The organism is Micromonospora gifhornensis, assembly GCF_016863515.1.
GTDB lineage: Bacteria > Actinomycetota > Actinomycetes > Mycobacteriales > Micromonosporaceae > Micromonospora > Micromonospora gifhornensis.
Genome location: NZ_BOPA01000005.1, coordinates 1 through 55,823, shown reverse-complemented (window position 1 = coordinate 55,823; position 55,823 = coordinate 1). Strand labels below are relative to the sequence as shown.

The following is a 55,823-nucleotide window of genomic DNA, read 5'->3' as shown; positions in this document are numbered from 1 at the left end:
ACCGGCGGCGACCGAGAAGCACGAGCCCGGGGTGAGGCGGACCGGACGCCAACTGGCCGCGCCGAGGTCACCGACCACATTGAGCCGTACGGTGCGGCCGGCGACCCCGCCCGACTGGGCCGGGACGTAGATCGTGCCCCGGCCCCCGCCGGCGATGTCCTCCCAGCGCGCGGCGTACCCGTCCACGGCCGCCTGGTCGAAGGCCGGGAACGAGTGCGGCGCGACGACGTCCTCGGCGAGGACGTTGCCGTACGCCTGGGTGAGGTCGAGGTCGAGTGGAGGCAGCGCGCGTAACCTGCGCAGCACACTGCCCAGGTAGTCGGCGAGCGGCGTCAACCCGTTTTCGGCCGCCTCGGCGTCGGCCGTCGCGGTCATGTATCCCGACCGCCCGACGCGTCGGAGTTGACGAATTCGGCAAGCCACTTGCGGAACTCGCTGCCCAGGTCCTCGCGCTCGGCGGCGATCTGCACCACGGTCTGGAGGTAGCCCAGCGGCATGCCGGTGTCGTAGCGGGTGCCCCGGTAGACGATCGCGTGCACCGGGGTGCCCTCGGTCCGCAGCAGTTCCATCGCGTCGGTCAGCTGGATCTCGCCGCCGCTGCCCGGCTGGGTACGCCGGATGGCATCGAAGATCCTGCCGGGCAGGACGTAGCGGCCCAGTACGGCCAGGTTGCTCGGCGCCTCTTCCGGTGTCGGCTTCTCGACCATGCCGGTGACCTTCACGACCTCGCCGATGTCTGTCAGCTCGGCCTCCGCCGGCTCGACCGAGGCGATGCCGTACCGCTTGGTCTCGGCCGGGTCGACCTCGAAGAAGGCCAGCACCACCCCGCCGGTACGGGCCTGAAGCTCCAGCATGGCCGGCAGGAGCGGTTCGGAGGGCTTGACGAACTCGTCGCCCAGCAGCACTGCGAAGGGCTCGTCTCCGACGTGCGACTCGGCGTACCCGACGGCGTGGCCGAGACCCAGCTGCTCGGGCTGCCGGCAGGTGTAGATGGCCGCCAGTTCTTCGGTCCGCTTGACGGCGGCCAGCAGGTCAGGTTTTTCCGCGAGCCGCTCCTCCAGGTCGGGCCGGCGGTCGAAGTGGTCGACCATCGATGTCTTGCCGCGGCCGGTGATCAGCAGAATGTCGCCGATGCCGGCCTGAGCGGCCTCCTCGACGATGTACTGCAACACCGGACGGTCGACGACCGGCAACAGTTCCTTGGGAACCGCCTTGGTGGCCGGCAGGAACCGGGTCGCCAGGCCCGCAGCCGGGATCACGGCCTTGACAGCACGGGGGCGACCGGCGGCGGCCGCTGAGGGGTTCGCTGAGTGCTCCGACATGTCGCGAGACTATCGGCCACGGCCGCACCTCGGCGGGTGAGGACCGGAAGACGCGCCGCCCACCCGACCGGTTCAGCCGGTGCAGGGCACAACCGTCTCAGGCGGACTCGTCGCGTTCGGCCGGGGCACCGGTGGCGTCGACAGGACCAGCCCGGGGCAGGCCGTCGATCGGGCTGCTCGTCACGGCCGACACCGGCATCTCCCGGGTGGGAGGCGCCGCGTGGGCGGCCCGTACACCTGTGCCGCCGTCGCCCGGGTCGGTGATCCGACTCGTGTCCTGCGCCACCCGCCAGGTGTCCCGGCCGGCCGACTTGGCGGCGTAGAGCGCCTCGTCCGCCGCTTCCAGCACCCGCAGTCCGGTCTCGGCGTGATCGGGATAGACGGCGATGCCGATGGAAACGGTGAACCCGATGGACTCCTGCACGCCCGCGTGCCCCAACACGGCGACCGGTGTGTTGCGGGTCGCCGCGCCGAGCCGCTCGGCGACGATCGTGGCACCTCGGGCGTCGGTCTCCGGCAGCAGCACCACGAACTCCTCCCCACCCTGGCGGAAGGCGAGGTCCACCTCGCGGATCTCGCCGCGGACCCGGCGGGCGAACTCGGCCAGCACGGTGTCGCCGGCCGCATGCCCGTACGTGTCGTTGATCTTCTTGAACCGGTCGAGGTCGAGGACGAGGACACTGACCATCCGACCGAACCGGTTGGCCCGCTCCACCTCACGACGCAGCGACTCACGCAGGTAGCGGTAGTTCCACAGGCCGGTCAGCGGGTCGGTGAGCGACAGCCGTTGCGCCTCCTCGTGGACGCGTACGTTGTCGACCGCCACCGCCACGTGCCCGGCGAAGGTCTGCAGCGTCGCCAGGTCGTCGTCGTCGAACTCCTCCCCGCCGAGTCGGTCGTAGAGCGCGAGCACCCCCAACGGCCGGGCCGACGCTGCACCCTCCTCCCCGCAGCGGCTGTCCGCGGTTCTGCCGGCCTCGGGGGCGGCGAACGGCACCGCGATGTACGTCCCGCACCTCGGCTCGCCGGGCGACGCGGCGGCGGTCTCCATCCGTCCCCGGCAGGGCTGGCCGGTGGCCGCGACCGCACCGACCACGCTGCTGCCCAGCGGCACCTGCGGCGTCCCGGTGCCGGCCCAGTACTCGTCGAGGCCCTCGGTGCACTGCGCGACGAGCATCCCGCCCGGCTCGGTGAGCAGGACGGCACCGGCCCGGGCCCCGGTCGCCGCGAGTGCGCTGTGCAGGATCACCCGCAGGATCCGTTGCAGGTCGTGCGTACTGGCCAGGGTGTCGCCGAGCACGGCGAGGTGGCCACGCAGCTGGTCCCGACTGCTGGCCAGCGCCGCCAGGTAGCCGCCGGTCTCCCGGGTCATCCGGTTGAACGCCTCGGCCAGCCGGCCGATCTCGTCGCCGCTGCGTACCGGCACCCGGGCGGTGAGGTCACCGGCGGCGACCCGGTCCACCGCGCCGGCCAGTTCCACGAGCGGCCGGGTGGTCACCCGGGCCAGCCGCCACGCCACCGCCACGCCCAGCAGGGCCGCCAGCAGCACGACGGCGATCAGCACCGGGTACAGCCCGGGCGGCTGGTCGCTGGGCACCGACAGCACCAGTGGGAGGGGTTGCCCCGGGGCCGGGCCGACCCGCCGCAGGTAGCGCCCGTCGGGGGTACTCGTCACACCTTCCTCGCGCAGCGCGGAGGCGGCGGCCAGGACCGCCTCGGCACCGCCGTCGGACTCGGTGGAGTGGGCCACCGTGAGGGTGGGGGCGGCACCGTCGAGCAGGGTCACCGCGACCCCGGTCACCGCCGCCAGTCGGGCGACGAGCATCGGGTCGACAGGCTGCGCGGCGGTGACCGTGCCCAGCGCCGCGCCGCTGATGTCGTGCAACTCGACCCGAACCGCGAGCGCGGCGACCGGCCCGGTGGGCCGGGCATGGTCGCCGCAGTCCCGCCAGGGGGCCGGCGGAGCGTTCGGGGTGGCCACGATGATCTGTCCGGTCACGTCGGTGACCTGCACGGCTGCGGCGAGGCCCCGCCCGACCACCTGGGTGGCGGCACCCCGGTGGTCGGCGGTCAGGGCGACGGCGTCCGCGGCGGCCCGCAACTGCTGGCAGAGAGCGTCGATCGAGGTACGCGCGGCAGCAGCGGCCACCGCCAGCCGTTCCGTGGCGCGGCTACGGTCCACCGCCGTCACGGTCGAGGCGACGAAGACGGCCCCGAACAGGATCGGGCCGAACGCCACGGCCAGGAAGGCTGCTGTCAACCGCCCGCGTAGCGTCAACACTTCCCCCCGGAAGTTGCGCGACCGTTGCCTGCGATGCTGACACAGAGCAACCGCAAGACGAGCGTTGCGTGAGGAGTGTTGCGTGCCGGAATTTGCGGAAGACGCGGAAGTGACGCATGACGCGAAGCGAGCGGTGCGGGTCGAGCTGCTCGCCCGCCGTCGGGCCCTGACCGAAACCGAGCGCCACGCGGCTGCGGCGCGCGTCCAGGACGAGCTGGCTGCCCTGGTACGCCGACTGCGGCCGACCCGGGTCGCCGCGTACGTGCCGGTCGGCAGCGAGCCCGGCGGAGCGCAACTGCCGGCGGTGCTCGCCGCCGCCCTGCCGGTCGGGGCGCAGTTGCTGCTGCCGGTCCTGCGCGACGATCTGGATCTGGACTGGGCCGCCTGGGCCGGGCCGCAGGCGCTCGTGGCCGCCGGCCGGGGCATCCGGGAACCGGCCACGACCCGGCTCGGGCTGGCCGCGATCGCCGCCGCCGACCTGGTCGTCGTGCCCGCCCTCGCGGTGGACCGCCGAGGCGTACGCCTGGGCCGGGGTGGCGGCTCGTACGACCGGGCGCTGGCAAGGGTGCCGGCGAACGTCCTGACGGTGACGCCGCTGTACGACGGGGAACTGCTCGACACCCTCCCGGCCGAACGTCACGACCGGCCGGTACGCGCGGTCGTCACCCCGACCGGTGGTCTGATCCCGCTCGACACCCTCTCGGGTGTCGTGACCCACACGTCCGCTGGACGAACCGGGCCCCCATGACGCACCATTGGCACTCGAACACGTCGAGTGCCAACCCGGCCGTATCAGATCCGGAGGAGAACGTGCCCACCTACCAGTACGCCTGCACCGCGTGCGGTCACCAGCTCGAGGCGGTGCAGTCCTTCTCTGACGAGCCGCTGACCGAGTGCCCCGCGTGCGAGGGGCGACTGCGGAAGATGTTCAACTCCGTCGGCATCGTCTTCAAGGGCTCCGGCTTCTACCGCACCGACTCCCGCTCGTCCGGCTCGGAGAGCACGTCGAGCAGCACCACTACCAAGTCCAGCGGGTCCGACTCGTCCTCCTCCGGCACGAGCACGCCGTCGAGCCCGTCGAGCAGCTCGTCGTCCGGTTCGACCGGCGGTTCGTCGAGCGGTTCCTCCGGCGGTGGCAAGGCACCGGCTGCCGCCAGCACCTCCTGAGTCGGCCGGTCGCCGACGCGTCAGTCCCAGTGCGGCGGGCGTTCGGCAAGCAACCGGTCGTCGTTGTCGCCGGTTCGCTCGCCCCACCCCTGGTCGGTGTCGTCGGCGGTCTGCTCGGGCAGCACCGTGAAGTCGTCGCCCAGGTCGACCACCCGGTCGTCGTCGCCCCGGCTGCGGGGTTCCTGCGTCATCACGAGGCGCAAGGTTAGCCGCTGCGCAGCTGCCACCGCGACGTGGTCGTCTCGCCGACGTGCCCGCCACCTCGGGCGATGACGGGCACGCCACCGACGCCTGGGCGGTGACCGCCGCGCTGATCGAGTCTCGACCCCGGCACGGCGGGGCGGCCTGACCGTCTTCGGGCGGTGTGGTTGGTAGCGTCGGACGGCGTGACGACCTCCCGACCCGGCCCGACCTCCGACGAGCCGTGGCGTCGACCCGAGTCCGACGACGGGGCCACGTCCGGCGAGCCGACGCCGCCGCGACCGACGCCGGGTGGCGGGCCGGTCGGCTATCCGGGGCCACCACCGACCGTCGCGCCGCCGACCGGCTGGCGGCCACCGGTGCACCTGCGGGTCAACCCGCCCCGACAGTTGCCGCCGCAGGACATGACCGCCCTCGACGCGCAGGAACAGCGGGCGCAGCGGGTGACCTGGGGGGTGGGCGCGGTCGCCGGCGTGGTCCTCGTGGCGCTGGTCTGCCTGCTCTGCACCCGGGCGCTGTTCTGACGCGAACCCGGATTCCCGCACCCGGGCGCTGCTACTCGAAGGTGTTGCCCCAGACCATCTCGGCGCCGGAGTGCCCGGTGAGCCAGACGTAGATCAGCGCGGCCACCCCGAGCCCCAGCACCAGCACGGACAACACCGGGGCAGCCCAGTCGGGCAGCTTCGGCAGCCGGTCGTGACGGCCGGTCGCCACCAGCAACAGCGCCACCGTCACGGCCAGTCCCAGGGTGATCCAGAACAGCACGTCGCCGTACTCGGCATGCTCGTTGATCTTGTCGAGGATCTCGCCGGAGAAGCCGCGCGCGATCTGCCGCTCCTGCAACGCCTCGCCGGACTGCACGCTGACCCACGCGGTGATCGGGGCCACCACCGCCAGCGCCGCCACCGCCCAGTCCAGGCGGGCCCGGAACCGGGGCAGCGCGACGTACGCGAGGGCGAGCAGCACCAGCAGCGGTACGAAGACCACCACCGCGTGCACCACCAACACGTGCAGGGGTAGACCCAGCGCCTTCTCGAACATCGACACCTCCGGCTTGATGATCGTGGCTGTCAGCGTACGGCGCGTCGGATCGCCCGCCCATCGCCCTGCTGGTTCACACGCCGCGCAGATCCGCACGGTTCAACCGCCCGGCTGATCAACCGCCCGACGGCGGGGGCCGGCGTCTGGTTGTCGCGCAGAGTTCAGCGTGTTGTCATTGACGCATGCCAACCGGTGAGGAACTGCTCCGGTCGAAGGGCCTGCGGGTCACCCGGCCCCGCCTCGCCGTGCTCGACGTCCTGGCCGGCGGCGGTCACCTCGAGGTGGACGAGATCACCCGCCAGGTACGGCAACGCCTCGACTCGGTCTCCACCCAGGCGATCTACGACGTGCTGGGGGCGCTCTCCCGCGCCGGCCTGTCCCGCCGGATCGAGCCGGCCGGCAGCCCGGCCCGGTACGAGGCCCGAGTGGGCGACAACCACCATCACGTGGTGTGCCGTGGCTGTGGCGAGATCGCCGACATCGACTGCGCCGTCGGCGACGCCCCCTGCCTCGACTCCGGGACCGCCCACGGTTTCCAGGTCGACGAGGCGGAGGTCACCTTCTGGGGTCTCTGCCCCACCTGCCAGACCCGTCGTGCCATTGATCACTGACCGTGCGTTGAAGCGGTGACCAGGTGCCGTGGCAGGCTTGGATGATGGAGTCTGCCGACGCCGGCCTGTTCGGTCCCGGATCCGTGTCGTGGAAGCTGCACGCCGAGCCGATTCTGTTCGTCGCCGGTCTGCGCTCGCTCTACCTTCAGGCGCTGCACCCTCGGGCGATGGCCGGGGTGGCGCAGAACAGCAACTACCGCCAGGACGCCTGGGGACGCCTGATCCGCACCGCCAACTACGTCGGGACCGCCCTCTACGGCACCACCGCCGAGGCGGAGGAGGCCGGTCGGCGGCTACGCCGGCTGCACGCCCGGATGACTGCTGTCGACCCGGCCACCGGTGAGCGGTTCCGCATCGACGAGCCGGACCTGCTCCGCTGGGTGCACGTCACCGAGGTGGAATCGTTCCTCGACACCGGCCGCCGTGCCGGTGTGCCGCTGGACGCCGCCGAGGTGGACACCTACTACACCGAGCAGCGTCGGGTCGCCGCCCTGGTGGGGCTGGACCCGCAGACGGTGCCGGGCACCGCCGCCGAGGTCGCCGAGTACTACCGGCAGGTCCGACCCGAGCTGCGGATGACCCGGGAGGCCGCCGAGACCGCACTGTTCCTGACCGCCCCACCGCTGCCGTGGAAGCTCAGCCTGCCCGCCCGCATCGGGCTCAACCTGAGCCCGGCACGGTGGGCGTACCTGGGGATCGCCGGCACCGCGCTGGCCCTGCTGCCCGCCTGGGCCCGGCGGCTCTACGGCGGGCTGGGCCTGCCGACCACCGCGCTCTCGGCCGACGTGACGGTACGCACGCTGCGGCTCGCCCTCACCGCGCTGCCCCGCGACTGGCGGGAAGGCCCGATGCGCCGCGCCGCCGAGGAGCGATACGCCAGCCTGGCCAGCACCGCCCCCACCGCCTGACCAGCCCTCACCGCCTGACCCGCCCTCACCGGTTAAGCGGCGTCCGGGACGGCTCAGTCCTGCTCGGTGGGGGGTGCGGCGGGGCGGTCGACCGCGGCCCACGGCTCCTTGCCCGGCAACGTCGCGCCCGCGGGGCAGGTGCGGCGGTAGTCGCACCAGGCGCAGCGCGGGCCCGGTGTGGTGGGGAAGGCCTCGTCCGGGTCACCGCCGTCGGCGACGGTCCGCTCGGCGGCCATGATGTCGCGGGCGGTCTCCTCCGCCCGGGACACCTGCCGGGCCAGCGACTCGACGGTGTGGTCGTGCGCCGCTACTGTGCCGCTGGGCAGGTGGTGCAGCTCGACCCGTCGGCACGGTCGGCGGAAGACCCGCTCGGCCGCGTACGCGTAGAGGGCCAACGCCTGCGAGCCTCGGGCATCGTCGGCGTCCAGCCCGGTGCGGCCGGTCTTGTAGTCGACGATGACCAGTTCGGGGCCGTCGCTGCCGGCCCGCCCGTCGATCCGGTCGGCGCGGCCGTTGAAGGCCAGCACCCCGGTCTTGACCGCCACCACCCGCTCCACGCCGACCGGCTCGTCGGCCGGGTCGAGCCCGTCGACGTACGCCTCCAGCCAGCCCAGGGCCCGGCGGTAGACCTCGCGTTCCTGCTCGTCGTCGCGGTAGCCGTCGCGCACCCAGGTGCCCTTGAGCAGGGTGGGAAGCACCTCGGGGCGACGACGGTCGACGGGCAGCGCGTACCAGTTCTTCAGGGCGGTGTGCACGCTGGCGCCGAGGGAGTTGTGCGCCCACGGCGGGCCCTTCGGCGGGGCGGGCCGGTCGACGTACGTGTAGCGGTAACGACGGGGGCAGTCCGCGTACGCGCCGAGCTTGCTCGGGGTGCAGACGAACAGCCGCTCCGGCATGCCGTCGAAGCCGAGTTGCTCCGGCTGCGCGTCGCGCGGTCGGGGCGCACGCCCACCGGCGGCGGGTCGTCCGGCAGGTCGTCCGGTCGGGGAGGGTCGTCGCACGCCTGCGATCCTGCCATCCACCCCCGACACTGCGCCCGACCGGTCAGCGCGTGGCGGTGAAGTCCGCCACGAACGCGAAGATCGCGTCCGCGATGAGCTGCACGGCGATCGCCGCCAGCAGCAGGCCGGCGATGCGGGTGAGCACCTCGATGCCGCCGGGCCGCAACACCTTGACGATGCCGCCGGAGAAGCGCAGCACGATCCAGACGGTAAGCATCACCGCGACGATGGCGGTGGCGATGGCCATGTAGTCCGCCGCCACGTCGGCCTGCTGGACGAAGAGCATGGTGGCCACGATCGCGCCGGGGCCGGCCAGCAGCGGCGTACCCAGCGGCACCAGGGCGATGTTGGAGGTGGCCTGCTTGGTCGGATCGTCGGTCTTGCCGGTCAACAGCTCCAGCGCGACAAGCACCAGCAGCAGTCCACCTGCCGCCTGCAACGCCGGCAGGTCGACGTGCAGGTACGCGAGCAGGGTCTGCCCCGCGACCGCGAAGACCACGATCACGCCGAGGGCGAGCGCGACCGCCTGCCAGGCGGCCCGGTTGCGCTCCCGCGCCGCCAGCGGGCTGGTCAGGGCGAGGAAGATCGGCATCATGCCCGGCGGGTCGACGATGACCAGCAGGGTCACGAAGACCTCGCCGAAGAGCTTGAGATCCACCTGGTCACCGTAGCGGTGCGGCCGGGCCCGAGATCAGCCGGACGCGACCTCGACCACCCCGGACGACTCGGCGACGATCCGTTCGTACGCCTCGGGGTCGGTGGTGAAGGCCCCCAGCTGAACCGTCTTGTGCGTGCCGTGGAAGTCCGACGAGCCCGTCACCAACAGACCCAGGTCGGCGGCGAGGCCGCGCACGTGCTCCCGCTCGGCGGGCGAATGGTCCTCGTGATCGGCTTCCAGGCCGGCCAGACCGGCCGCCGCCAGCTCGGCGATCAGCTCGTCCGGCACGATCCGGCCACGCCGGGTGGCCCTCGGGTGGGCGAAGACCGGCACCCCTCCGGCCGCCCGGACCAGCCGGACGGCCCGGAAGACGTCGATGTCCTCCTTGGGCAGCCGGTACCGCTCCCCCAGCCAGTCGGGGCCGAACGCCTCGCTGGTGGTGGCGACCAGGCCGGCCCGGATCAGCGCCTGCGCGATGTGCGGCCGGCCGACCGTCCCACCGCCCGCCCCGGCCAGGATCTCCGGCCAGCTGACGTCGATGCCGTCGGCCCGGAGCCGGGCCACGATGCGTTCCCCACGCTGAAGCCGGGCCGCGCGCACCCGGGCCAGTTCCGCGACCAGTTCCGGCGCGTCCGGGTCGAAGAGGTACGCCAACAGGTGCAGCGGCAGCGACGGCTCGACACCGCTCCAGCGGCAGGACAGCTCGGCACCTCGAACCAGGCGCAGCCCGGCCGGCAGGGCCTGCAGCGCCGGCTCCCATCCCGCGGTGGTGTCGTGATCGGTGATGGCCACGACATCGAGCCCCGCCTCGGCGGCGGCACGAACCAGCTGCGGCGGGCTGAGCGTGCCGTCGCTGGCGGTGGAGTGGGTGTGCAGGTCGATCCCGGGCAGCATCGCCCGAGGCTACCGGCTTCAGCCGCCCTGGCTGACCACCACGGGCGGCTGGTCGGCGGGCAGGCCGGTGAGGGCGATCAGGGTCGGTGAACCGCCCTTGGCCGCCCGATCGACGTCCACCCGGGTCAGGCGGTCGACGGTGTCGGCGTGGTAGTAGGCGGTGCTCGGCGTACTCCACGCCACGGCACCACTGATCGCCGGGCCGGCGACCACGGGCTTGACCGACCGGTCCAGCCGGGCCAGGTCGACCAGCAGCGCCTTGTCCCCGTCCGCGAAGCGTCCGTTGGCCAGCAGCCAACGCCCGTCCGGCGACACCGCACCCCGGCCGTCCCCGTCCAGGCTCGGCCCGCACGCCGGGCCGGTCGGGGCGAGCCCGCCGGCCGGGTCGAGCAGCGTCAGGCAGGTCTCCGTGCCGGTGACGACCTCACCGACCAGCCGACCGTCGGGCAGGGCACCGAAGATGCGACTGGTCGACCGGTCGGTGCCCGGTTCGAACACCCCGGGATGCAGGCGCCACAGCGCATGGCCCGGGCGGTCGGGTGCCAGCCGTACCAGCACGGCACCGTCGACGATCCGCAGCGGCATCGCCTCGGCCGGCACCTCGGCACGGGCGGCAGGGGACAACTCGCCGTTGACGATCCGCGCGCTGGCCAACACCGAACCCTGTTTCCAGGCGACCTGGTGGCCTTGCGCGTCCACCACGATCTCGTCGGCACCGGCGAGCAGCACCTGCACCGCACCGGTGGGCGTCACCGCCCAGAGGAAACGGCCGGCCAGTCCCGGCGCGCTGACAGCCAGCCAGCCGCGATCGTCGGCGAGGCGGTGGGCCCGCTCGATCCGGCCGGCACCGGCGGCAGTCACCCGGCGGCCCTGCGCGGTGGCGATCGTTGTGCCCAGCACCAGGTCGACCTCGACGAACGGGGTGCCGGCCTCCGGGCTGGGTGCCGGGACGGTCGGCGTCACCGTCAACTCGGGCGGCTGGTCACGCTCACCGATCACCACCCTGGTGCCGTTCGGTGGAGGCTCCTGGCCGAGTTGCGTCGCGCCGGCACTGACCAGAACGATCGCCACTGCGGCGAAGCTCATCCCGGTCACGGCGCGACGACGCTGGATCCGCTTCGCTCGCCGGATCACGGCGTCCGCCGGATCGGCGACGGTCGCATGCGGCATCGCGGCCCGCCGGGACAACTCCTCCCGGACGGCCCGTTCCAGCCCGTCCTGCTCCACGTTCATTTGACGATCCGGAGCCCCGCTCGGGTTGTCACGATCTCCAGGAACGGCGTTCATCGCCGTTCCCCCGCCAGGGCACCGTCCGGCTTCGCGGCGGCGGCCGGGGCCTGCGCGGACCCCGCGACGGCCGTCCGCTGCGCAGCCATCTCCGGCGCGCCCTCGGACCGGTCCTGCCGATGTGCGGCGATCGCCGGGTCGGACTGACCGGCCGCATCCGGGACACCTGTCGGAGTCGCCGGTGCCGGCATCGCGGGCGCCGGGGTGGCGGGACGGGTCTGCCGGGCCGGAAGCGGCTGGTCGGTCCGCGGCGCGGCGGTCGACCGCCGGGGCGGGTCCACGCTCGACGACGCCGCGCCCGGCAGCGTGAAGGCTTCGTCCGCGCCGATCCGGCGGCGCAGGGTGGCCAGCGCGCGGAAGGTCTGGCTCTTGACCGTGCCCGTCGAGATGTTGAGCAGGGCGGCGGTCTGCGACTCCGACAGGTCCTCGTAGAAGCGCAGCACCAGCACGGCACGCTGGCGGGCGGGCAGCGCCCGCAGGTGCCGCCAGAGCACATCCCGGTCCAGTTGCTGCTCGATCTCGTCGACGCCGGGCCGTTCGGGCAGCACCTCGGTGGGTCGCTCGCCGTGCCAACGACGCCGCCACCAACTCGTCGACGTGTTGACCATCACACGCCGGGCGTACGGCTCGATCGCCTCGATGCCGCCGAGGCGCTTCCAGGCCAGGTACGTCTTGGTCAGCGCGGTCTGTAACAGGTCCTCCGCGGTGCCCCAGTCTCCGGTCAGCAGGTACGCGGTCCGCAGCAGGGCGCTGGAACGGGCCGTGACGAAGTCACGGAACTCGTCCTCCAGCGGATCACTGCTGGCCACGCGCCACCTCCCGTACCGGGCTCTGCGGGCAGCCTGCCACGGCCGGACCAGCAGGTCGAGGGCGGAAGATGTGCTTTAGCTCCGATTTTCGGTCAGGAACCGTCAGGCACCGTCGTCAGCCTTGGCCTCGTCCTGCTCCTTGCCCAACCGCGCCTCGACCGCCTGCGGCTCGTACATCTCCTCGACCACGCGCAGGTAGAGCTCATTGGGGTTGGGCAGGTTCTTGACCTCGCGCAGCGCCTGCTCCTGACCGGCCGACTCCAGCACGAACGTGCCGTAGTTGAGCGCGCGGCCGGCCGGCGACTGCTCGTACTTCATGTCGGTGACCCGGGTCAGCGGCATCATGGCGACCTTGCGGGTGATGATGCCGTTGACCACCATGACCCGTTTGTTGGTCAGGATGAACCGGTCGTACCACCAGTCGGCGACCTTCCAGGCCACCCAGCCCATCACCGCGAACCAGAGCAGCACGGCGACCGTGGTGAGCGCCCCGACGTCCTGCCCGGCGAGGAAGCCGGAGAGGTAGCCGAGCACGAAGGTCGCGGCGACACCGACGACGATCGGCGTGGCGAGGTGGACCCAGTGCCGCTTCCACTCGCCCCGGTAGCGCTCGGTGGGGAAGAGATAGCGGGCGACCAGCGAGCTGGGCTCGTCTTCCAGTGGCAGGACCCGGCGTGGGGTCATGCCACTGGCGTCGGCGCGCAGCCCTGCCAGCTCGTCCTCGGAGATCTGAGGCGGCTGGTAGCCCGCCTCGGGGTCCCGCACCCAGGCCCGCCCCGACCGGTCGTCGTCGACGTAGTCGGGCCCCGGGCCGTAGCCGGCGTCGTCCGAGAAGAACGGGCCGTCGGAGGAGTAGGGGTCGGGGCGCGAACCGGGGCCGCGGCCCGGACCGTCATCGGGGTCGATCCGGGGAATCGGCTCGGTGTCCTGTTCCCGACGGGCCCGATCAGGGTCGTCGGGATCGAAGGGCGGGCCGGAGGGGCTTCCCATCGGCGGCTAGGCGACCAGGCTGGTGAAGAAGTCGCCGAAGCCCTGTGCGATGTCCATGATGCCGCCACCGAGCGACTTGAACACGTCCGCAGCAGAATTTGGCCGGTAGGCGACAAAGAAGATCAAGAATGCGATTCCGGCCCAGGTGAGGACCTTCTTGACCATGGCGGGCCATCCTCTCGCGCGGCGCCGGGTCCCATTACCGCAGCGGCACCCAGAGTATCAGCGTGGTGTCTTACCGTGAATATCTGCGTCCGTTCTCCGACATTCCGGGGGGCTTGTCAAGCCTTCCCGTGCAGGTAGGGAGACGGTGCGCCGTACACGAGCTCGGTTGGCGTCCACTCCACCAGGTCGTGCAACACCACGTCCTCGGCAAGCAGATGTCCCGCGCTCGCGGGCCAGGCTATCGCATACAGCCACAATCCCCGAGCCTCGCCGGCGTACGCGCTTCGATCCGTCAGGGAATTGATCAACCACAGTGGAGTGGGGTGACCGGCCACCTTGATGCCGGCCCGTCCGACATGGCCCGGATGACCGGGGCCGGGCTCGGTCAACGCCTCGGCGAGTTCCGGGCCCGCATCGGGACCCGGCACCCCGGCGTACCGGGCACCCAGCCCCACCCCGGGCTCCTCGGCCACGAACACCAGGTCGGCGGGCCCACCACCGAGCGGTTCCGGACCGGCGCAGGCGACCGCGGTGGCACGTACGCCGAGCCGGTCGTCGCCGGCCCACGCCACGCCGGTGGTGGTCCAGCCCGGCGGCAACGGCCACGGGCACCAGAGCGGCACCGCCGGTTGCCCTGTCTGCGCGGCCTGGATCCGGTCGACCACGCTCGCCACGATCTCGGCACCGATGTTCTCGGGTACGTGCAGCGGAGCGACCGGGCCGCAGTCGGGGCAGCGCGACTCCGCGTGCATCAGGTCCGGCGGCCGCACGGACCCACCGCATCTCGGACAACTCACCGCAACAGTCACGTCTCCACCGTCACCCGCCCGCCGCCCGCCGTCAAGCGGAGCGGCGCCATTGCCGGCGGCGATGTCGCCATTCGGCGCGGCGCGCCGGTCAGTCCGGTGGCGGGCCGGCGTGGGCTCGGATCCACGCGTGCATGGCGATCCCGCTCGCCACGCCGGCGTTGATGGAGCGGGTGGAGCCGTACTGGGCGATGGAGAAGAGTTGGTCGCAGGCGGCACGGGCCGCGTCCGACAGGCCCGGTCCCTCCTGACCGAACAGCAGGACGCACCGGCGCGGCAACGTGCTGCTCTCCAGCGGACGAGAGCCGGGCAGGTTGTCGATCCCGACCAGCGGCAGGTCGTGCTGCCCCGCCCAGGCGACGAAGTCGTCGATCGACTCGTGATGGCGTACGTGTTGATAGCGATCGGTCACCATGGCGCCTCGCCGGTTCCACCGCCGTCGGCCCACGATGTGCACCTCGGCCGCGAGGAAGGCGTTGGCGTTGCGCACCACCGTGCCGATGTTCATGTCGTGCTGCCAGTTCTCGATCGCCACGTGGAAGTCGTGCCGACGCAGATCAAGATCGGCGACCACCGCCTCGCGCCGCCAGTAGCGGTAGCGGTCGACCACGTTGCGCCGGTCGCCCTCGGCGAGCAGCTGCGGGTCGTAGCGGGGGTCGTCCGGCGGATCCCCCTGCCAGGGACCCACGCCGACCTCGTACTGCTCATCGGTCACGGTCAGGCAGGGTACGCCCCTTGCCGGTCGGCACCGACGGGCGCACGAGGTCAGCGAAGCGCGAGGGCGCCACCGATTCGGTCCAGGAGGCGACGGTCGACCGGAGCCAGCGTGCCGTCCGGCGGTACGGCGGACCCGGCGCGGCACACCCGGGCCGCCACCGACTGCACCCACTGCCGGTAGGCCGCCGAGTCGGCGAGGTCGGCCCGACGGTCGAGGATCCGGACGACCGCCCGGCAGGCCGCGAGCACGTCCACCAGGTCGGCGGGTCGCGGTTGCGGTTGCGGTGCGCTCGCCTCTTCGTGTCGGGTGTAGATCGCGGCCACCACGGCACGGACCAGGTCGCTGTCGAAGGCGCGTCCGGCCGCCACCGCCTCCAGGCCGGCGAGCCCGGCCGCCACGCCCGGGTACGGCCGCCCGGGACCAGGTTGGGTGGCGACCGCGATCACCCGGCCGGGTAGACCGGTGATCAGATCCCACTCGGTGGCGGAGTAGCCCGTCGCGGCGGGGAACACGTTCGGGTGGTCGGCCTGCGGCGGCCCGCCGGGGGCCGGCCGGCTCACGCCCGCACTCCGCATCGCGCCATGCCGTCAGGAGGCGTCGCCGTACTGGACCCGGGATCCGCCGGCCCTCCGCCACGCCTGCCGCCGACCCGAGGCACCTCGGCGCCGCGTCTGCCGACCCGCTCGCTGCGCTCGCTCATGGCGCGACCTCCGGCGTCAGCATATGCGCCGCGTCGCTGGTCAGGGGCCGTCAACCGGAAATCGGCGCGGGTGGCGAAACCGGCGCGGTGCGGCTGGACGGAAACCAGCGCGGCAGGCGGTAGCGGAGGAGAAAGGCATCCGGGCCCGGGTGGCCGCCAACGGGCTCGCGGCAACTGGTCCGCCGCGGCGAAGAAGGCCATCAACCGGGGCCGGACGCAATGAGCGGCGGGGCCCTCCCCGGCACCCGCCGCCCACGCTCTGATGGCTCAAGATTCTGCCGTACGCCCATCCCACTGCACAGAGACCGAGGTCACATTTATATTTTTGTTACATTACTCTGCGTTATCAAACGTCCCCTTCCAGGCGATCTCTGCAGGTCGCATAGGTGCCCGTCAACGCCCAAGTTACCGTTCCGTAGCACGATTGAAGCCGGTCCTAATTGGAAACGCTCCCATCACCCGCCGTCACGCAAATGCGACATGCATTTGCGCGCAGGCGGTGCCACCATAAACCGGAGATGATCGATGTGTGCTAAAGCTCCAGCGCTGCGGCCCTCGGCCCGGTTTCGGGGATGCCCCGACGGGAATGCGACAGGGTGGCGCGAAGTTCCACCAGACGTAGCTGTTCCGCGTGATCGGAGAGATTCAGATGGCAACCGTCGAGCTGACCACCGCTAACTTCGACCAGGTAACTGAGAGCGATGGCATCGTCCTGGTCGACTTCTGGGCCGACTGGTGTGGCCCCTGCAAGCGGTTCGCTCCGGTATACGAGCGCTCGTCCGACAAGCACTCCGACATCACCTTCGGCAAGGTCGACACCGAGGCGCAGCAGGAGATCGCGGCCAAGTTCGACATCCGCTCCATTCCCACGATCATGGCGATCCGCGACGGCGTGATCGTCTTCGCCCAGCCGGGCGCGCTGCCCGAGTCGGCGCTGGAGAACCTGATCGAGCAGGTCCGGGCGCTGGACATGGACGACGTCCGCAAGAAGCTCGCCGAGCACAACCACTGACGACGCAGGACGCATGAGTGGTGGCCGGGGCCGTGAGGTCCCGGCCACCGCCGTCTCCGGCCGCCGTCGCGGTCGCGTACCGGTCCCGGCGTGCCACTTGCGGGCCTGTCGTACGTGTGTTCGAATGACTGTCATGCGCTGGGAGAACCTCACCGCTCCCCCGGTCGAGGGAGTCCCCGGACAGGCAGCGCCAGCGACTCCACCCCTGCCGCTGGCGCTGCCTGGCGCGGTCGTCCGCACCTTCGACACTCCGGGTTTCGCCGGCATGACGTTCTACGAGGTGCGCGCCAGATCGATCCTGAACAAGGTGCCGGGCACCTCCCGCGTCCCGTTCGAGTGGACGGTGAATCCGTACCGGGGTTGCAGCCACGCATGTTTGTACTGCTTCGCCAGGAAGACCCACACATATCTGGACTTCGACGCGGGAGCGGACTTCGACCGGCAGGTGATCGTCAAGGTCAACGCGGGTGAGCTGCTGCGCCGCGAGTTGGCCGCACCGCGATGGCGTGGCGCGCACGTGGCGATGGGCACCAACGTCGACTGTTACCAGCGGGCCGAGGGGCGATACCGGCTCATGCCGTCGATCATCGAGGCGCTGCGGGACTTCGCCAACCCGTTCTCGATCCTGACCAAGGGCACTCTGATCGTGCGTGACCTGCCCCTGCTCCGGCAGGCGGCGCAGGTTGCCCGGGTCGGGGTGTCGTTCTCGGTGGGCTTCGTCGACGAGCGACTGTGGCGCTCGGTCGAGCCGGGCACCCCGAGCCCGCAGCGACGGCTCGACGCCGTACGCCAGTTCACCGACGCCGGCTTCGAGGTCGGGGTGCTGATGGCACCGATCCTGCCCGGCCTCAGCGACGACGACGAGTCCATCGACGCCACCGTCGCGGCGATCGCCGCCGCCGGGGCGGCCAGCGTGACACCGTTGCCGCTGCACCTGCGACCCGGCGCCCGCGAGTGGTACGCCCAGTGGCTCGCTCGGGAACATCCCCACCTGGTCCCCCGCTACCGGGAGCTCTACCGGTCCGGTGCCTACGCGCCGCAGCCCTACCAGCGGGAGCTGACCGCCCGGGTACGCGTCGCCGCCCGGCGACACGGCCTGCACCGGCCCGATCGGGGTGAGCACCGCCAGGTGCCGGCCTCGCCGGCCCCCGCACCCGAGCAGCTCACCCTGCTCTAGCAGGGTGTCGGCCCGGACGTCCGCACCGCATCCGCCGGACTACAGTCGATGTGTGCGCTCCCCCAGCCAGATCCTCGCCGAATCCGCCGTGATCGCCGTCGTCGGCGCCTCCCGTGACCCGGACAAGACGGCCCACAGCGTGCCGGCGGCGATGCAACGGCAGGGCTGGCGGATCATCCCGGTCAACCCGTTCGCCGACGAACTGTTCGGCGAGCCGGCGTACCGCACGCTCGCCGACATCCCGCACCCGGTCGACCTGGTGAACGTGTTCCGGCCAGCGGAGGACGCCGTCGAGGTGGTCCGGCAGGCGGTGGCGATCGGTGCCCCGGCGGTCTGGTTGCAGCAGGACATCGTCTCCGCGCAGGCCCGCCAGATCGCCGAGCAGGCCGGGATCGACTACGTCGAGAACCGCTGCATCGCCGTCGAGCGGGCGTTGGCCGGCCTGACCCGGCTGGGCTGAGCCGCCCAGGCACCGCCGACCCGTCAGGAGCAGCCGACCCGCCCGGAACAGAGGCCGGTGCGGGCAGTCCACCGAACCGCTGTGAAAGCTCTCCGGTGCAGGTAGCGTCCCGACATGGGGGCGTCATCCGACGGCTACCGGCAGCGAGCGGCGGACGGAGGAGATCAGCGTGAGTCAACCGCCAGAGCCGGATCAGCCGCCATCGCCGTACGAGCCGCCGCCGTCGCCGTACGGGCAGCCGCAGTACGGGCCACCCGGCGAGACCGGGCAGCCCCCGTACGGGCAGTACGGCGAGCCGTACCCGGGTCAACCCGCGTACGGGCAGCCGTCGTACGAGCAGCCGGGCCAGCCGCCGCACGGCCAGCAGTGGGGACAGCAGCCCCCGTACACCCCGCAGGTGCCGTACGGCCAGTACGGCCCACCGTCACCGCCGGGAGGCGGTGGGGGCGGTGGGGGCACCAACGTGCTCGCCATCCTGTCGCTGGTCTTCGCGTTCGTCTTCGCGCCCGCCGGCATCGTCCTCGGCCATCTGGCCAAGCGGCAGGTACGCACCAGCGGTGAGCAGGGCGAGCAACTCGCCAACTGGGGCCTGATCCTCAGCTACATCTTCACCGGTCTCTACCTGCTGGCCTGCTGTGGCTGGCTGGCGCTGGCGCTCTGGGCCGGCTCGGACAGTCAGTACACCTGACCCGACTCAGCGGAACTCGGCCTCGCGCACAGAGTTGCCGCCATCCACCACCAGCATCTGCCCGGTGATGTACGACGCCGCCGGCGAGCAGAGGAAGGTGATCGCGGCGGCCACCTCGTCCGGCGTACCGGGTCGTCCCACCGGTGTGCCCAGACCCTGTTTGATCTCGGCCATCGTCGACGCTGCGGTGTGGATGGTGCCCGGTGCCACCGCGTTCACCGTCACCCCGTCGGCGATCATCTCCATCGCCAGGGCCCGGGTCAGCCCCACCACCCCCGCCTTGGCTGCCGCGTACGCCGCCTCGGTGGGCAGCGCGTTGACCGGCCCGGCGGTCGCGGCCAGATTCACGATCCGGCCCCAGCCCCGCTCGGCCATCCCGCCGATGAAGGCCCGGCTGCACAGGAAGGCGGTGGTGAGATTGCGGTCGATCTCGCCCTGCCACTCCTCGTAGCTGAGCTGGGAGACCGGGCGCAGCACCTCGGGGGAGGCGCGGCTGGCCAACCCCGCGTTGTTGACCAGGACCTCCACGTCACCGAGCTGCTCGGCCACGGCGTCGGCCAACGCACCGACCTCCGACTCGTCGGTGAGGTCGGCGACGAAGCCGGTCACCCCGAGTTCACCGGCCCGGTCGTGGATGCGCCGGGTGGTGGAGACGATCGCCACCCGGGCCCCCAGGTCGGTCAGCCGCCGGGCGGTGGCGTACCCGATGCCGTCGGGACTGCCGGCACCAGTGACCAGGGCGACCTTGCCGTCCAACCGCATGGTCACCGGCTCGGGCAGCACGGCCGGCGCGTCGGTGCCCTCCATGCCGGCCGTCACGGCGGCGCGGGTCCGTCGGGCCACACCTGGTCGGCTGTTGTCCCGTCGCGGCCTGCTGCCGGACCGGTCCGCCGCTCGCGCGTCAATCCCCATGCCGAGATCCTGCCCTGCGTCACCGCCTCGGGCAACGCGGCACCCGGGGACACTGTCCGGCGAGTCCTCGCCCGGGCTGGCTACGCTGACTGCCCGATACCGCGATGGAAGTGAGCCGATGACACAGCCCGCGTCCGGCGGCTGGCCCGACCCCTCGGCCGGCCAGCCCTCCAGCCCGCCGGTCGACCCCACTCTGCCGACGAGTCCGCCGCCCGTACCGTCCCAGCCCGCCGGGTACGACCCCTACCAACCCGCCGACCCGTACGGTGGCATGAAGTCCGACCTCGGCACGCCGCCGGCTCCCGCCCCGTACCCGCCGGCCGGTTACCCGCCCCAGCCCGGCTACGGATATCCGCAGCCGGGGTACGGCTACCCACCGCCGCAGCCGACGAACTCGTTGGCCATCGTCGCCCTGGTGCTCTCCCTGATCGGCATCGGTTCGTGCATCACCGCGCCGATCGGCGCGATCATGGGGCACGTCGCCATGCGTCAGATCCGTGAGCGGGGCGAGGGCGGTGAGGGCATGGCGAAGGCCGCCATCATCGTCGGCTGGATCCTCACCGCTTTCCTCGCGCTGGCGGTCGCCGTCTACGTGATCCTGATCATCTTCGCGATCTCCAGTTCGTCCACGGTCTAGACGGCGCGGGCCCGCCGGCGGCAAGGTCGAGCGGGCCCCGACCGGCGGGCGTCACGGTAACCTCATCCGGTGATCGGCGTGAATGGATCTGTGCGGGACACCGACCGTCGGCTGGTGGTGGTCACCGGAGCCAGTGCCGGCATCGGGCTGGCCGCCGCCATCGAGCTGGCGCGCCGCGGCGACCGGTTGGTGCTGGTCGGCCGCGATCCGTCCCGGCTACGCACCGCCGCCGCCGAGGTACGCGAGGCCTCCGGCGAACGCCCTGCGGTGTTCCGCGCGGACTTCGCCGTACTCGACGACGTCCGGCAGTTGGCCGAGCAGTTGCGTGCCGCGTACGACCGGATCGACGTGCTGGCCAACAACGCCGGCGCGATCGTGCTCGCGCCGGTCACCACGGTCGACGGCTTCGAACTGTCCATCCAGGCCAACCACCTGGCTCCCTTCCTGCTCGCCAACCTGCTGGCCGACCGGGTCCGCCGGATGGTGGTGACCGCCTCCGGCGCTCATCGCAGTGGCGTACTCGACCCGGACGACCTCAACGCCCCGCTGCGCCGGTACCGCCCGCTCACCGCGTACGGCACCAGCAAGCAGGCGAACATCCTGTTCACCGCGGAGGCGGCCCGGCGGTGGCCGGCGGTCGGCTCGTACTGCTTCCATCCCGGCGTGGTGCGGACCAGATTCGGCAACGAGAGCCGGTTGGTCGCGGTGGGCATGCGCCTGCTTCCGCTGCGCAGTCCGGGCAAGGGCGCGCAGACCCTGGTGTGGCTGGCCAACCAGGACCGGTCCCGCCTGCACGACGGCGGCTACTACTTCGACTGCCGACCCCGCCGGCCGCTGCGCAAGGCGGCCGACCCGCAGCTCGCCGCCCGGCTCTGGACGACCAGCGCCGCCGCAGTCGGTCTGCCCGCCTGACCACCGCAGCATCGGGCGGGGACGACCACGTTGCCGCCGACGGGGTCGCGGGAAGGGCGGGACGTTGGAATACTCCGCCCGTGGTGACCACGGGGGACGTGAGTATCGACGTACTCGACAACGACGAGAAGCTGACCGAGCGGCTGGACGCGGAACTGACCGCGTACAACCGGCGGGCGACCGGCGCCGACGACGAGTCGGGGCTCTGCGTCCGGGTCACCGGGGCCGACGGCGAACTGGTGGCCGGGCTGACCGGGTGGACCTGGGGCGGTTGCGCCGGGATCGACATGGTGTGGGTCCGCGAGGACCGCCGGGGCGAGGGCTGGGGTACGCGGTTGCTGGCGGCAGCCGAGCAGGAGGCCCGACGACGCGGTTGCACCCAGATCTCGGTCGCCTCGTTCTCGTTCCAGGCCCCGGATTTCTACCGGCGGCACGGTTACCTCGACACCGGGCGACGGGAGGGCATCCCGGGCGGTCACGTCGACCACCAGTTCTGGAAGTCGCTTGTCACCGAGTCTGCCGCCGCCGTACGCCTGGTCGCGCTTGTGGAGTTGGCCGGCACGGCGGTCGAGGCCGGGCAACGGTACGAGGATCAGGTGCTCGCGCTGCTGCGTCGGCACGGTGGCCGGGTGGAACGGCGGCTGCGCACCGGCGACGGGCGTACCGAGGTGCACGTCATCCGGTTCGACACCCGGGCCGGGTACACGGCGTTCCTGGCCGACCCGCAGCGGCTCGCGCTACGGGCCGAGCTGGGCGACGCCGCGCCGCAGACCCGGGTGTTGGAGGTCAACGAGGTCTGAGCCGTCAGTCGCGTATCGGTGCCGCGTCCACCGGCACGGCGGTGTTCACCCGGGTCGCCCGGCGGGCGGTACGGGCGCTGCTCAGCACCACCACCGCGACCCCGACGAGCAGCAGCGCCAGGCCGGGCAGGGTCACCGGGTCGGGCAGCTGCCCCAGCCAGGCCCAGCCGAGCAGGGCCGCGCCGGGCGCCTCCAGCAGGATCAACACGCTGACCGTGGTGGCCGAGACCCGCCGCAGCGCATAGCTGAACATCGAGTGGCCGAGCAGTTGGGCGCCGGCCACCAGGGCCAGCACCGCCAGCCAGGTCCCGGTGTCGAAGCCGCCGAGCGGCACCCGGGCGACCAGGCAGATCACCAGCAGGATCAGCGCGCAGACCCCGTAACAGATGGTGGTGTAGGTGGCGGTGCTGACGGTGACCCGGGACCGCTCCCCCAGCGCCGTGTAGATCGCCGCGAACAGTCCACCGACCACCGCCAGCAGATCACCGGTGAAGGCCTGCGCGGACACCGTGAAGTCGGCGCCGGTGGCCAGCACGGCACCGACGACCGCCACACCGATCCCGGCCCACACCCCGGCCGGGAGCCGGCGGCCCTGGGCCCGGGCGATCAGCCCCTGCCAGACCGGTTGGGTGGCGACCAACGCCGTCGCCGCGGCCACCGAGGTGAGCTTCGCGCTCGGCATCCAGGTGGCGAAGTGCGCCGCCAGCGCCACCCCGGACAGCACGCAGAACATGCCCTCGCGCCGCCCGGCACCGGTGACCAACGAGCGGAACTCGGCCCGCCGCCGCAGCACCGCGAACGGGCTCAGCACGCCCACCGCGATCATGTTGCGCCAGAACGCGACAGCCAGCGCGGGCGCGGCGGCGAAGGCGATCAGCGGGGCGGACGACGACACGGCGACGACGGCGAGCGCCAGCGCGCCGGTGGTGAGCAGCTCACGCGGTGGACGATGCGGTTCGAGGGGCACGAGGGGTAATCCTCACACGTCGACGATCGACACGGTCCGTCAGCATTCGGTTACGATCACGCACGTCCTTCGGGACCCTCTTCTCGTGCCGGAGGCACCCCTCCTCATGCCCAGATTCCAGGCAGTGCTGTTCGACTTCTTCGGCACGCTGACCCGTCCGATCCGACGCGGCAGCGGCCACCGTGCCACGGCCGAGCTGCTCGGTTGCCCACCGGACGCCTACATCGACGTGCTCGACCGCACCTTCTACGAACGGGCCAGCGGACGCTTCGGCGACGCCGAGGCGACCCTGCGCTGGGTCTGCGATCAGATCGGCGTACGCCCGTCACCGGAGGCGCTGCGCGCGGCGGTGGCCTGCCGACGGCAGGCGATACGCGCCGACACCCGACTGCGGGCGGACGCCGTGCCGACCCTGCGGGCGCTCCGCGAACGGGGCATGCGCACCGGGCTGATCAGCGACTGCACCCACGAGCTGCCGGCGATCCTGCCGGAACTGGCCGTCGCACCCCTGCTCGACGTGCGGATCTTCTCCATCCAGGCGAAACGCTGCAAGCCGGACCCGTCGCTCTACCTGGCCGCGTGCACCTGGCTGGGCCTGCCACCGTCGGACTGCCTCTACGTCGGCGACGGGGGCAGCCAGGAGCTGACCGGCGCGCAGCAGGCCGGGCTGAGCGCCGTCCGGCTGGCCGCTCCCGATCTGGTCGAGCACCTGGCCTTCAACGTCGACAGCGGCTGGGTCGGCCCGGCGTTGGGCACTCTCGGTGAGGTGGTCCACCTGGTCGACGGCACACCGGTGGCGGTGCCGTCCTGACCGGGTGAGGTCAGCGGCGGCGTACCCGGTGCAGCCGGAACGGCTTCCGCGCGGCCCGGACCGCCGACGTCGGCCGGGGTGGCTCGGCGAGCGAGTCGGCCGGCAACTGCCCGCCGTGCACGACGTCCCCGGCGGGCCTCAGCCGCACCAGCGCACAGTCGTCGGCCGCCCAGCGGGCCACCAGGTCGGCCGTCGTGCCCGGCGCGTTGAGTCGTTTCGCCCCCACCAGCGGGGCCAGCGTGTCCCACTCGTCGGTTCCGGGCAGCACCCGGGACACCCGCGCCCGCCAGGTCACGATCCGGCCGCCGTGGTCACCGCGGAGCGTCACCTGCGCCTCGTCGGCGTCGGCCAGCCCCGGTGCGGCCTGCTCCCCGGGACCACTGACCACGCAGAGCGCACCCTCCAGCGGGACGCACCACAACGCGAGGGCCGGGCCGCCGGACACCGCCACCCAGGCCACCGAGGCCTTCTTCATCGCCTCGTCGACCAGCGGCGTGCTGTTGTGCTCGTCGGTCACCACGGCATCCTCTCGCACCCGGCCCGTCCCGCGCCGCCCGGTCAACCGACGAAGGGCGGAATCAGGATCTCGCCCTTGGCCACCGCCATCACCTGACCGGAGACGGTCGCGCCCAGCACCGTACCGCCGGCCGCGGTGACCGTGCAGGCCAACGACGACGGCCGTCCCATCTCGACGCCCTGCCGGACGGTGTACGACGACCGTTCGTCACCCGGCAACAGACCACTGGCGACCAACCACACCCCCAGCCCGAGCGCCGCCGAGCCGGTCGCCGGATCCTCCGGCACGCCGAGGCCGGGCACGAAGACCCGGGCGTACGCGGTTTGCGCCGCCGCGTCCCAGGAGAAGACGCTGACATGCTCGATTCCGTACCGTCGTGCCGCGAGCGGGTCGACCTGCGCCCGGGCCAACGCCTCGGGGCGTACGGGCAGGAAGGGGAACTCCAGACCGCAGCCGGCCACCCGGGGTGCCGGGCCGACGTGGTCGCCGGCCGCCAGGCCCGCCATCTCCAGCAGCGGCTCGGGATCCAGTTCCGGGCCGAGTGTGGGCATGCCACCGGTAAGCGTCGCGCCGCTGTCGGTCACCTCGATCGGCAACACACCGGCACCGCACTCCTGGGTGACCTGGCCCGGCTCGAACAGACCGCGTCGGCTCGCGGTGACCGCCGCGCCCACACTGGGGTGTCCGGCGAACGGCAGTTCCTCGACCGGCGTGAAGATCCGGGCCCGGTACGTGACGCCGACCTGCGTGGCGGGCAGCACGAAGACGGTCTCCGAAAGGTTGAACTCCCGGGCCAACGCCTGCATCTGCTCGGTGGCCAGCCCTTCGGCACCGAACACCACCGCGAGCGGGTTCCCCGCGTACGGACGAGCGGTGAACACGTCCACGATCTCGTAAGCCAAGGTCGACATGTTGATAAACCCTAGGCGCTTAGGCTGGTGCGCGTGAGCACGCCGACCCGGGTGTACATCGCCCGCCTCGCCGGAGTCGCTGTCTTCGACCCCAACGGTGACCAGGTGGGACGGGTTCGTGACGCGGTGGCACGGCTACGGGCGGGCCAGCGCCCACCCGAGGTGGTGGGACTGGTCGCCGAGATGCCGATGCGGCGGCGCATCTTCCTGTCCATCAACCGGATCACCTCCATCGACGCCGAAGCCGTCGTGCTGGGCAGCGGGACGCTCAACCTGCGCCGGTTCGAGAAACGCCCCAACGAGCTGCTGGTGCTTCAGGAGCTGCTGGACCGCCGGGTGCAGGTCCAGCCGGAGGGCCGGGCGGCGACGGTGGTCGACGTGGCGATGGAGTGCAGCCGAAGCGGCGAATGGTCGCTGGCCCGGGTGGCCGTACGGGAGCAGACCGGCCGTCTCGCCCGCCGGGGCAACCTGCACCAGGTCGAGTGGGACAACGTCCGCGGGCTCAGTGGCGTCGCCGACACCCGTGGCACCGCCAACCTGCTGGCCGTGCTGGAGGACATGCGCCCGCCCGACCTGGCCAACGCGTTGCAGGACCTGCCCGACAGCCGGCGCAACGAGGTCGCGGCAGCCCTGGACGACCAACTGCTGGCCGACGTACTCAGCGAGTTGCCGGAGCGCGACCAGGTCGAGATCCTCGCCGCGCTGGATCGCCAACGGGCGGCCGACGTTCTGGAGGAGATGGACCCGGACGACGCCGCCGACCTGCTCGGCGAGCTGTCGCCGCCGGATCAGGACGTGCTGCTCGACCTGATGGAGCCGGACGAGGCCGATTCGGTGCGGCAGCTGTTGAAGTACACGCCGGGCACCGCCGGCAGCGTGATGACCTCCGAACCGGTCATCCTGCCCCCGGACGCCACTGTCGCGGAGGCCCTCGCCCGGATCCGGGAGCCGCAGCTCTCCCCGGCGGTGGCCGCGCAGGTCTTCGTGGCCCGCGCGCCGATGACCACGCCGACCGGTCGCTACCTGGGGATGGTGCACTTCCAGCGGTTGCTGCGGGAGCCGCCCGCCGACATTCTCGGCGGGGTGGTGGTCAACGACATCGACCCGTTGCGCCCGACCACGCCCCTGCCGGAGATCACCCGCCGGATGGCCACCTACGATCTGGTGGCCATGCCGGTGATCGATCGGAACAATCGGCTGGTGGGCGCGGTCACCGTGGACGACGTGCTGGACCATCTGCTGCCTCGGGACTGGCGGGAGCGGGACGCGGTCATGAGCACCAACGGCGACCCGGCGACGGAGGGCACGGATGTCTGAACAGCGCCGGGCGGAACGACTCGACCTGCCCCGGGAGCCCCGTGGGCTGAAGCTGCCCCGGGTCGACCAGGAGACCTTCGGCCGCTGGGCCGAGGGCATCGCCCGCGGCATGGGTACGGCGAACTTCATCGTCTACATGACGCTTGTCATCACCATGTGGTTCGTCTGGAACACCCTCACCCCGGCGAGCCTGCACTTCGACCCGTACACCTTCACCTTCCTGACCCTGGTGCTGTCCATCCAGGCCTCGTACGCCGCACCGCTGATCCTGCTCGCCCAGAACCGGCAGGCCGACCGCGACCGGGTGGCGTTGGACGAGGACCGTCGCCGGGCCACCATGCAGAAGGCCGACACGGAGTACCTGGCCCGGGAGATCGCGGCACTGCGGATCGCGCTGGGTGAGGTGGCGACGCGGGACTTCGTCCGCTCGGAGCTGTCCCGGTTGGCCGAGGAGCTGGACGAGGCCGCGCAGCGTCGGCAACGGTTGGAGCGCCGGCAGCGGGAGGGTACGACCGTACGGGCCGATGGGGACGGGCTCGACGAACCGCGCGACGAGCTGGATGGTGATCAGCCAAGGGGCGGCCGGCGGGACACCGACGCCCCGCGCCGCCCGGAAACCTGATCGAATCGCTCACAACCACCGCCGCTGGCACCGGTGACGCTGGGCCACCGACGTAACATTGCCGCCATGTCAGCTCCCGTCAGCACCGTCAACGACGCTGTTCAGGCCGCACTGGCCACCGTCAACGACCCGGAGATCCGCCGGCCGATCACCGAACTCGGCATGGTCCGCTCCGCCGAGGTCGGCGAGGACGGTGTGGTCCGGGTCGAGCTGCTGCTCACCGTGGCCGGCTGCCCGCTGAAGGACAAGCTGCGCTCGGACATCACCGCCGCGGTGAGCGCGGTGAGCGGGATCACCGGCGTCGAGATCGAGTTCGGTGTGATGAGCCCGGAGCAGCGCCAGGGTCTCCAGGCCAAGCTGCGGGGCGGCAGCGCCGGCGAGGAGCCGGTCATCCCCTTCGCCCAGCCCGGCTCCCGCACCCGGGTGTACGCGGTGGCCAGCGGCAAGGGCGGCGTGGGCAAGTCCAGCGTGACGGTGAACCTGGCTGCCGCGCTGGCCGCCCGGGGCCTGTCGGTCGGCGTGGTCGACGCGGACATCTACGGACACTCCGTGCCCCGGATGCTCGGCGCGGACGGCCGTCCCACCCGGGTCGAAGACATGATCATGCCGCCGCAGTCGCACGGCGTGAAGGTCATCTCGATCGGCATGTTCACCTCCGGCAACGCCGCCGTGGTCTGGCGCGGGCCGATGCTGCACCGGGCGTTGCAGCAGTTCCTCGCCGACGTCTACTGGGGCGACCTCGACGTGCTGCTGCTCGACCTGCCCCCGGGCACCGGTGACGTGGCCATCTCCCTGGCCCAGTTGCTGCCCAACGCGGAGATCCTGGTGGTCACCACGCCCCAGGCCGCCGCCGCCGAGGTGGCCGAGCGGGCCGGTGCGATCGCGCTGCAGACCCACCAGCGGGTGGTCGGTGTGATCGAGAACATGTCCTGGCTGGAGCTGCCGGACGGCTCCCGGATGGAGGTCTTCGGCGCCGGGGGCGGTCAGACCGTGGCCGACTCGCTTACCCAGACCATCGGCGCGCAGGTGCCGTTGCTGGGGCAGGTGCCGCTGGACACCCGGGTACGCGAGGCCGGCGACGAGGGAAACCCGATCGTGCTCGCCGCGCCGGACTCCCCGGCGGCGCAGGCGTTGAACAAGGTCGCCGACCGGCTCGCGGTGCGCCGCGAGTCGCTGCTCGGCAAGCCGCTCGGCCTCAAGCCGTCCGGTCGCTGACCCGCTCCGCTCGCAGCAACCACGACCGCCGGCCACCCGAGAGGGTGACCGGCGGTTCGGCGTGGGGAGGCATCCGCGGGCGCGGGCTCAGGTGACCTCGTCGTAGCTGGCGCTGCGTGGTGCCGGCGCGGTCGCGGGCGGCGAGGCGGTCGCGGATGGCGAGGCGGTCGCGGAGGAGCCGGGGGTACGCGGGTCCGCCGCAGCAGCCACGTCCTTGATGTCCTTCTGCACCTTTGTGACATCCGACCGCAGATCGTCGTACATGCCCTGGAGGGGCTTACGGATCGCCTGCTCGTCCTCCTCGCTGAGCAGGTGCTTGCGGATGAACGCCTTCGGGTGCAGGTCCTCCAACTGGATGTCGGTGCCGAGTTCCTTGCTCAGGTCGGTGGTCGCGTTACGGGCCATGTTGCGCAGGTTCCGCACCATGCGCAGGCCGTCACCGATCACCGCCGGCAGCCGGTCACCGAAGATCAGCAGCGCCAGCAACAGCAGCGCGCCGACCTCCCACACGTTCAGGTTCTCGAACACCCCTGGGGCCTCCTCACCGGGCTACGCAGCAAGACTACGCACGTCACGGGCCGGTCAGAAGGGGGGACGAGGTCACTTCGCGTCGGCCGCGAGGGTCACCGAGGTGTTCTGCCGGGTGGAGCCTCTGCGGTATTCGACGGTCACCACCGAGCCGGGCGCGTACTTGCGGACCAGGGCGATCAGGTCGGTCGGCTCGGTCATCGGCCGGCCGTTGAGGCGCAGGATCACGTCGCCGGCCCGCAGACCCGCACCGGCCGCCGGGCCGGACGGCTCCACGGCCCCCAGGCGTACGCCGGAGCCGTTGGTGTTCGACCCGGGTCCACCCACCTGCGCGCCGATCACGGTACGGCGGGCCTTGCCGGTGCCGATGATCTCCTGAGTGATCCGCTTTGCCTGGTTGATCGGAATGGCGAAGGCGAGCCCGATGTTGCCGGCCTCCTGCCCCTCCGACACCAGCGACTTGATCGTGGAGTTGACGCCGATCACCCGCCCGGCCGCATCGACCAGCGGCCCGCCCGAGTTGCCGTGGTTGACCGCGGCGTCGGTCTGGATCGCGGCGTAGTAGCGCGTCGGGCCGCCCGGCTCGCCGGCCTGCATCGTCCGGTCCAGGGCGCTGACGATGCCCGCCGTCACCGTGTTGGCCAGGGACAGCGGCGAACCGATGGCCAGCACCGGGTCACCGACCGCGAGCGCGTCGGAGTCACCGAACTCGACCGGACGCAGCCCGGTGCGCGTGACTTTGATCACCGCGATGTCGGACTCCTCGTCCTGCCCCACCACGGTCGCCGGGGCCGTACTGCCGTCGTTGAAGACCACGGACGCCTTGCCGGTGCCACCGGCGACCACGTGATCGTTCGTGATCACGTGCCCGTCGGCGCTGACGATGAACCCGGAGCCCTCGCTGATGCCGGCCACCCCCGCCATCCGGACGGTGACGACGCTGGGCAGGACCCGCTCGGCAACCCCGGCCAGTGACTCCGGCGGGCGCTGGGCGAGCGCGGGCGCCGGACCGGGCGCAGCACCGAGCACCGGCCCGACGGCACCTCCGCGCACGGCGAAGGCGTAGCCGAGCGCACCGCCCAGGGTGCCCGCGAGCAACGCGGTGATCAGGGGAATGAGCAGCATCTGGCGTAGTTTCGGGTGCCGGGGCGCATCCGGATCGGTCACCGGCTCCGGCTCGGTTCCCGGCATCGGCGCGGCCGGAATCACCACCGCCGCCGGGGCGTACGGATCACGCCACGGGTCGGCGAGCGCGTCGGACCACCACGGCGAGGCAGCCGACTGGCCGCCGTACGGCGATGTCGTCGGTGAGCCTCCCGGCGGGTGTCCGGGCCCCGGCGTGCCTGCCGGTGCGCCGCTCGCGCCGGGCTGGCGCCAGTCCCAGCCGTCGGTCACTCGGTGCCTCCCAGTCCGTCCCCGGTATCCGCGATCCGCGATGGATGCCGCCGGACGTGCGGTCGACGGGATACCGCTTCCAGGATTGCACGGATGTGCCGCATGGGGTCAGCGGTTGTCACCGCGGGTGGGTGCCCGGCTGCGCCCGTGGCGGGCCGCCTCTAGAGTCACAGTGCCCACCCGCCCCCCGCTTCACGCTCGCTGCCCGGAGGTGTCCCATCGCCACGGTCGCTGGTTCCGGCAGTTCGGCGAACCCGGCGTTGCACTTCGCCGAGTCGTACGTGCCCGAGGACCTCGTGCTACGGACCGCGCGCAGTCTGGCCAACGAGATCGGCCTCGACGCAGTCACCCCGGGGGCCGGTGCCGCGTTGCGCCTGCTCGCCGCGGCCGGTAACGCCCGCGCGGTGGTCGAGATCGGCACCGGCACCGGAGTCAGCGGAGTCTGGCTCCTGCGTGGCATGCGCGCCGACGGTGTGCTCACCACCATCGACGTGGAGGTGGAGCACCAGCGCATCGCCCGACGCATCTTCACCGAGGCGGGCTTCGTCGCCGGCCGGACCCGGATCATCACCGGGCGGGCGCTGGACGTCCTGCCCCGGCTCGCGGACGGCGCGTACGACCTGGTCTTCGTCGACGCCGAGGCGACCGGCTTCACCGCCTGCGTGGACGCCGCGCTGCGGCTGCTGCGGCCCGGCGGTGTGCTGGTGCTCAACGGCGCGCTGGCCGGCGGCCGGATCGGTGACCCGGCCGCCCGCGACGCGGAGACGGTGACGGTGCGCGAGGCGGTCAAGGCCATCCGGGAGTCGGAGCACTGGATCCCGGCGCTGCTGCCGGTCGGGCACGGCCTGCTGGCCGCGGTCCGCTGCTGATCCGCCACGGCGGTCTCAGCGGAACGTGGCCAGCCACCGCAGCAGGCCGCGTACGCCCCACCCGGTCGCACCCCGGGTCAGCTCCGCGTCGTCCCGCTCGCACCAGGAGGGTGCCGACATGTCGATGTGCAGCCACTTCTCGCGCAGCTCGCCGGTGAACTCGCGCAGGTAGAGCGCGGCCAGCACGGAACCCGCACCCTGCGTCGGTGCGCTGTGCAGGTCGGCCAGTTCGCTGCCGAGGTGTTCGACGTAGTCGGTCGGCAACGGCATCCGCCAGGCGGCCTCGCCGGCCGCCGCGACCGCGGCCAGCACGGCGTCGGCGAGCTGGTCGTTGTCGCTGTAGAGGGCGCCGGTACGGGTACCGAGCGCGATGGCGTTCGCCCCGGTCAGGGTGGCCAGGTCGATCAGCAGGTCGGGCTTGAGTTCCGCGACGGCGTACGCCAGGGCGTCGGCGAGCACCAGCCGCCCCTCCGCGTCGGAGTTCGTCGTCTCGCTGGTCAGCCCGCCGTAGTGCCGGATGATGTCGCCGGGCCGGAACGCCGCGCCGCTGACCATGTTCTCGGCCAGCGGGGCCAGCGTGGTGATGCGCACCGGCAGCCGCAGCGCCGCCGCACCGAGGGTCGCCGCCACGACGGCAGCCGCACCGGCCATGTCCTTGCGCATCAGCTTCATGGCCGGCACCGGCTTGATCGAGATGCCGCCGGTGTCGAAGGTGATGCCCTTACCGACGAGCACCACGTGGGTGGTCGCCTCGGCCGGTTGCCAGTCCAGCTCGACCAGCCGGGGACCGCTCGCCGAGCCACCGCCGACGGCGAGGATTCCACCGAAGCCCTCGGCGGCCAACTCCTCGGGCTCGCGCACCCGCAGCCGCAGTCCGGGCAGGTCGGTGGCGGCGGCAGCAACCTGGTCGGCGAACCACTGCGGGTTCTTCACCGAGGAGGGCGTGTTGGTGAGGTCGCGGGCCAGCCGGGTCATCGTGGCGGTGGTACGGGCCACCTCCAGCGCCTGCTGGTAGGCCTCCGGCTCGGCGACCGCCAGGTCCACGCCGGTCAGCGCGGGCGCCTCGGCGTCGGCACCCAGCCGGTAGCGGTAGGAGGCCAGCAGCAGCCCTTCGGCCAGACCACGGACCGCCTCGGCCGACACACCTGCCGGCAGCGCCACTGTGATATGGGTCTCATCTTTGCCGGCTCGGGCCAGTGCCGCCCCTGCAGAGCGCCAACCCGGCTCGTCGCCGTCCCCGATGCCGACCAGCAACAGTCGGGCCGGAGCAGAGCCCGGGCGCAGCTGCCGATGCGCCTCGCCGGCCCGGCCGGTCAGCCCGATCATCGAAGCCAACGCGGCAGCTTCGTCGGCGACCTCTGCGGGCAGTGCCACAGCGGTGGGCACCGGTGCGGCAGATGCGTCGTCGGCGGCACCCGGTCGCATGGGTAGTGCTACGGCGTCGAGCTGGTCCGGCTCGGCGATCAGACGAATGGCGAGCACGCGGAGCCGTACCTCCTGAAGAAGATCGCGGGTCGAATTGCCCACGAAATGGTATGAAGGCCCTGAGCCACCGGTCGAGCCGGTGCCTCAGGGCCTGGGTACGGCTGCTGGAGCCGTACCCGAAACGAACCGTCCGCGGCGGCGAACATCGCCGACCAGACCGACCTTCGTATCAGCCGGCTGCCGCCTTCAGCGCGTCACCGAGCGCGGTCGCCTCGTCGGGAGTCATCTCGACGACGAGCCGGCCACCACCCTCCAGCGGGACCCGCATGACGATGCCCCGGCCCTCCTTGGTGACTTCCAGCGGACCGTCGCCCGTCCGCGGCTTCATCGCCGCCATGTTGTCTCCCCTCAGACCTACACCAGGGTCGGTGGGTTGCCCCACAGCCACTTCGCCATGACCTCCCGCAACTTGCACGGGGGCGTCGACAAACGATTTTCCCTGATGAACACCGCCGGACCCAAACCGGAGCAGCATTGATGTAACAGCATCTAGCTTATCCCGAGATGGCCTGTCACAATGTGCGGTCATGCAGGCACGGTCGGCACTATTCGACCTGTACGGCGACCACCTCCGGCCCCGGGGTGGCCGGGCACCGGTTGCTGCCCTGGTCAAACTCCTGGCTCCGCTCGGGATCGCGCCGCCGGCCGTTCGTACCGCGGTGTCCCGCATGGTGCGACAAGGCTGGTTGGAACCGGTCAAACTGATGTCCGGCCCCGGATATTCGATCACACCCAAGGCGGCCCGCCGACTCGACGACGCCGCCTCCCGGATCTACCGCACCGGCCGGGTCACCTGGGACGGGCGGTTCGATCTGCTGGTGCTCGACGCCCCGTCCGCCCGACGGGACCGGCAACGCCTCGCCGCCAACCTCCGCTACCTCGGCTACGGCACGCTCGACGAGCAGGTCTGGGTGGCCACCCGGCCCGGCGAGGACGTCGACCTGATGCTTGACGAGGCGGGCGTACGCTTCGAGCGGTTCAGCGCCGCGCACGCCGCCAGCACCCCCGGCGCGATGGGCCTGGTCCGCCGGGCCTGGGACCTGGCCGAGATCGGCCGGGCCTACGAACAGTTCGTCGCCGAGCAGCGCGCCCTGCTGAGCGGGATCACCGCGCGCAGCGGCGACGAGGAGGCGTACGCGGCCCGATTCCGGTTGGTGCACGCGTGGCGTACGTTCCTCTTCCGAGACCCGCAGCTGCCCCCGGCGCTGCTGCCCGAGCGCTGGCCCGGCACCGCCGCGGCCAGCTTCTTCGACCGGCACGCGGCCCGGCTCCGGCCGGCGGCGGACCGGTACGTCGAGCAGTGCCTCGACGGTGGTAACCGGATGATCCGACAGAAGGAACGCCAGACGTGACCGAACTGCTCGTCGACCGCACCGATGCCGTCGTCACCCTCACCCTGAACCGCCCGTCGGCGATGAACTCGCTGAACGTGGCGCTCAAGGAGGCCCTGCGGGACACCCTCGCCGAACTGGAGGCCGACCGCAGTTGCCGGGCGGTGGTGCTGGCCGGTGCCGGCGGCTCGTTCTGTGCGGGACAGGATCTGCGCGAGCACGTGGCCACCCTCGAATCGGGTGCCGGGAAGACCCTGGACACGGTCCAGGCGCACTACAACCCGATCGCCTCCCGGCTGTCCAGCCTGCCCAAGCCGGTGGTGGCCGCAGTTCGTGGCATGGCCGCCGGTGCCGGCGCCTCGCTGGCGTTCCTGGCCGACATCCGCGTCGGTGGGCCGTCGACCAGGTTCCTGATGGCGTTCGCCAAGGTCGGTCTCGCCGCCGACACCGGCGCGTCGTGGACGCTGCCCCGGTTGGTAGGCCACGCCAAGGCCATCGAGTTGCTGATGCTCGCCGAGCCGGTCGGCGCCGACGAGGCGTGCCAGCTCGGCCTGCTCAACCGGGTGATGGACGACGACGAGGGCGTGCTGCCGGCCGCTCAGGAACTCGCCGCCCGGCTCGCCGCCGGCCCGACCGTGGCGTACGGCGCGATCAAGCGTCAGCTCTCCGTCGCCGACGCCGGCACGCTTGCCGACGCGCTGGCCGCCGAGGCGCAGGCACAGGCGATCTGCGGCGGTACCAACGACCACCGGGCGGCCACCATGGCGTTCGTCAACAAGCAGCGGCCGGTCTTCGAGGGCCGCTGAGCGCGTCAGTCGTCCTCTTCCGGATCCTGGTTCGCCTCCGCGCCGAGCACGAACGCCTGCATCGACAACTCGTCGCCGGAGGGTGAGACGAAGGCGGGAAGCTCCTGCGGGCCAAGCTCCTGCACGTACGCCCAGAACAGGCGGACCGCCTCCGCCGGCGAGTCGGCCTCGATCGGCAGATCCAGGCTGACCAGCCAGGACTGTCGCTGCGGCGGAGGCCCGAGCCGCTCGACCAGGTCGCGGAAGGCCCCCGCGTCGAGGGCGGTCACCGGGCCGCCGAGGGCGAGCGTGTCGGCCGGCACCGGCTCGTCGAAGGCCCGCCGGGTGTACGTCACCACAAGCGCCTGCGGCCCCCGGTCGGACTGCGGGTCGTCCGGATCCTCCGGAAGCCAGGTGGTCGGCGCGGCCACCCGGCCCACCGCCACCAGCCGCAACGGCTCGTCGGCCAGCACCGCGACCTGGTCACCGGCGCGCGGCAGGGCGGCGACGTCCGTCAGGCCGGTCAACTCCAGCGTGTCGTGGTGCACGAGGCGCTCGGCGTCGTACCGGCCGGCGGGCAGGAGCACCGCCCAGGTGCCCGTGCCGTCGGCCGGGCTCGCCCCGTCCACCCGGGGTGCGGTGTCGGTCGTCATGCCTCTATCCCATCACGGCCGCACCGGGCGACACGACGTGACAGCCCGCGACGTGATCGTCGACCATCCCGGTGGCCTGCATCAGCGCGTACGCCGTGGTTGGGCCGACGAACCGGAAGCCGCGCCGCTTGAGCGCCTTGGCCATCGCCGTGGAGGCGTCGGTCAGGGCCGGCACCTCGGCGAGGCTGGCCGGCCGGGGACGACGCGGCGGCGCGAAGGACCAGAGCAGCTCGGACAGGCCCTCGGGCAGTTCCAGGGCAGCGCGCGCGTTCGCGATCGCTGCTTCGATCTTGGCGCGGTTGCGGACGATGCCGGCGTCGGCGAGCAGCCTTGCCACGTCGGCCTCGCCGTAGCCGGCGACCGCGCTGATCCGGAAGTCGTCGAAGGCCCGCCGGAACGCCTGCCGCTTACGCAGGATCGTCAGCCAGGACAACCCGGACTGGAACGCCTCCAACGTCATCCGCTCGTACAGGGCGTCGTCACCGCGAACCGGGCGGCCCCACTCCTCGTCGTGGTAGACCACGTAGTCAGCAGTGCCCGCGCCCCAGGCACAGCGCGGTAGCCCGTCGGCCCCGATCACCAGCTCAGTCACGGCAACCAGGCTAGGACCACCCACCGACAAGCCGGCGGCGCGCCGTGGTGCTGGGGTGCCGGGGTGCCGGGCCGCGCAACGGTGGGACGCTCTCAGGGCAGGCGACCCTGCTCGACCTGACGGGCGAAGCGTCGTAGCGCCTGGGTCAGACCGAACTTCGAGCCGGGCCAGAGCACCGGCCAGGCCACCCGGCCGGCCGCGCCACCCGGCAGGTGGAACCACTCGTGCCAGACCACCTGGCTGCGCCCGCTCGTCAACGGGGTGCAGCGCAGCACTCCCGGCCCGCGCAGCAGCGTGCCGCAGTGCACCACACCGATCTCGTACGGCGCGTCCACCCGGACGACCCGCATCCGGTCCCGCAGCACGGTCGGGCCGAGCGTGGTGACCGCCTCGACCAGGCTGCCCTCGCCGCCGTCCCCCTCGACCACGCGCACCGTGGTGAACGGGATCCACTCCGACTGTCGCTCCCAGGCGAGCAGCGCCGCGAAGACCTGCTCCGCCGGGGCGTTGACGATCACGGTGGCGGTGACCTCACCGGCACCCCGTCGGGCCGCCTCGCGAAGCTCGTCCGCCGCGTCGGGGTCGGTCACGGCGATTCCGCGCGCACCGCCGAGGCGCGCGGCTCCTCCTCCGCGACCCCGTCGCCCTGCTCCGCCCTGGTCGCCGGGTCCGCCTCGGCCGCCGGGTCCGCCTCGGCCGCCGGGTCCGTCTTGGCCGCTGCGTCCGCCTTGGCCGCCGGGTCCGCCTTAGTCGCCGGGTCCGCCTTGGTCGCCGGGTCCGCCTTGGTCGCCGGGTCCGTCGGCTTCGCCGTCGTGGCATCCGGCTCGGAGTCGTGCTTGTCGAGGTCGATGTCGACCGCGCCGTCGCTCGTCGCCTCCGGCGCCGGGCCGCTTGCCAGGCTCGCCGACTGCTCACGGGCACTGCGCAGGGCGTCGGCCTCGGCCGTCCGTCCCTCCCGCAGCGCGGTCACCTCGGCCTCCAGTACGCCGATCAGCTCGGTCTTGTACCCGATGTCGTACGCCGCCCGGCGCATCGCCTGGTCGACCTGGGCCATCCGATACCCGCGCAACGCGGTGTCGAAGCGCACCTCGCCGACGTCCGACTCGCGCAGTGGCCGGTCGCCGGGCAACGGCACCGCACGGCCGTCCGCCTCGGCCGGCACCAGGCCGGGATCCTGGCCGTTGACCAGGACCGTCACGCCGAACACCACCGCCGCGACGGTGACCGCCACGACCACCAGGAGCAGAAGCTGACCCATGTACTGATCGTGGCATGTCCGGCGGTGCAGAGCGACCCCTCCCGGCGTGCCGTACCGGACGGGCCCTGCGACCTGCGACCGGATAGCGTCACGGTGTCCGGCGGCGGGTCGCCGGGCGGCGTACGGCGTGAAGGAGGCGGTGTGTCCGGGGTGCTGCGGCTCGGTGGACGCACGTTCGACCCCGACGAGCTGGTGGTGATGGCGATCGTCAACCGCACTCCGGACTCGTTCTTCGACCGGGGCGCGACGTTCGCCGCCGACAGCGCCCTGCGGGCCGTGGAACGGGCCGTGGAGGAGGGCGCGGAGATCGTCGACATCGGCGGGGTGAAGGCCGGCCCCGGTGCCGAGGTCGACGTGGCCGAGGAGATCCGCCGTACCGTCGACACCATCGCCGCCGTCCGGACCGCCTTCCCCGACGTGGTGATCTCGATCGACACCTGGCGGGCCGAGGTCGCGGTGGAAGCGGTCGCGGCCGGCGCGGACCTGCTCAACGACACCTGGTCGGGGGCGGACCCGGCGCTGGCCCAGGTCGCCGCCCGCACCGGTGCCGGCCTGGTCTGCTCGCACGCCGGAGGGCTCAGTCCGCGTACCCGCCCGCACCGGGCCGCCTTTGCCGACGTGGTGACCGACGTGGTGACGACGGTGACCGGGCTCGCCGAACGTGCGGTGTCACTCGGCGTACGCCGGGACGGGATCCTCATCGACCCGGCGCACGACTTCGGCAAGAACACCCGGCACTCGCTGGAGATCACCCGGCGACTCGGCGAGCTGACCGCCACCGGTTGGCCGCTGCTGGTCGCCCTGTCGAACAAGGACTTCGTCGGCGAGACGTTGGACCTGCCGGTCGACGAGCGGCTGGAGGGCACGCTTGCCGCCACCGCGGTCTCCGCCTGGCTGGGCGCCCGGGTCTTCCGCGCCCACCAGGTACGCCAGACCCGGCGCGTCCTGGACATGGTCGCCAGCATCCAGGGCAGCCGCCCACCCACGGTCAGCCGACGAGGGCTCGCCTGAGCCTGCGGGCAGGCTCGGTCGAGCCCGCTCTGGTCAGGTCCAGTGCAGGATCCGGCGGCGCCAGGCGTAGAGCAGCCCGAGGGCGAGCACGGCCACGAAGATCGCCATCTCCACGACGGTGACCAGGCCGAAGTCCGGACGGTCGAAGATCAGCGCCCACGGGAAGAGGAAGACCGCCTCGACGGCGAAGAGAACGTACAGGTAGGCGTAGACGTAGTAGCGGATCTGCATCTGCGCCCAGTCGCCACCGACCGGGTCGACACCGCACTCGTAACTTGCCCGCTTTCCGGGCGGATCGGCTGGTCGAGCGGGCCGCAGCACCCGGTTCGCCGAGAACGCAACTACCAAGAAGAGGACGCTGACGAGCAGCAGCAGCCCGAGCGTCGCGTACGAGCCCAGATAGCCGGTCACAGCAGGTCAGCCTACCGTCCGGTGGGCTGGGCCACGACCGGCAGCGCGGTGGTGATCTGGATTACGCGGACCGCACGAAACAGCGCAAGACGCCACATAAACCTCCACATTTCGGTCCCAGGGAACGGACCTCCGGCAAAGGTGCGAGGTCGATTCGACGTAGGCTCTCGGGTGAGGACGACGCGCCGCACCGCGGCGCGCAGCGAAGCGAGGTGCGGGCGTGACCAAGCAGATCCGCCAACTGGACCGAGTGGTCATCCGATTCGCCGGTGACTCCGGCGACGGCATGCAGCTCACCGGTGACCGGTTCACCTCGGAGACAGCCCAGTTGGGCAACGACATCTCCACGCTGCCCAACTTCCCCGCCGAGATCCGGGCGCCCGCCGGCACCCTGCCGGGCGTGTCGAGCTTCCAGGTGCACTTCGCCGACTACGACATCCTGACGCCGGGCGACGCACCGAACGTGCTGGTGGCGATGAACCCGGCGGCGCTCAAGGCGAACCTCACCGACCTGCCCCGCGGCGCGGACATCATCGTCAACACCGACGAGTTCACCAAGCGCAACCTGGCCAAGGTCGGGTACGCGAGCAGCCCGCTGGACGACGACACGCTCGACGGTTACGCCGTGCACCCGGTGGCGCTGACCTCGATGACGATCGGCGCGCTGGCCGAGCTGGATGTGTCCAAGAAGGACGCCGAACGGGCCAAGAACATGTTCGCCCTCGGCCTGCTCAGCTGGATGTACTCCCGGCCGTACGAATCGACCCTGCGGTTCCTGGAGCGCAAGTTCGCCAAGCGCCCGGAACTGGTCGCAGCGAACGTGGCCGCCTTCAAGGCCGGCTGGAACTTCGGCGAGACCACCGAGGACTTCTCCGTCCGCTACGAGGTCAAGCCCGCGAAGATGCCGGCGGGCACCTACCGCAACATCACCGGCAACGCGGCACTGTCGCTGGGCATCGTCGCCGCCGGGGTCCGCTCCGGGCTGCCGGTCTTCCTCGGGGCGTACCCGATCACCCCGGCCTCGGACATCCTGCACGAGTTGAGCAAGCACAAGCGGCTCGGCGTGACCACCATGCAGGCCGAGGACGAGATCGCCGCGATCGGTGCCGCGCTGGGAGCGTCGTACGGCGGTGCGCTCGGTGTGACCACGACCAGCGGTCCGGGGGTGGCCCTCAAGAGCGAGACGATCTCGCTGGCGGTGGCCCTGGAGTTGCCGCTGCTCATCGTCGACGTGCAGCGGGCCGGGCCGTCCACCGGCATGCCGACCAAGACCGAGCAGGCCGACCTGAACATCGCGCTGTTCGGTCGGCACGGTGAGGCCCCGGTGGCGGTGATCGCCCCGAAGTCGCCCTCCGACTGCTTCTACGCCGCACTTGAGGCGGCCCGGATCGCGCTGACGTACCGCACTCCGGTGATCCTGCTGTCGGACAACTACGTCGCCAACGGCTCCGAGCCGTGGCTGCTGCCGGACGTGGAGTCGCTGCCCGACCTGCGGGTCGAGTTCGCCAGCGCGCCCAACGGCGAGGACGGCACCACCTTCCTGCCGTACCTGCGTGACCCGCAGACCCTGGCCCGGCCGTGGGCCATCCCGGGCACGCCCGGCCTGGAGCACCGCATCGGCGGTCTGGAGAAGGCCGACAAGACCGGCGACATCTCGTACGACCCGGCCAACCACGACTTCATGGTGCGTACCCGGGCCGCCCGGATCGAGACCATCCCGGTGCCGGACGTCGAGGTGGAGGATCCGGACGGCGACGCCCGGGTGCTGGTGCTCGGCTGGGGCTCGACGTACGGCCCGATCGGCGCGGCCTGCCGGGCCCTGCGCCAGCGCGGACTGCCGGTCGCGCAGGCGCACCTGCGACACCTCGCACCGATGCCGGCGAACCTGGGGGCGGTGCTGCGCTCCTACGACCGGGTGGTCATCCCCGAGATGAACCTCGGCCAGCTGGCCCACGTGATCCGGGCGCGCTACCTGGTCGACGCGATCGGCTACAACCAGGTCCGCGGCCTGCCGTTCACCGCCGCCGAGCTGGAGACGATGCTGGAAGAGGTCCTGAAGAATGTCTGAGCCCGTCGCCCTCAAGCTCACCGCCAAGGACTTCAAGTCCGACCAGGAGGTGCGCTGGTGCCCCGGCTGCGGTGACTACGCGATCCTCGCGGCCGTCCAGCAGTTCATGCCGGAGCTGAACATCCCCCGGGAGAACATCGTCTTCGTCTCGGGCATCGGCTGCTCGTCGCGGTTCCCGTACTACATGAACACGTACGGCATGCACTCGATCCACGGCCGGGCCCCGGCGATCGCCACCGGCCTGTCGGTCTCCCGTCCGGACCTGTCGGTCTGGGTGGTGACCGGTGACGGTGACGCGCTCTCCATCGGCGGCAACCACCTGATCCACGCGCTGCGCCGCAACGTCAATCTCAAGATCCTGCTGTTCAACAACCGGATCTACGGCCTGACCAAGGGGCAGTACAGCCCGACCTCCGAGGTCGGCAAGATCACCAAGTCGACCCCGGTCGGCTCGGCGGACGCGCCGTTCAACCCGATCTCGCTGGCGCTGGGCGCGGAGGCCACCTTCGTCGGCCGGACCATCGACTCCGACCGCAAGCACCTCCAGTCGGTGCTGCGCGCCGCCGCCGAGCACGAGGGTTCGGCGTTCGTGGAGATCTACCAGAACTGCAACATCTTCAACGACGGGGCGTTCGACCAGCTCAAGGACCCGGGCATCCGGGACGACCACCTGATCCGCCTGGAGCACGGCCAGCCGATCACCTTCGGCAAGGACGGGCAGTTCTGCGTCGTACACCCGCCGGGTGGTTTCGGTCTGGAGGTCCGCGAGACCGCGAACACCCCGGCCGAGGAGATCGTCGTGCACGACGCGGGCGTCGCCGACCCGGCGTACGCGTTCGCGCTGTCCCGGCTGCCCGGCTTCGACCTGCGCAACACCCCGATCGGGGTGTTCCGCTCGGTGGCCCGGCCGTCCTACGACAGTGTGGTGCAGGCGCAGGTCGCCGAGGCGAAGGCGAGCGTCACCGAGACCCCCGAGCAGCAGCTCGCCGGCCTGCTGGGCAGCGGCGACACCTGGACCATCGTCGGCTGACGACCGCAGCGAAGAGCGGGGCGTTCCTCTCGGAACGCCCCGCTTCTGCGTGCGGCGGCACCGCCGGGTCAGGACAGGGTGTTGGCGGTGGGCCGGTCGTCGCGTACGTGGACAAGCATGTCGCCGGTCTCGACGACCGCGCCCGCCTGATCCGCCAGGGTGACCACCTTGCCGCGCCGGACCAGCGCGATCACAAGCGATTCCAGCTCACGGGGATTCCGGCCGACCTCGTGCCGCTCGGCCGACCGCATCGCCAGCGCCATGCCCTGACCGGGAGTCAGCAGATCCTCCACCACGTCGATCAGCGGTGGCGCGGACGTGGACAGCCCGAGCAGCCGACCGGCGGTGGCCGAGGAGACGATCACGTGGTGTGCGCCGCTCTGCTTGAGCAGCGGAGCGTTCTCCGCCTCCCGGGCGGCGGCGATGATCCGCACCTGACCGGCGGTGAGCTGGCGTACGGTCAACGCCACAAGCACCGAGGCGTCATCGCTGTCGGTCGCGATGATCACCGCTTTGGCGGTCCGCACATGGGCCTGGTTGAGCACCGAGGACCGGGTCGCCGAGCCTTCGATCGCCACCAACCCGTTCGAGGTGGCCTGCCGCAACGCCGCCCCGCTGCGCTCCACCACGACGATCCTGGACTTGTCGAGCCCGTTCTCCTGGAGCGCCGAGATGGCGCTGCGACCCTTGGTGCCGTAGCCGCAGATGATGACGTGGTCCTTCAATTTCCTCTCCCACCGGTGCAGGCGACGTCCGGTCCGGTACTGCTCGGTCAGCACCTCCAGGGTGGTGCCGACCAGGATGATCAGGAACAGCACCCGGGCCGGTGTGATCAGCAGGACGTTCACCAGCCGAGCGCTCTGGGAGGCCGGCACGATGTCGCCGTAGCCGGTGGTCGACAACGAGACCACCGCGTAGTAAAAGCAGTCCAACAGGGTCAGGCCGTCATCGTTGATGTCGCGGTACTGGTCCCGTTCGAGATAGACCGCCGCGACCACGATCAACACCAGCCCGACGGCGGCGGCCAACCGTAGGCTCAACGCGCTCAGCGGGCCACGCCGCTGCGCGGGAAAATGGATCACCGCGGGACCTGCCCCGCCTCCGTCGCCTGCACGAGCACAACATAGCCCTTGGTTGGCAATCCGCACGCCGAGGTGCCCAAGCACCTGCTCTGCGGGTACGCAGTGCAGGTCGGTAGGGCGGCGCAGGCGGGCGAGCGGGACGGCGTCGGCGACGCCGGCCGGGCATGATGGGTGGGTCAGCGCAGGACCGGCGAGAGTGAGGCCCGCATGTCGTTGCTACGACGGGTGATCGGCGCGGTGCTGCGCCGGGAACGCCAGCGCCAGGGCCTGACGCTACGTGAGGTCGCCCGGGCCGCCGGAGTCTCCGTGCCCTACCTGTCCGAGGTGGAACGGGGGCGCAAGGAGGCGTCGTCCGAGGTGCTCGCGGCCGTCTGCCGCGCGCTCGGCCTCTACCTCTCCGACCTTCTCGAAGCGGTACGCGACGACCTGCGCCGGGTCGAACGCCGGATGCCCTCCACCCCGCTGGGTACCGCGCCGCTGGGCAGCCAACCGCCTCCCAGCCGGCACGCCGGCGGCTCGGTGATCTCGTCCACCCGGTCCGCCTCCGGCGGCACCCCGAGCCCGATCGCCCGACTCGGCGCGGTCGGATCCCATGCCGCCTCGACGGGTGGGCTCGACGCCACCGGCGGGCTGGCAGGCACCAGCGGTGGGCTCGCCGGCACCAACGGTGGGCTCACGGGCGCCAGCGGTGGGCTTGCCGGCGCCATCGGGAACGAACTCGCCGGGTTGTCGTTCGGCGGGTTCACACCCGTGGGCGGCGTCAGTGGGGGCCTGCGGATCACGGTGTTCACCGATCCACTCGACACCGAGACGGAACAGCCCGGTCGAGTGGTCGCCCGCGGTGCGCTGCGTCGCCCGGCAACGGTCACCAGGCCCAGCGGCAGCGCGCTGCGCCGAGCCCGACGGCTGCGGTCCGCCGCGCTGGCGGTCCGGTTGCTGCGTACGCCCTCCCGCCCCGACAGCCGACCCCGGAACACCTCCCGGCTTGGGCGACGACCCGCAGGTCACCTCGTTCCCGGCGTACTCACCCCACTGCTCCGCTCGTCGCGCGACCTCGCCCACCGCTAGGTGGTTCTGCCGAGGGCGAATCTGCCCCGGGCAGAACCACTGGGAGCCGGGTCCTGGGCTGGTCCAGCCTTGTGACGGTGCCGGTTCCCGGGCGGTCGTCTCGCCCACCGGCAACGGGAGAGGTGGACGAGATGATCACCATGCTGGACGACGGGCAGCGAACCTTCGGCGACCAGGTGTTCGAGCGGCTGCTGCGGGAACGGATCGTCTTCCTCGGCAGCGAGGTGACCGACGAGGCCGCCAACCGGATCACCGCGCAGATCCTGCTGCTCGCGGCCGAGGACTCGACCCGCGACATCCGCCTGTACATCAACTCCCCCGGCGGCTCGGTCAGCGCCGGCATGGCCGTCTACGACACCATGCGCTTCGTGCCCAACGACGTGTCGACCCTGGCACTCGGGCTGGCCGGCTCGATGGGCCAGTTCCTGCTCTGCGCGGGTACCGCCGGCAAGCGGTACGCCCTGCCGCACACCCGGATCCTGATGCACCAGCCCTCGGGCGGCATGGGTGGCACCGCCTCCGACATCACCATCCAGGCGGAGAACATGCTGCACGTGAAGCGGACCATGCAGGAACTGATCGCCCATCACAGCGGGCGCGACCTGACCGAGATCCAGCAGGACTGGGACCGCGACCGCTGGTTCACCGCCGAACAGGCCCGCGCCTACGGCCTGATCGACCACGTCCTCACCACCACCACCCAAATCCCCACCCCCTAACCCCCACCCCTTACTCGCCCCACCCCGCCCTCACCGCGCCGCCTGCCCGCCCGACGCTTCGCCGATCTTGCACTTCTGGTCGCCGAAATCGCCTAGTTAGCACCCTTTTGTCGCGACGGTAAGTGCAAGATCGACGAGGTCAGGCGACGCCTGGGGTGGGGTGGGTGGCGGGAGCGGATGGTTAGGGGCGGCGGACGGCGCGTACCACGACGTCGTGCAGGGTGATCTCCCCGCGCGGACCGGTGAGGGTGCGCTGGCCCTCCTCGGCGGTGAGGATCTCCCAGGCCGTCTCGTCCAGACGCGCTGTGATGGCTGCGGCGGTCGCCGACGCCTCGGCGGGTGGACGCTCCCCGACCTGGTGGCCATGCTCGTGCCCCCGATCATGGCCGTGACCCTGCTCGTGGTCGTGGCCCTGGTCGGGGGCGGTGGAAGGGTGTAGGTGGCCGACGATCAGCAAGGTGCCGGACGGTGCCACCCATTCCGCGAGGCGGTCGTAGAACTCCAGCTGCGGCATCGCCGGGTGGGCGTAGTGGGTGGTGACCAGATCGAAGCGGGTCTGCGGTGCCCAGCGGCTCAGGTCCGCCTCGATCCAGGTCAGGCGTTCGGAAACGCCACTCGCCGCCGCGCGTTCGGCAGCGCGGGCGAGTGCCTCGGAGGAGATGTCGGCGGCGGTCACCTGCCAGCCCTGCGAGGCGAGCCAGATCGCCTCGGCACCGGCCCCGCATCCCGCGTCCAGCGCCGTACCCGGCGACAGGGTGCCGATCTCACGCACCAGATAGGGGTTCGGCGGCTTGCTACTCATGGAGCCGGGACGGCCACCATCACCCTGCCGCCAGTGCTGCTCCCAGTACGCCTTGTCGAAGTCATGCGCCACAGCCAGTCCCCCGCTCCTGTCGTCAGGTCCGACGATGGTGGCAGCCGCGGCGCGGACCGCCAAATTTTCTTGCCAGTTCAGCAAGAACATCCCCACGTCGTGCCGCTCACAGCAACCCGACTGCCTAACCTTTTTGCGCTGTTTGTCGGTCGCCTGACGGTGCATTGGCAGAGGATTTTCTCAACGGCTCGGGCTGGAGTGCGCTGCTTCCGGCCACGATGACCCGGCCCGGGTGCGCCTGAGCCGATGTCGGATTGCGAGGTGGCGGTGGGTTCTGAAGAGCCGGCCGAGTCACCGCGCCAGAACGGGCACCACGCCATGTCCTCCCATGAGGTGGTGCTGCTGCTCGAAACGGACCCGCGCCGTGGGTTGAGCACGGACGAGGCCGCGCGTCGCCTGGAACGGTACGGGCCCAACCTGCTGCCTGCCGCCGGGGGCGGCGGCTTCCTGCGCCGGGCGCTGCGGCAGTTCCACAATCCGCTGATCTACGTGTTGATGGCGGCTGCGGTGATCACCGCGTTCCTCCACGAGTACGTGGATGCCAGCGTCATCTTCGGCGTCGTGCTGGTCAACGCCGTGGTCGGGTATGTGCAGGAGTCCAAGGCTGAGGCGGCGCTGGACAGCTTGCGGTCGATGGTGCGTACCGAGGCGCGGGTGGTGCGGGCGGGGCAGGAGCGGATGATCGCCTCGGAGGAACTCGTACCCGGGGATCTGATCGTCCTGGAGGCGGGCGACAAGGTGCCGGCGGACCTGCGCCTGGTCCGCCTGGCCGAACTGCGGGTGGACGAGTCGGCGCTGACCGGCGAGTCGGTTCCCGTCACCAAGGACGAGGCGGAACTACCCGAGGTCACCGCCGTGTCGGACCGCCGCAACATGGTCTACTCGGGCACCCTGGTCACGGCGGGCAGTGGTGCTGGCATTGCGGTGGCCACCGGCACCGAAACCGAGTTGGGGCAGATCCACCGGCTGGTCGGCGCGGCCGACAACCTGGCGACCCCGCTGACGAGCAAGCTTGCCTGGTTCAGCAAGGTGCTGACGGTGGCCATTCTCGTCCTGGCGGCGATGACCTTCGGTGTCGGTGTGCTGCGCGGTCAGGACGCGACCGAAACCTTCACTGCGGCCATCGCGCTCGCGGTGGGGGCGATTCCGGAAGGACTGCCGGCGGCCGTCACCGTCACGTTGGCCATCGGCGTGACGCGGATGGCGCGGCGGCGGGCGGTGATTCGCCGCCTGCCGGCGATCGAGACGCTGGGGAGCACCACGGTCATCTGTTCCGACAAGACGGGCACGTTGACCGAGAACCAGATGACGGTACGGGTGCTCTGGACGCCGGACGGCGAGTTCTCCGTGACCGGCTCGGGTTACCGCCCCGATGGAGAAATCTGTGGCCCCTCCGGTGCGATGGCCGACGAGGCGACGAGCGAGTCCCTGCGCTGGACTCTGCTGGCGGGCGCAGGCTGCAACGACGCCCGGGTACGCGAGGAGAACGGCGAGTGGTTCATCACCGGTGATCCGACCGAGGGGGCGATGCTTGTGGTCGCCGGGAAGGGTGGGATCGACCGCGACCGGCTCGACAACACCTTGCCGCGTACCGCCACGATCCCGTTCAGCTCGGAGCGGCAGTACATGGCCACCCTGCACCGCGAACCCGACTCCGGGCGCGAGATCGTGCTGGCCAAAGGCAGCGTGGAGCAGATCGTGGCGATGTGCCGTACGGAGATGAGCGGCGACGGGACGACCCGCCCGCTCGACGCCGAGGCGGCGCTGCGCTGCGCAGAGGCGCTGTCCAGCCAGGGGCTCAGGGTGCTCGCGACGGCCGTACGTCGGGACGGGGAGTCCGGCGACTTCAACGAAGATCACCTGCCCGGCACGCTGACCCTGACGGGCCTGCAGGCGATGCTGGATCCGCCCAGGAGTGCCGCCGCGCCCGCGGTACGCGCCTGCCACGACGCCGGGATCGGCGTGAAGATGATTACCGGGGATCACGTGGCGACGGCCACTGCCATCGCCACCCACCTCGCCATTCTCGGTGACGACCAGCAGGGAAGGGTGCTCACCGGCAGAGACCTTCAGACACTGCCGGCCGAGCGGTTCCCGGAGACGGTGGACCGCGCCACGGTGTTCGCGCGCGTGTCCCCGGAGCAGAAGCTGCGGCTGGTCGAGACGCTCCAGCGGCGCGGGCACGTGGTCGCGGTGACCGGCGACGGGGTGAACGACGCCCCGGCGTTACGTCAGGCCAACATCGGCATCGCCATGGCGCGTAGCGGGACCGAGGTCGCCAAGGATGCCGCCGACATGGTGCTGACCGACGACGACTTCGCCACCATCGAGGCCGCGGTCGAAGAGGGCCGTGGAGTCTTCGACAACCTCATCAAGTTCATCGTCTGGACGCTGCCGACGAACCTCGGTGAAGGTCTGGTCATCTTCGTGGCCATCGTCCTGGGCGCGACCCTTCCGCTGCTGCCGACCCAGATCCTGTGGATCAACATGACCACCGCCGTCCTGCTCGGCCTGATGCTCGCCTTCGAGCCGAAGGAGAGCGGCATCATGCGACGGCCGCCCCGCGACCCCCGACGACCACTGTTGACCGGCGCTCTCGTGGCCCGGATCGCGCTGGTGGCCGCGCTGCTCGTCGCCGGCGCCTGGTTGCTGTTCGAGTGGGAGCAGCGTCGGGGCGCCGGTGTGGCCGAAGCACGGACCGCAGCGCTCAACCTCTTCGTCGTGGTGGAGATGCTCTACCTGTTCAGCTGCCGTTCGCTCGTGCACTCCGCCTGGCGCATCGGCTTCTTCACCAACCGCTGGGTGCTGGGCGGCGTACTGCTGCAGGCCGTGGCCCAGCTCGCCATCACCTACCTGCCGGCGATGAACAGCATCTTCGACACCGCGCCGATCGGCGGTGACGTCTGGCTGCGCATCTTCGCGGTCGGGGCCGCAGCCGCCGCCGTCGTCGCGCTCGACAAGCGACTCCGAAGGAACCTCGTCTGAGCCGACCTGCGGGTACGAGCGAGGTGGGAATGGCAGTTCCGATCGCAGTTCGATGTCGGCGCGCTTCCAGCCCTTGTGGGCGGTCACGATGGGCCGATGCCGACGTCCCGGGCGAGCAGCGCCGCCTGCACACGGTCGGCGACACCGAGCTTTCCGAGGATCGCCGAGACCTGGTTCCGGATGGTCTTCGTGCTCAGCCCGAAACGGCGGGCGATCTGAGCGTTGTCCTCACCACCGGCCAGGTGCGCCAGGATGTCCCGTTCGCGCGGGGTGAGCCGGTCGAAGGGCGGCGGCAGGCTGACCGCCGTCGGCTGCGCCCGGCCCAACGCGGCGGCGGTGATCCCCGGCCCCAGCACCACGCCCCCACCGGCCACGGTCCGCAGCGCATCGACCACCAGATCGGGGTCTGTGTCCTTGAGCAGGTAGCCCCGGGCACCGACCTGCAGGGCACGGGCGACCAGCTCGTCCTCGTCGGCCATGGTCAGCATCACGACCGCGGTCTCCGGCCGGTGCCGCAGGATCTGACCGACCGCCTGCACACCGTCACCGTCCGGCAGCGCGATGTCCATCGCCACGACGGTGACCTGTTCGTGTGCGACCGCGGCGATCGCCTCGGCGCAGGAGGCCGCTTCCAGCACCTCCGCCACCCAGGACTCGCCCTCCAGCATCGTGCGCAAGCCACGGCGTACCACCGGATGGTCGTCGACGATGAGCACGCGGGCCTGTTCCGACATGCCTACCCCTCTCCCGCGCTCCGGCGGCTATTCGTCCTCGACCCACGGCAGCCGGACCCGCACCAGCGTCCCACCCTGCGCCCCGGCGGTAATCTCACAGCTGCCGCCGAGTTCTGCCGCCCGATGGCGGAACGAGTCCAGACCCACCCCGCCGGGCCGCGGACCGGCCAGTCCGATCCCGTCGTCGGCCACCTCCACCAGCAGGCCGTCGCCGCGACTGACCCGGACCTCGCACCGGTTGGCGTGGGCATGGCGTACCACGTTGGACAGCGCCTCGGCCACTATCCGGTACGCCGCCACCTCCACCGCCGCGGGCAGGGTCCGCAGGTCGCCGTCGACCGTGAGGTCTATCCCGAGCTGCGGGCCGTCGAAGCGCCGGCACTCCGCCCGCAGCGCCGACTCCAGTCCCTGGTCGAGCGCGGCCGGCCGCAGCTGGTCCACCAGCCGGCGTACCTCGGCGGTGCAGGTACGCAGGTCGTCGGCGAGCCGGTCGAGGATCAGCTCCAGCCGTGGCGTACCGGTGGCGAGTTTGCTCGCCGCGCGTACCTGCATCGACATGCCGGCGAAGGTGGGACCGAGCCCGTCGTGCAGGTCCCGACGTAGCCGGCGGCGTTCCTCCTCCCGCGCCAGGACCAGTCCCTCCCGCGCCTGGCGGAGCTGACGGATCAGCCGGGCGGTCGCCACCGCCGCGGTGGCCTGCCGGGCCACGTCGGTGAGGATCCGACGCTCCATCGGGGTGAACCGGTCACCGGTACGGCGGTGGGCCACCACCAGCTGACCGACCCGGTCGCCGTGGATGAGCATGTCGAAGCGCTCCATCGAGGTGGTCGGCGTGCCGTGTGCCGCGCCGCCGTCCGGCAGGTCACCTCCGTCGGCGTCGTCCACCTCGACCGACACGTACGGCACCCGCAGTGACCTGGCGATGGTGTCGGCCAGCAGCGCCGGCACCGCATGCGGCTGTCCGGTCCGTTCCAGCAGGCTGCCGAGCCGGGTCAGCATCGCGTACGGATCGTCGCGGTCCCCGTAGAGCAGCCGGTTGACGCCTCGCTGCACCCGACCGCGCAGCGGCTCGAAGGTGATCGCGATCAGGCCGGTGGCGACCAGGGACGCGTTCGAGGTGTCCGGGCCGACGACCAGGTCCCGCAGCAGCGCGACGATGGCCACGAAGCCAGCGATCACCAGCAGGCTCATCACCAGCCAGACCAACGTCCGGTTGATCACGCGTTCGAGCTGGTAGAGCCGGTAACGCAGCACGGCGAGGGTCATCGCGCCCGGAATCGCGACCACCATCAGCGCCCAGGCCCCGGCCAGGTTGAGCGCGTCGAGCACGCCGCCGAGCAGGAACAGGGCACCCGCCACCAGCAGGCAGGCCAGCTGCTGACGGGTCTGGCCCGTCGCGCGGTGCCAGCGTCTGGCCAGCGACACCAGGACCGCCACCACCAGCAGCACCTGTACGACGATCGCCAGCAGGGCGATGCGTACCAACAGTTGCGCCCGCCCGGTCGCCGCCAGCTCACCGGCGAGCAGCAGGCCGCGCGGGTCGTCGAGGGCGGCGACGGCGAATGCGCCGGTGGTCAGGCCGCCGGCCCCGATGAGGCCGCCCGCCACGACCCGCCAGCGCGGGCCGGGAAGCTTACCGTCGGGAAAGACCAGCAGGGCCAGGATGACCAGGGTGTACGGCGGCCACCACAGCCACTGGCCCAGCCAGGCCAGCGGCAGCCACGACGACCAGCTCAGCGCGAGCACTGCGATCGTGGCGACCAGACCGGCGGCGAGCATCAGCCGGCCCACCGGGTGACCCGGCACCCCGGCCAGCACCAGGGCGCCGAGTGCGGTGAACGCGGCGGCGAAGACCGCGGTAAGCGTGCTGGGGCCGAACAGCAGCGGGTCCCGCTGAAGAAGTTGGCCGACCAGGACGAGCAGCGCCACCGCCACCGCCGCACCGACCAGCAGGCCGCGTCGAGTCGTTGTGGATCCCTCAGCGGGCGTCACGGTCGGCCTCCTGGTCGACGATGGCGGTCAGTGCGCCCAACCGGCGGCGTGCATGGCGTTGTGCAGGAAGTTGCCGGCAGTTCCCTTCCCCGGCTCGTGCCAGGGCATCTTCTCGATGGCGTCGGCCAGCGTGCCGTTCAGCGCCGGCAGTTCGCGCACCGTCTCGGCAGCGCCGACGCGGAAGCCGCCCCCCGACTCCTGGTCGGACTTGAGGAACCGTTCGAGGTGATCGAGCACCGCCTGAAGGCGGCGCTGCACCGCCGCCGGGTCGGCGGGTTCGCTGCTCGGCTGCAGGTCGGTCAGGCACCACTGCCGGTCGAAGCTGGGGACCAGCCGCCGACCGGTGAAGTCGAAGAACTCCACCGCGCCGCGCAGCGGGTCGCCCTCGGACTGCTCTTCGAGCAGTCGCCGCAGGTCCGGGTAGGTGTGTGCGAAGGTGTCGTCGTTGGCGATCAGCAGGATGCCGTCGTCTGCCCCACCCGTGAACAGGCTCATCTGACTCTCCTTTGTGTACAGCGGGAAGCAAGGGATCAGTCAATACGATGTCGGGGTGGGTCGGGACCTCCCCCCGGTCGCCCCGCCCCACCCCGGCGGCCAGTCGTTACGATCGTTGGCCGCGAGATATTCGTACTTGTGGACACTCCCGAGCCGATGCTGGCTGCCGTCGCGACTAGCGCGGCCACGGCAACCAACTCGCTCGGCACCCGAATCGCTTAGCTGATCTTGAGTAGCGTGGCCTTTGGCTGCGTCGCCGGCGCCAGGGCGGGTGAGCCGTCCAGGTTGTACTGCTTGAGGTTGACCTGGACGTTCTCACTGTTCCCACCGGCGAACATGCCGCCAACGGTTCCGGCGGCCCGCGCACCGCTGCGGTAGATGTAATCGCCGCTCAGCGTGTACGGCACCCGGATGTTCGCATGGGTGACGGTGACCGTGGCCTCCACGATCGATCGCGCCGGGACCAGCACGGGCTGCCGCCAGGAGACCGTACGGCTACGCGAGGTGGAACCGTTCTGGGTGTAGCTGAAGGACCCTTCGGCCGTTACCGTCACCTTGCCGTCGGCGAAGATCGGGAAGCCGGCCCTGATGGCGGTCGACACCGAGACCTTGACCCCGGCGGTGTCCGACCAGCCCTCGGTCTCCGTCACCGTCTTCGAACCGCTGATCTCGGTGGACTGCTGCAACGACGTGTCGTTGCGGTTCGTCACCTTGTCCAACTGCTGAAGTGACGTTCCGAGCAGCTGCGCCCGAGCGATGTCGTAGTTGATGTCGTACGCCATGAACTCGACGATGTCGTCCATCTGACGGCAGACGGACTTGTTCGCTCCCCCGCCGACGCTGATCGCCGTCACACAGACGTTGTTTCCTGCGGCCGACGCGGGCAGCACCACGTCGAAGCCGTGCGCCGCACCGTACTGCGGGTAGGCGGCGGCGACGTCGGGCCGGTGCTGGTTGGCGACCATGGATCGGACCTGCGTGCCGTTGATGCTGATGTTCACGGTCAGCGCCGTGGTCGGCGCGTCGTTGTCCGCCGTCCAACCCCAGACGTGCACCCCGTCCCGGGACACCGTCTGCCGTGCCCCGTCGAAGGCGAGCACCGGGACGAAGCCCGACGGCGGCGGCGGGTCCTCCGGCGGCTCGTAACCACACGCCGGCGGCGGGATCGGGACGTTGCAGTAGGGTGCCGCCGACGCCGGCTGCGCCGCCACCAGGACCATCACCCATCCGGTCACGACGGCACTCAGGACCGCCACACTCTTTCGTACTCGCATCGAACCTCGACTCCTCGTCACGCTTCGGTAAGAAGGCCGGTCGTCTGCCGGTAGGGCGGCAGCGGCCGTTTCGTATCGGAAGTCTGTTGGCCCGACCGACCCGGTCACCAGGGACGCCCGTCCCGGGCCACCGGGAGGTTGTCCCGACTCCCCAATGGCAATGCCCTGGCCGTGGAAAATCGCCATCTCGCGGACGAAACCGAGGCTGGCCGGAGGATGTGGTCATGTTGGCGGCAGCCGATAGCCTCTCGCCAACTGGCGAAAGGGATGGCGATGGACCTTCGTGACGTGGGGCTTGGACGGCTGAAGGGCGTCGCCGACGCCGCGGGACGAATGGTCGTTGACAGCACAAGCGTCGCGAGGCAACGTGTCGCTGATGTCGCGGGCGATGCCCAGGAGAAAGTGAAGCAGTCCGCCGAGCAGGTCATGGCGAAGGTCGGAGAAGTGAAGGACGGACTGTCGGCACGTACCTCCCGCGACCGCGCTGATGTCGGCGACCTGTCCGCGCTCACTGCCGACGGGAAGTTGTTGTATTGCCGGGTGTTGGTGAGCTTGGCGCTTGTCGACGGCCTTCTCGATCCTCGTGAGATCGCGAATCTGTACCTGTTCGCATCGATGATCGGCCTCGACGACGAGGCGCGGTCGCAGCTGCGTAGCGATATCACCGGGGCGCAACGCGATACGGCGAACCGTGCAGCGGTCCCCAATGCCACGGTGGAGCTGGCCAGGGAATTGCGCGACCTCCTCGACGAGGATCAACGCGAGCCGGTGTTCACCGTCCTGGTACGCGATCTGGTGCGCATCTCGCGTGCCGACAGGCATGCCGCAGACGCCGAGCGTGAGCGAATCGTCCTCGTCGCAGGGCTGGTCTTCACCGAGTCGGCGGGCCAGGTCGTGGAGGCGACCGAACGTTTCGTGGTCACCGAGGAGGACTTTGCCTCCGGCCGGATCACGACGAGCCAACTGGAAGCCGCCACCAAGGACATCGCTGTCAAGGCTGCGGCATTCGGAACCCCGATCGCCGCGATCAGTCTCGCCGGCAGTGTCTCCGGCCTCAGCGGAGCGGGCATCACCTCGGGTCTGGCGGCCCTGGGGTTCGGCGGCCTGCTGGGACTGAGCGCGATGGCCACCGGGATCGGCACCGTGGTGATCCTCGGCGTCGTGGTCCATCAGGGCGCGCGTTACGTGCTGGCCACCAACGAGCGGGAACGGGAAAAGCGTCGCGAGCATCTGATCCAGCAGGTCATCAAGAACCACCAGCAGGCAATGGCCGAGCTCACCGACGACATCGCCGGACTCGCTCGCCGAATGGATGCCTACCTCACCCAGACCACGCGCAACGAAGAACGACTCGCCACGCTCAGGGCCGAACTGGTCGCCTTCCAGTCGGCCCTGGTGAACCTCCAGACCAGCCAGGAGCTTTTCGAACAGCGAGAGCCACTCCGTGTCGGGTGATCAACTCTCGGCTGCCGCCGCGGTCGTGGCGTACCAGGCCGTCACGCTCACCGAACTGCGAAGCCTGTTCGACGAGGTGGACTTCGACCTGAAGGAAGTCCTCGAACGCGAAGGCCGGATCAGCGACAGCCTGGACTCGGTCACCTCCGAGTTCGATGCGGTGCGCGCCCGTCTCCACGCGATGGGCGTCCTCGTACCGGCCTCACCGTCCCCGCCGGTCGCAGCGGCCGCGGTGAGCGTCGAGGAAACGCACCACTCCCGCTACGCCGTGCCCGTCGTCCCGACCGAGGACGACTTCGATCAGCTTGTCAGGCTTGCCGAAGCCCAATTGGATCTGCTGGGTGTCGATCTGACCCGGGATCCCCTCCAGCAGATTCTTCCCCCTGGTCAGATAGCTGCCAGCCTGCGCAGCTACACCGACGAACACGGCGACATCAGCTGGGACGAGACCGACTGGACGGTCGTCCTGGTCGCCGGAGCCCTCGCGACCCTCCTGGACATCGTCCTCGTCCGCATCCCCCAGGATTCCACCTTCCTCGGCACGAAGCAGGCGGGGTCACCCCTCACGAAGTGGCTTCAGAACAAGGATCGGGCTGAAGACATCCACGCCCGATTCTTCACGGGGTTCGAGAAACTCGCCAAAGTGCCATATGACGCCCCCACCACGAAAGCCACCGGAGGCCTGGTCAGCGGGATGCGGCCGGCCATTCACCGGCTCCAGAGCCTCGGCCACGATCCGGTCCTGGGCTTCTTCTACGGCGTGGCGGACCTCATGCACGGCACCGGCACCTACATCGACAAGGCGGGCCAACTGGTTCAGGTCGCCACCACACACGACCCGGTCAGCCTGATCACCGCCCTCATCACGCAGGTACGCCACCTGCTCTCGGACGTCTACACACCCGCCGGCCTTCAGCCCCCGTTCTTCAGCCTGCTCCAACTGGGTCAGATCAATTCGCCGTTCGCATTGACCCCCTCCGGCGTGAAGGTGCCCTGGACCGATGTCGCCCGCCACATGTACACGAACGGCTACGACCTGCGCCACTTCTTCACGATGGGCATCACTCCGGGAATCGTGTCCGCGATCATCCGCGGGTACTGGCTTCTCAAGAGCTACGCCACCGGGGGCACCGCTGCGCAACGGAAGTTGGAGCACGCCAAGCTCACCTCCATGCTGCTGCTCGGGCACACCATCGCGACCTCAGGCACACT

The 55,823-nt window shown here is 71.3% G+C and carries 59 protein-coding genes and 3 pseudogenes (1 of these 62 running past the window's edge); 27 read left to right on the top strand and 35 right to left on the bottom strand.

Annotated features, from left to right (window positions below):
- The 3 genes and pseudogenes from Vgi01_RS02750 to Vgi01_RS02740 form a co-directional block, all read right to left on the bottom strand.
- Positions 1–375, bottom strand: partial view of a molybdopterin molybdotransferase MoeA gene (locus Vgi01_RS02750; protein ID WP_204290043.1) — the beginning only. It extends 939 nt beyond the left edge of the window; only the first 375 of its 1,314 coding nucleotides appear in the window; it begins with the start codon at positions 373–375; its stop codon lies beyond the left edge, outside the window.
- A complete protein-coding gene (locus tag Vgi01_RS02745) occupies positions 372–1,322 on the bottom strand; it encodes a UTP--glucose-1-phosphate uridylyltransferase (RefSeq protein WP_102658645.1) in 951 nt (316 codons plus the stop codon). The genes Vgi01_RS02750 and Vgi01_RS02745 overlap by 4 nt, the downstream gene beginning before the upstream one ends.
- 9 nt (positions 1,323–1,331) lie before the next feature.
- Positions 1,332–3,600, bottom strand: a pseudogene (locus tag Vgi01_RS02740) (GGDEF domain-containing protein).
- A gap of 112 nt (positions 3,601–3,712) precedes the next feature.
- On the opposite strand from Vgi01_RS02740, the gene Vgi01_RS02735 reads away from it, so the two are divergent.
- On the top strand, positions 3,713–4,351 hold the full coding sequence (locus tag Vgi01_RS02735) for a 5-formyltetrahydrofolate cyclo-ligase (protein ID WP_373306843.1): 639 nt from the start codon (positions 3,713–3,715) through the stop codon (positions 4,349–4,351).
- Positions 4,348–4,506, top strand: a pseudogene (locus tag Vgi01_RS30430) (FmdB family zinc ribbon protein); the annotation flags it as partial. The gene Vgi01_RS02735 and the pseudogene Vgi01_RS30430, both read left to right, overlap by 4 nt.
- Before the next feature lie 62 nt (positions 4,507–4,568).
- On the opposite strand, the gene Vgi01_RS30425 reads toward Vgi01_RS30430, so the two are convergent.
- Positions 4,569–4,763, bottom strand: a complete 195-nt coding sequence (locus Vgi01_RS30425) for a hypothetical protein (protein ID WP_233196855.1) — start codon at positions 4,761–4,763, stop codon at positions 4,569–4,571.
- Between the two features lie 27 nt (positions 4,764–4,790).
- The gene (locus Vgi01_RS02725) at positions 4,791–4,964 is read right to left on the bottom strand and encodes a hypothetical protein (RefSeq protein ID WP_169804606.1); all 174 of its coding nucleotides are present in this window, start codon (positions 4,962–4,964) and stop codon (positions 4,791–4,793) included.
- 192 nt (positions 4,965–5,156) lie between these two features.
- Between Vgi01_RS02725 and Vgi01_RS02720 the strand changes: the two genes are divergently transcribed.
- Positions 5,157–5,495 carry a hypothetical protein gene (locus tag Vgi01_RS02720; protein WP_102658640.1) on the top strand — a complete coding sequence of 113 codons (339 nt, stop codon included), beginning with the start codon at positions 5,157–5,159 and terminating at the stop codon, positions 5,493–5,495.
- A 31-nt stretch (positions 5,496–5,526) separates the two neighbouring features.
- Here the strand turns inward: Vgi01_RS02720 and Vgi01_RS02715 are convergent, their stop codons facing one another.
- Positions 5,527–6,012: a DUF2231 domain-containing protein gene (locus tag Vgi01_RS02715; protein WP_102658674.1), complete on the bottom strand. Its 486-nt coding sequence runs from the start codon at positions 6,010–6,012 to the stop codon at positions 5,527–5,529.
- Between the two features lie 182 nt (positions 6,013–6,194).
- Between Vgi01_RS02715 and Vgi01_RS02710 the strand changes: the two genes are divergently transcribed.
- Both Vgi01_RS02710 and Vgi01_RS02705 read left to right on the top strand, forming a co-directional pair.
- Positions 6,195–6,623: a Fur family transcriptional regulator gene (locus Vgi01_RS02710; RefSeq protein ID WP_204290041.1), complete on the top strand. Its 429-nt coding sequence runs from the start codon at positions 6,195–6,197 to the stop codon at positions 6,621–6,623.
- Positions 6,624–6,667: 44 nt separating this feature from the next.
- Complete coding sequence (locus Vgi01_RS02705) at positions 6,668–7,531, top strand: oxygenase MpaB family protein (RefSeq protein ID WP_204290040.1); 864 nt, start codon at positions 6,668–6,670, stop codon at positions 7,529–7,531.
- A gap of 53 nt (positions 7,532–7,584) precedes the next feature.
- On the opposite strand, the gene Vgi01_RS02700 is transcribed toward Vgi01_RS02705, so the two are convergent.
- The 10 genes from Vgi01_RS02700 to Vgi01_RS02655 form a co-directional block, all read right to left on the bottom strand.
- The gene (locus Vgi01_RS02700) at positions 7,585–8,427 is read right to left on the bottom strand and encodes a RecB family exonuclease (protein ID WP_239088777.1); all 843 of its coding nucleotides are present in this window, start codon (positions 8,425–8,427) and stop codon (positions 7,585–7,587) included.
- 148 nt (positions 8,428–8,575) lie between these two features.
- On the bottom strand, positions 8,576–9,190 hold the full coding sequence (locus Vgi01_RS02695; RefSeq protein ID WP_204290038.1) for a MarC family protein: 615 nt from the start codon (positions 9,188–9,190) through the stop codon (positions 8,576–8,578).
- Positions 9,191–9,223: 33 nt separating this feature from the next.
- The gene (locus Vgi01_RS02690) at positions 9,224–10,084 is read right to left on the bottom strand and encodes a PHP domain-containing protein (protein ID WP_204290037.1); all 861 of its coding nucleotides are present in this window, start codon (positions 10,082–10,084) and stop codon (positions 9,224–9,226) included.
- Between the two features lie 18 nt (positions 10,085–10,102).
- The gene (locus tag Vgi01_RS02685; protein WP_204290036.1) at positions 10,103–11,317 is read right to left on the bottom strand and encodes a hypothetical protein; all 1,215 of its coding nucleotides are present in this window, start codon (positions 11,315–11,317) and stop codon (positions 10,103–10,105) included.
- A 50-nt stretch (positions 11,318–11,367) separates the two neighbouring features.
- Entirely contained in the window at positions 11,368–12,180 is an 813-nt protein-coding gene (locus Vgi01_RS02680) for a SigE family RNA polymerase sigma factor (RefSeq protein ID WP_204290035.1), read from the bottom strand.
- 102 nt (positions 12,181–12,282) lie between these two features.
- Complete coding sequence (locus Vgi01_RS02675) at positions 12,283–13,170, bottom strand: PH domain-containing protein (protein ID WP_013731430.1); 888 nt, start codon at positions 13,168–13,170, stop codon at positions 12,283–12,285.
- Between the two features lie 6 nt (positions 13,171–13,176).
- A complete protein-coding gene (locus tag Vgi01_RS02670; protein ID WP_007455302.1) occupies positions 13,177–13,335 on the bottom strand; it encodes a hypothetical protein in 159 nt (52 codons plus the stop codon).
- 116 nt (positions 13,336–13,451) lie between these two features.
- On the bottom strand, positions 13,452–14,132 hold the full coding sequence (locus tag Vgi01_RS02665; RefSeq protein ID WP_343898575.1) for a DUF6758 family protein: 681 nt from the start codon (positions 14,130–14,132) through the stop codon (positions 13,452–13,454).
- Positions 14,133–14,232: 100 nt separating this feature from the next.
- Complete coding sequence (locus Vgi01_RS02660; protein ID WP_204290034.1) at positions 14,233–14,856, bottom strand: TrmH family RNA methyltransferase; 624 nt, start codon at positions 14,854–14,856, stop codon at positions 14,233–14,235.
- Positions 14,857–14,906: 50 nt separating this feature from the next.
- Positions 14,907–15,419 (bottom strand): hypothetical protein, encoded by a 513-nt coding sequence (locus Vgi01_RS02655; protein WP_102658631.1) that lies wholly within the window; start codon positions 15,417–15,419, stop codon positions 14,907–14,909.
- Between the two features lie 789 nt (positions 15,420–16,208).
- Between Vgi01_RS02655 and trxA the strand changes: the two genes are divergently transcribed.
- The 4 genes from trxA (at position 16,209) to Vgi01_RS02635 (ending at position 18,896) form a co-directional block, all read left to right on the top strand.
- A complete protein-coding gene (trxA, locus tag Vgi01_RS02650) occupies positions 16,209–16,571 on the top strand; it encodes a thioredoxin (protein WP_102658630.1) in 363 nt (120 codons plus the stop codon).
- A 133-nt stretch (positions 16,572–16,704) separates the two neighbouring features.
- Positions 16,705–17,748: an Rv2578c family radical SAM protein gene (locus Vgi01_RS02645; RefSeq protein WP_204290081.1), complete on the top strand. Its 1,044-nt coding sequence runs from the start codon at positions 16,705–16,707 to the stop codon at positions 17,746–17,748.
- A 52-nt stretch (positions 17,749–17,800) separates the two neighbouring features.
- Positions 17,801–18,208, top strand: a complete 408-nt coding sequence (locus Vgi01_RS02640; RefSeq protein ID WP_102658628.1) for a CoA-binding protein — start codon at positions 17,801–17,803, stop codon at positions 18,206–18,208.
- A 169-nt stretch (positions 18,209–18,377) separates the two neighbouring features.
- Complete coding sequence (locus Vgi01_RS02635) at positions 18,378–18,896, top strand: DUF4190 domain-containing protein (protein ID WP_204290033.1); 519 nt, start codon at positions 18,378–18,380, stop codon at positions 18,894–18,896.
- 6 nt (positions 18,897–18,902) lie between these two features.
- On the opposite strand, the gene Vgi01_RS02630 is transcribed toward Vgi01_RS02635, so the two are convergent.
- On the bottom strand, positions 18,903–19,808 hold the full coding sequence (locus Vgi01_RS02630; protein ID WP_102658626.1) for an SDR family NAD(P)-dependent oxidoreductase: 906 nt from the start codon (positions 19,806–19,808) through the stop codon (positions 18,903–18,905).
- Between the two features lie 118 nt (positions 19,809–19,926).
- Between Vgi01_RS02630 and Vgi01_RS02625 the strand changes: the two genes are divergently transcribed.
- The 3 genes from Vgi01_RS02625 (at position 19,927) to Vgi01_RS02615 (ending at position 22,157) form a co-directional block, all read left to right on the top strand.
- The gene (locus Vgi01_RS02625; RefSeq protein ID WP_102658625.1) at positions 19,927–20,445 is read left to right on the top strand and encodes a DUF4190 domain-containing protein; all 519 of its coding nucleotides are present in this window, start codon (positions 19,927–19,929) and stop codon (positions 20,443–20,445) included.
- 69 nt (positions 20,446–20,514) lie between these two features.
- A complete protein-coding gene (locus Vgi01_RS02620) occupies positions 20,515–21,357 on the top strand; it encodes an SDR family NAD(P)-dependent oxidoreductase (protein WP_373306836.1) in 843 nt (280 codons plus the stop codon).
- Positions 21,358–21,455: 98 nt separating this feature from the next.
- Entirely contained in the window at positions 21,456–22,157 is a 702-nt protein-coding gene (locus Vgi01_RS02615) for a GNAT family N-acetyltransferase (RefSeq protein ID WP_233196854.1), read from the top strand.
- Positions 22,158–22,161: 4 nt separating this feature from the next.
- Here Vgi01_RS02615 and Vgi01_RS02610 read toward each other — a convergent pair whose 3' ends face one another.
- Entirely contained in the window at positions 22,162–23,124 is a 963-nt protein-coding gene (locus tag Vgi01_RS02610) for a DMT family transporter (protein WP_204290032.1), read from the bottom strand.
- Between the two features lie 106 nt (positions 23,125–23,230).
- Between Vgi01_RS02610 and Vgi01_RS02605 the strand changes: the two genes are divergently transcribed.
- On the top strand, positions 23,231–23,935 hold the full coding sequence (locus tag Vgi01_RS02605; RefSeq protein ID WP_204290080.1) for an HAD family hydrolase: 705 nt from the start codon (positions 23,231–23,233) through the stop codon (positions 23,933–23,935).
- A gap of 10 nt (positions 23,936–23,945) precedes the next feature.
- Here the strand turns inward: Vgi01_RS02605 and Vgi01_RS02600 are convergent, their stop codons facing one another.
- Together Vgi01_RS02600 and Vgi01_RS02595 are read right to left on the bottom strand one after the other, a co-directional pair.
- Positions 23,946–24,410 (bottom strand): hypothetical protein, encoded by a 465-nt coding sequence (locus Vgi01_RS02600; RefSeq protein WP_204290079.1) that lies wholly within the window; start codon positions 24,408–24,410, stop codon positions 23,946–23,948.
- A gap of 83 nt (positions 24,411–24,493) precedes the next feature.
- Positions 24,494–25,363 carry a PhzF family phenazine biosynthesis protein gene (locus Vgi01_RS02595; protein ID WP_102658621.1) on the bottom strand — a complete coding sequence of 290 codons (870 nt, stop codon included), beginning with the start codon at positions 25,361–25,363 and terminating at the stop codon, positions 24,494–24,496.
- A 33-nt stretch (positions 25,364–25,396) separates the two neighbouring features.
- On the opposite strand from Vgi01_RS02595, the gene Vgi01_RS02590 reads away from it, so the two are divergent.
- The 3 genes from Vgi01_RS02590 to Vgi01_RS02580 all read left to right on the top strand — a co-directional run bounded on the left by Vgi01_RS02590 (position 25,397) and on the right by Vgi01_RS02580 (position 28,517).
- Entirely contained in the window at positions 25,397–26,680 is a 1,284-nt protein-coding gene (locus tag Vgi01_RS02590; RefSeq protein WP_204290031.1) for a magnesium transporter MgtE N-terminal domain-containing protein, read from the top strand.
- Positions 26,673–27,302, top strand: coding sequence for a DUF1003 domain-containing protein (locus tag Vgi01_RS02585; protein ID WP_102658620.1), 630 nt, complete (start codon positions 26,673–26,675; stop codon positions 27,300–27,302). The genes Vgi01_RS02590 and Vgi01_RS02585 overlap by 8 nt, the downstream gene beginning before the upstream one ends.
- Positions 27,303–27,368: 66 nt before the next feature.
- A complete protein-coding gene (locus tag Vgi01_RS02580) occupies positions 27,369–28,517 on the top strand; it encodes an Mrp/NBP35 family ATP-binding protein (protein ID WP_102658619.1) in 1,149 nt (382 codons plus the stop codon).
- Between the two features lie 87 nt (positions 28,518–28,604).
- Here the strand turns inward: Vgi01_RS02580 and Vgi01_RS02575 are convergent, their stop codons facing one another.
- Both Vgi01_RS02575 and Vgi01_RS02570 read right to left on the bottom strand, forming a co-directional pair.
- Positions 28,605–29,045 carry a twin-arginine translocase TatA/TatE family subunit gene (locus tag Vgi01_RS02575; RefSeq protein WP_102658618.1) on the bottom strand — a complete coding sequence of 147 codons (441 nt, stop codon included), beginning with the start codon at positions 29,043–29,045 and terminating at the stop codon, positions 28,605–28,607.
- A 72-nt stretch (positions 29,046–29,117) separates the two neighbouring features.
- Complete coding sequence (locus tag Vgi01_RS02570) at positions 29,118–30,440, bottom strand: S1C family serine protease (RefSeq protein ID WP_102658617.1); 1,323 nt, start codon at positions 30,438–30,440, stop codon at positions 29,118–29,120.
- Between the two features lie 281 nt (positions 30,441–30,721).
- Between Vgi01_RS02570 and Vgi01_RS02565 the strand changes: the two genes are divergently transcribed.
- Positions 30,722–31,309, top strand: coding sequence for an O-methyltransferase (locus tag Vgi01_RS02565; protein ID WP_102658668.1), 588 nt, complete (start codon positions 30,722–30,724; stop codon positions 31,307–31,309).
- A 15-nt stretch (positions 31,310–31,324) separates the two neighbouring features.
- On the opposite strand, the gene Vgi01_RS02560 is transcribed toward Vgi01_RS02565, so the two are convergent.
- Both Vgi01_RS02560 and Vgi01_RS02555 read right to left on the bottom strand, forming a co-directional pair.
- Positions 31,325–32,791, bottom strand: coding sequence for a leucyl aminopeptidase family protein (locus tag Vgi01_RS02560; protein ID WP_204290078.1), 1,467 nt, complete (start codon positions 32,789–32,791; stop codon positions 31,325–31,327).
- Between the two features lie 172 nt (positions 32,792–32,963).
- Positions 32,964–33,131, bottom strand: coding sequence for a DUF3117 domain-containing protein (locus tag Vgi01_RS02555; RefSeq protein ID WP_013283866.1), 168 nt, complete (start codon positions 33,129–33,131; stop codon positions 32,964–32,966).
- A 190-nt stretch (positions 33,132–33,321) separates the two neighbouring features.
- On the opposite strand from Vgi01_RS02555, the gene Vgi01_RS02550 reads away from it, so the two are divergent.
- Positions 33,322–34,146, top strand: coding sequence for a PaaX family transcriptional regulator (locus tag Vgi01_RS02550; protein ID WP_102658615.1), 825 nt, complete (start codon positions 33,322–33,324; stop codon positions 34,144–34,146).
- Entirely contained in the window at positions 34,143–34,931 is a 789-nt protein-coding gene (locus Vgi01_RS02545) for an enoyl-CoA hydratase-related protein (RefSeq protein ID WP_102658614.1), read from the top strand. The genes Vgi01_RS02550 and Vgi01_RS02545 overlap by 4 nt, the downstream gene beginning before the upstream one ends.
- A gap of 5 nt (positions 34,932–34,936) precedes the next feature.
- On the opposite strand, the gene Vgi01_RS02540 is transcribed toward Vgi01_RS02545, so the two are convergent.
- From Vgi01_RS02540 to Vgi01_RS02525, 4 genes are all read right to left on the bottom strand, one after another.
- Complete coding sequence (locus Vgi01_RS02540) at positions 34,937–35,563, bottom strand: hypothetical protein (protein ID WP_204290030.1); 627 nt, start codon at positions 35,561–35,563, stop codon at positions 34,937–34,939.
- A gap of 4 nt (positions 35,564–35,567) precedes the next feature.
- On the bottom strand, positions 35,568–36,155 hold the full coding sequence (locus Vgi01_RS02535; protein WP_102658612.1) for a DNA-3-methyladenine glycosylase I: 588 nt from the start codon (positions 36,153–36,155) through the stop codon (positions 35,568–35,570).
- A 92-nt stretch (positions 36,156–36,247) separates the two neighbouring features.
- Positions 36,248–36,745: an SRPBCC family protein gene (locus Vgi01_RS02530; protein WP_204290029.1), complete on the bottom strand. Its 498-nt coding sequence runs from the start codon at positions 36,743–36,745 to the stop codon at positions 36,248–36,250.
- Positions 36,742–37,413, bottom strand: a complete 672-nt coding sequence (locus Vgi01_RS02525) for a DivIVA domain-containing protein (protein ID WP_102658610.1) — start codon at positions 37,411–37,413, stop codon at positions 36,742–36,744. The genes Vgi01_RS02530 and Vgi01_RS02525 overlap by 4 nt, the downstream gene beginning before the upstream one ends.
- Positions 37,414–37,554: 141 nt before the next feature.
- On the opposite strand from Vgi01_RS02525, the gene folP reads away from it, so the two are divergent.
- Complete coding sequence (gene folP, locus Vgi01_RS02520) at positions 37,555–38,424, top strand: dihydropteroate synthase (RefSeq protein ID WP_204290028.1); 870 nt, start codon at positions 37,555–37,557, stop codon at positions 38,422–38,424.
- Between the two features lie 33 nt (positions 38,425–38,457).
- Here folP and ndhC read toward each other — a convergent pair whose 3' ends face one another.
- Positions 38,458–38,835, bottom strand: coding sequence for an NADH-quinone oxidoreductase subunit A (gene ndhC, locus Vgi01_RS02515; protein ID WP_013731400.1), 378 nt, complete (start codon positions 38,833–38,835; stop codon positions 38,458–38,460).
- 220 nt (positions 38,836–39,055) lie between these two features.
- Between ndhC and Vgi01_RS02510 the strand changes: the two genes are divergently transcribed.
- Entirely contained in the window at positions 39,056–40,903 is a 1,848-nt protein-coding gene (locus Vgi01_RS02510) for a 2-oxoacid:acceptor oxidoreductase subunit alpha (RefSeq protein ID WP_102658608.1), read from the top strand.
- Positions 40,896–41,933 carry a 2-oxoacid:ferredoxin oxidoreductase subunit beta gene (locus Vgi01_RS02505; RefSeq protein WP_204290027.1) on the top strand — a complete coding sequence of 346 codons (1,038 nt, stop codon included), beginning with the start codon at positions 40,896–40,898 and terminating at the stop codon, positions 41,931–41,933. Before Vgi01_RS02510 ends, Vgi01_RS02505 begins: the two co-directional genes overlap by 8 nt.
- 68 nt (positions 41,934–42,001) lie before the next feature.
- Here Vgi01_RS02505 and Vgi01_RS02500 read toward each other — a convergent pair whose 3' ends face one another.
- Positions 42,002–43,015, bottom strand: coding sequence for a potassium channel family protein (locus tag Vgi01_RS02500; RefSeq protein ID WP_102658606.1), 1,014 nt, complete (start codon positions 43,013–43,015; stop codon positions 42,002–42,004).
- A gap of 207 nt (positions 43,016–43,222) precedes the next feature.
- On the opposite strand from Vgi01_RS02500, the pseudogene Vgi01_RS02495 reads away from it, so the two are divergent.
- Together Vgi01_RS02495 and Vgi01_RS02490 are read left to right on the top strand one after the other, a co-directional pair.
- Positions 43,223–43,468: pseudogene (locus Vgi01_RS02495) on the top strand (helix-turn-helix domain-containing protein); the annotation flags it as partial.
- A gap of 746 nt (positions 43,469–44,214) precedes the next feature.
- Positions 44,215–44,802, top strand: a complete 588-nt coding sequence (locus Vgi01_RS02490; protein ID WP_102658667.1) for an ATP-dependent Clp protease proteolytic subunit — start codon at positions 44,215–44,217, stop codon at positions 44,800–44,802.
- Positions 44,803–44,983: 181 nt separating this feature from the next.
- Here the strand turns inward: Vgi01_RS02490 and Vgi01_RS02485 are convergent, their stop codons facing one another.
- A complete protein-coding gene (locus Vgi01_RS02485; protein ID WP_204290026.1) occupies positions 44,984–45,676 on the bottom strand; it encodes a class I SAM-dependent methyltransferase in 693 nt (230 codons plus the stop codon).
- 318 nt (positions 45,677–45,994) lie between these two features.
- Here Vgi01_RS02485 and Vgi01_RS02480 point away from each other — a divergent pair, with 318 nt between their 5' ends.
- On the top strand, positions 45,995–48,661 hold the full coding sequence (locus Vgi01_RS02480) for a cation-transporting P-type ATPase (protein WP_239088776.1): 2,667 nt from the start codon (positions 45,995–45,997) through the stop codon (positions 48,659–48,661).
- Between the two features lie 83 nt (positions 48,662–48,744).
- Here Vgi01_RS02480 and Vgi01_RS02475 read toward each other — a convergent pair whose 3' ends face one another.
- The 4 genes from Vgi01_RS02475 to Vgi01_RS02460 all read right to left on the bottom strand — a co-directional run bounded on the left by Vgi01_RS02475 (position 48,745) and on the right by Vgi01_RS02460 (position 53,156).
- Positions 48,745–49,395 carry a response regulator gene (locus tag Vgi01_RS02475; RefSeq protein WP_102659119.1) on the bottom strand — a complete coding sequence of 217 codons (651 nt, stop codon included), beginning with the start codon at positions 49,393–49,395 and terminating at the stop codon, positions 48,745–48,747.
- 27 nt (positions 49,396–49,422) lie between these two features.
- Complete coding sequence (locus Vgi01_RS02470) at positions 49,423–51,387, bottom strand: sensor histidine kinase (protein WP_239088772.1); 1,965 nt, start codon at positions 51,385–51,387, stop codon at positions 49,423–49,425.
- A gap of 27 nt (positions 51,388–51,414) precedes the next feature.
- Positions 51,415–51,882, bottom strand: a complete 468-nt coding sequence (locus Vgi01_RS02465) for a hypothetical protein (protein WP_204290024.1) — start codon at positions 51,880–51,882, stop codon at positions 51,415–51,417.
- Between the two features lie 218 nt (positions 51,883–52,100).
- Positions 52,101–53,156, bottom strand: a complete 1,056-nt coding sequence (locus Vgi01_RS02460) for an ETX/MTX2 family pore-forming toxin (protein ID WP_158244915.1) — start codon at positions 53,154–53,156, stop codon at positions 52,101–52,103.
- Positions 53,157–53,429: 273 nt separating this feature from the next.
- Here Vgi01_RS02460 and Vgi01_RS02455 point away from each other — a divergent pair, with 273 nt between their 5' ends.
- Together Vgi01_RS02455 and Vgi01_RS02450 are read left to right on the top strand one after the other, a co-directional pair.
- Positions 53,430–54,611 carry a tellurite resistance TerB family protein gene (locus tag Vgi01_RS02455; protein WP_204290023.1) on the top strand — a complete coding sequence of 394 codons (1,182 nt, stop codon included), beginning with the start codon at positions 53,430–53,432 and terminating at the stop codon, positions 54,609–54,611.
- Positions 54,612–54,636: 25 nt separating this feature from the next.
- Positions 54,637–55,823: hypothetical protein (locus Vgi01_RS02450; RefSeq protein WP_204290022.1), on the top strand; the 1,187-nt coding region annotated here is incomplete at its 3' end.

Coding starts and splice junctions, on each gene's coding strand:
- Vgi01_RS02745 (WP_102658645.1), bottom strand. CDS start 1,322: ATGTCGGAGCACTCAGCGAACCCCTCAGCGGCCGCCGCCGGTCGCCCC.
- Vgi01_RS02715 (WP_102658674.1), bottom strand. CDS start 6,012: ATGTTCGAGAAGGCGCTGGGTCTACCCCTGCACGTGTTGGTGGTGCAC.
- Vgi01_RS02710 (WP_204290041.1), top strand. CDS start 6,195: ATGCCAACCGGTGAGGAACTGCTCCGGTCGAAGGGCCTGCGGGTCACC.
- Vgi01_RS02705 (WP_204290040.1), top strand. CDS start 6,668: ATGGAGTCTGCCGACGCCGGCCTGTTCGGTCCCGGATCCGTGTCGTGG.
- Vgi01_RS02700 (WP_239088777.1), bottom strand. CDS start 8,427: ATGCCGGAGCGGCTGTTCGTCTGCACCCCGAGCAAGCTCGGCGCGTAC.
- Vgi01_RS02690 (WP_204290037.1), bottom strand. CDS start 10,084: ATGCTGCCCGGGATCGACCTGCACACCCACTCCACCGCCAGCGACGGC.
- Vgi01_RS02685 (WP_204290036.1), bottom strand. CDS start 11,317: ATGAACGTGGAGCAGGACGGGCTGGAACGGGCCGTCCGGGAGGAGTTG.
- Vgi01_RS02675 (WP_013731430.1), bottom strand. CDS start 13,170: ATGGGAAGCCCCTCCGGCCCGCCCTTCGATCCCGACGACCCTGATCGG.
- Vgi01_RS02670 (WP_007455302.1), bottom strand. CDS start 13,335: ATGGTCAAGAAGGTCCTCACCTGGGCCGGAATCGCATTCTTGATCTTC.
- trxA (WP_102658630.1), top strand. CDS start 16,209: ATGGCAACCGTCGAGCTGACCACCGCTAACTTCGACCAGGTAACTGAG.
- Vgi01_RS02645 (WP_204290081.1), top strand. CDS start 16,705: ATGCGCTGGGAGAACCTCACCGCTCCCCCGGTCGAGGGAGTCCCCGGA.
- Vgi01_RS02630 (WP_102658626.1), bottom strand. CDS start 19,808: ATGGGGATTGACGCGCGAGCGGCGGACCGGTCCGGCAGCAGGCCGCGA.
- Vgi01_RS02625 (WP_102658625.1), top strand. CDS start 19,927: ATGACACAGCCCGCGTCCGGCGGCTGGCCCGACCCCTCGGCCGGCCAG.
- Vgi01_RS02605 (WP_204290080.1), top strand. CDS start 23,231: ATGCCCAGATTCCAGGCAGTGCTGTTCGACTTCTTCGGCACGCTGACC.
- Vgi01_RS02600 (WP_204290079.1), bottom strand. CDS start 24,410: ATGAAGAAGGCCTCGGTGGCCTGGGTGGCGGTGTCCGGCGGCCCGGCC.
- Vgi01_RS02595 (WP_102658621.1), bottom strand. CDS start 25,363: ATGTCGACCTTGGCTTACGAGATCGTGGACGTGTTCACCGCTCGTCCG.
- Vgi01_RS02585 (WP_102658620.1), top strand. CDS start 26,673: ATGTCTGAACAGCGCCGGGCGGAACGACTCGACCTGCCCCGGGAGCCC.
- Vgi01_RS02580 (WP_102658619.1), top strand. CDS start 27,369: ATGTCAGCTCCCGTCAGCACCGTCAACGACGCTGTTCAGGCCGCACTG.
- Vgi01_RS02555 (WP_013283866.1), bottom strand. CDS start 33,131: ATGGCGGCGATGAAGCCGCGGACGGGCGACGGTCCGCTGGAAGTCACC.
- Vgi01_RS02550 (WP_102658615.1), top strand. CDS start 33,322: ATGCAGGCACGGTCGGCACTATTCGACCTGTACGGCGACCACCTCCGG.
- Vgi01_RS02540 (WP_204290030.1), bottom strand. CDS start 35,563: ATGACGACCGACACCGCACCCCGGGTGGACGGGGCGAGCCCGGCCGAC.
- Vgi01_RS02525 (WP_102658610.1), bottom strand. CDS start 37,413: ATGGGTCAGCTTCTGCTCCTGGTGGTCGTGGCGGTCACCGTCGCGGCG.
- Vgi01_RS02505 (WP_204290027.1), top strand. CDS start 40,896: ATGTCTGAGCCCGTCGCCCTCAAGCTCACCGCCAAGGACTTCAAGTCC.
- Vgi01_RS02490 (WP_102658667.1), top strand. CDS start 44,215: ATGATCACCATGCTGGACGACGGGCAGCGAACCTTCGGCGACCAGGTG.
- Vgi01_RS02480 (WP_239088776.1), top strand. CDS start 45,995: ATGTCCTCCCATGAGGTGGTGCTGCTGCTCGAAACGGACCCGCGCCGT.
- Vgi01_RS02475 (WP_102659119.1), bottom strand. CDS start 49,395: ATGTCGGAACAGGCCCGCGTGCTCATCGTCGACGACCATCCGGTGGTA.
- Vgi01_RS02465 (WP_204290024.1), bottom strand. CDS start 51,882: ATGAGCCTGTTCACGGGTGGGGCAGACGACGGCATCCTGCTGATCGCC.
- Vgi01_RS02460 (WP_158244915.1), bottom strand. CDS start 53,156: ATGCGAGTACGAAAGAGTGTGGCGGTCCTGAGTGCCGTCGTGACCGGA.
- Vgi01_RS02455 (WP_204290023.1), top strand. CDS start 53,430: ATGGACCTTCGTGACGTGGGGCTTGGACGGCTGAAGGGCGTCGCCGAC.